This is a genomic window from Gemmatimonas sp. UBA7669, assembly GCF_002483225.1.
In the GTDB taxonomy this organism is placed as follows: domain Bacteria; phylum Gemmatimonadota; class Gemmatimonadetes; order Gemmatimonadales; family Gemmatimonadaceae; genus Gemmatimonas.
In genome coordinates, this window is record NZ_DLHL01000047.1 from 1 (window position 1) to 57,671 (window position 57,671).

General features: G+C 66.0%; 50 protein-coding genes (1 of these 50 running past the window's edge). 23 read left to right on the forward strand and 27 right to left on the reverse strand.

Going from position 1 to position 57,671, the window contains the following annotated elements:
• Positions 1-36 precede the first annotated feature (36 nt).
• Positions 37-1,917 (reverse strand): sodium:solute symporter family protein, encoded by a 1,881-nt coding sequence (locus B2747_RS12875; RefSeq protein ID WP_291161511.1) that lies wholly within the window; start codon positions 1,915-1,917, stop codon positions 37-39.
• A 291-nt stretch (positions 1,918-2,208) separates the two neighbouring features.
• Between B2747_RS12875 and B2747_RS12880 the strand changes: the two genes are divergently transcribed.
• Entirely contained in the window at positions 2,209-2,673 is a 465-nt protein-coding gene (locus B2747_RS12880) for a PAS domain-containing protein (protein WP_291161513.1), read from the forward strand.
• Between the two features lie 9 nt (positions 2,674-2,682).
• Here the strand turns inward: B2747_RS12880 and B2747_RS12885 are convergent, their stop codons facing one another.
• Complete coding sequence (locus tag B2747_RS12885; RefSeq protein ID WP_291161515.1) at positions 2,683-4,857, reverse strand: NosD domain-containing protein; 2,175 nt, start codon at positions 4,855-4,857, stop codon at positions 2,683-2,685.
• A 29-nt stretch (positions 4,858-4,886) separates the two neighbouring features.
• Complete coding sequence (locus B2747_RS12890) at positions 4,887-5,402, reverse strand: methyltransferase family protein (RefSeq protein WP_291161518.1); 516 nt, start codon at positions 5,400-5,402, stop codon at positions 4,887-4,889.
• A gap of 149 nt (positions 5,403-5,551) precedes the next feature.
• Between B2747_RS12890 and B2747_RS12895 the strand changes: the two genes are divergently transcribed.
• Together B2747_RS12895 and B2747_RS12900 are read left to right on the forward strand one after the other, a co-directional pair.
• Positions 5,552-7,090 (forward strand): alkaline phosphatase D family protein, encoded by a 1,539-nt coding sequence (locus B2747_RS12895; RefSeq protein WP_291161520.1) that lies wholly within the window; start codon positions 5,552-5,554, stop codon positions 7,088-7,090.
• A 114-nt stretch (positions 7,091-7,204) separates the two neighbouring features.
• Positions 7,205-7,888, forward strand: a complete 684-nt coding sequence (locus B2747_RS12900; protein WP_291161522.1) for a hypothetical protein — start codon at positions 7,205-7,207, stop codon at positions 7,886-7,888.
• Between the two features lie 346 nt (positions 7,889-8,234).
• Here B2747_RS12900 and B2747_RS12905 read toward each other — a convergent pair whose 3' ends face one another.
• From B2747_RS12905 to B2747_RS12920, 4 genes are all read right to left on the reverse strand, one after another.
• Entirely contained in the window at positions 8,235-10,019 is a 1,785-nt protein-coding gene (locus B2747_RS12905; RefSeq protein WP_291161524.1) for a cation:proton antiporter, read from the reverse strand.
• A 10-nt stretch (positions 10,020-10,029) separates the two neighbouring features.
• Positions 10,030-11,007, reverse strand: coding sequence for a DUF979 domain-containing protein (locus tag B2747_RS12910; protein ID WP_291161526.1), 978 nt, complete (start codon positions 11,005-11,007; stop codon positions 10,030-10,032).
• Positions 11,004-11,726, reverse strand: coding sequence for a DUF969 domain-containing protein (locus B2747_RS12915; RefSeq protein WP_291161528.1), 723 nt, complete (start codon positions 11,724-11,726; stop codon positions 11,004-11,006). The genes B2747_RS12910 and B2747_RS12915 overlap by 4 nt, the downstream gene beginning before the upstream one ends.
• Before the next feature lie 95 nt (positions 11,727-11,821).
• A complete protein-coding gene (locus B2747_RS12920) occupies positions 11,822-12,577 on the reverse strand; it encodes a MerR family transcriptional regulator (protein ID WP_291161530.1) in 756 nt (251 codons plus the stop codon).
• Between the two features lie 119 nt (positions 12,578-12,696).
• On the opposite strand from B2747_RS12920, the gene B2747_RS12925 reads away from it, so the two are divergent.
• The gene (locus B2747_RS12925; protein WP_291161533.1) at positions 12,697-14,052 is read left to right on the forward strand and encodes an amidohydrolase; all 1,356 of its coding nucleotides are present in this window, start codon (positions 12,697-12,699) and stop codon (positions 14,050-14,052) included.
• On the forward strand, positions 14,052-14,978 hold the full coding sequence (locus B2747_RS12930) for a ChaN family lipoprotein (RefSeq protein WP_291161536.1): 927 nt from the start codon (positions 14,052-14,054) through the stop codon (positions 14,976-14,978). The genes B2747_RS12925 and B2747_RS12930 overlap by 1 nt, the downstream gene beginning before the upstream one ends.
• A gap of 259 nt (positions 14,979-15,237) precedes the next feature.
• On the opposite strand, the gene B2747_RS12935 is transcribed toward B2747_RS12930, so the two are convergent.
• The 3 genes from B2747_RS12935 to B2747_RS12945 all read right to left on the reverse strand — a co-directional run bounded on the left by B2747_RS12935 (position 15,238) and on the right by B2747_RS12945 (position 19,836).
• Positions 15,238-15,732: a hypothetical protein gene (locus tag B2747_RS12935; RefSeq protein WP_291161539.1), complete on the reverse strand. Its 495-nt coding sequence runs from the start codon at positions 15,730-15,732 to the stop codon at positions 15,238-15,240.
• 108 nt (positions 15,733-15,840) lie between these two features.
• Complete coding sequence (locus B2747_RS12940; protein ID WP_291161541.1) at positions 15,841-16,416, reverse strand: hypothetical protein; 576 nt, start codon at positions 16,414-16,416, stop codon at positions 15,841-15,843.
• A 144-nt stretch (positions 16,417-16,560) separates the two neighbouring features.
• Complete coding sequence (locus B2747_RS12945) at positions 16,561-19,836, reverse strand: WD40/YVTN/BNR-like repeat-containing protein (RefSeq protein ID WP_291161544.1); 3,276 nt, start codon at positions 19,834-19,836, stop codon at positions 16,561-16,563.
• A 123-nt stretch (positions 19,837-19,959) separates the two neighbouring features.
• Here B2747_RS12945 and B2747_RS12950 point away from each other — a divergent pair, with 123 nt between their 5' ends.
• From B2747_RS12950 to B2747_RS12960, 3 genes are all read left to right on the forward strand, one after another.
• A complete protein-coding gene (locus B2747_RS12950; protein ID WP_291161547.1) occupies positions 19,960-21,021 on the forward strand; it encodes an NAD(P)-dependent alcohol dehydrogenase in 1,062 nt (353 codons plus the stop codon).
• Between the two features lie 78 nt (positions 21,022-21,099).
• Positions 21,100-21,822, forward strand: coding sequence for a response regulator transcription factor (locus B2747_RS12955; protein ID WP_291161550.1), 723 nt, complete (start codon positions 21,100-21,102; stop codon positions 21,820-21,822).
• Between the two features lie 7 nt (positions 21,823-21,829).
• Positions 21,830-23,128, forward strand: coding sequence for a sensor histidine kinase (locus B2747_RS12960; protein ID WP_291161553.1), 1,299 nt, complete (start codon positions 21,830-21,832; stop codon positions 23,126-23,128).
• Here B2747_RS12960 and B2747_RS12965 read toward each other — a convergent pair.
• Complete coding sequence (locus tag B2747_RS12965; protein ID WP_291161556.1) at positions 23,094-24,083, reverse strand: hypothetical protein; 990 nt, start codon at positions 24,081-24,083, stop codon at positions 23,094-23,096. The two genes, B2747_RS12960 and B2747_RS12965, sit on opposite strands and share 35 nt — an antisense overlap.
• A gap of 95 nt (positions 24,084-24,178) precedes the next feature.
• Positions 24,179-25,216 carry a DUF4956 domain-containing protein gene (locus tag B2747_RS12970; RefSeq protein ID WP_291161559.1) on the reverse strand — a complete coding sequence of 346 codons (1,038 nt, stop codon included), beginning with the start codon at positions 25,214-25,216 and terminating at the stop codon, positions 24,179-24,181.
• Positions 25,217-25,449: 233 nt separating this feature from the next.
• On the opposite strand from B2747_RS12970, the gene B2747_RS12975 reads away from it, so the two are divergent.
• Positions 25,450-27,057: an alkaline phosphatase family protein gene (locus B2747_RS12975; protein ID WP_291161562.1), complete on the forward strand. Its 1,608-nt coding sequence runs from the start codon at positions 25,450-25,452 to the stop codon at positions 27,055-27,057.
• Positions 27,058-27,072: 15 nt separating this feature from the next.
• Here the strand turns inward: B2747_RS12975 and B2747_RS12980 are convergent, their stop codons facing one another.
• Entirely contained in the window at positions 27,073-27,426 is a 354-nt protein-coding gene (locus B2747_RS12980) for a YciI family protein (protein ID WP_291161565.1), read from the reverse strand.
• 33 nt (positions 27,427-27,459) lie between these two features.
• Between B2747_RS12980 and B2747_RS12985 the strand changes: the two genes are divergently transcribed.
• The 4 genes from B2747_RS12985 to B2747_RS13000 all read left to right on the forward strand — a co-directional run bounded on the left by B2747_RS12985 (position 27,460) and on the right by B2747_RS13000 (position 31,932).
• The gene (locus tag B2747_RS12985; RefSeq protein WP_291161569.1) at positions 27,460-28,884 is read left to right on the forward strand and encodes an RNA polymerase sigma factor; all 1,425 of its coding nucleotides are present in this window, start codon (positions 27,460-27,462) and stop codon (positions 28,882-28,884) included.
• Between the two features lie 9 nt (positions 28,885-28,893).
• Positions 28,894-30,000 carry a sensor histidine kinase gene (locus tag B2747_RS12990; RefSeq protein WP_291161571.1) on the forward strand — a complete coding sequence of 369 codons (1,107 nt, stop codon included), beginning with the start codon at positions 28,894-28,896 and terminating at the stop codon, positions 29,998-30,000.
• Between the two features lie 3 nt (positions 30,001-30,003).
• On the forward strand, positions 30,004-30,786 hold the full coding sequence (locus B2747_RS12995) for a LytR/AlgR family response regulator transcription factor (protein WP_291161575.1): 783 nt from the start codon (positions 30,004-30,006) through the stop codon (positions 30,784-30,786).
• Positions 30,787-30,936: 150 nt separating this feature from the next.
• A complete protein-coding gene (locus B2747_RS13000; protein ID WP_291161578.1) occupies positions 30,937-31,932 on the forward strand; it encodes a TolB family protein in 996 nt (331 codons plus the stop codon).
• 72 nt (positions 31,933-32,004) lie between these two features.
• Here the strand turns inward: B2747_RS13000 and B2747_RS13005 are convergent, their stop codons facing one another.
• The 3 genes from B2747_RS13005 to B2747_RS13015 all read right to left on the reverse strand — a co-directional run bounded on the left by B2747_RS13005 (position 32,005) and on the right by B2747_RS13015 (position 35,399).
• Entirely contained in the window at positions 32,005-33,282 is a 1,278-nt protein-coding gene (locus B2747_RS13005; RefSeq protein WP_291161581.1) for a metallophosphoesterase, read from the reverse strand.
• A 155-nt stretch (positions 33,283-33,437) separates the two neighbouring features.
• Positions 33,438-34,607, reverse strand: a complete 1,170-nt coding sequence (locus tag B2747_RS13010) for a pyridoxal phosphate-dependent aminotransferase (protein WP_291161584.1) — start codon at positions 34,605-34,607, stop codon at positions 33,438-33,440.
• Positions 34,608-34,616: 9 nt separating this feature from the next.
• Complete coding sequence (locus tag B2747_RS13015) at positions 34,617-35,399, reverse strand: DUF4184 family protein (RefSeq protein WP_291161587.1); 783 nt, start codon at positions 35,397-35,399, stop codon at positions 34,617-34,619.
• 221 nt (positions 35,400-35,620) lie between these two features.
• Here B2747_RS13015 and B2747_RS13020 point away from each other — a divergent pair, with 221 nt between their 5' ends.
• Positions 35,621-37,198: a type IV pilus twitching motility protein PilT gene (locus B2747_RS13020; RefSeq protein WP_291161590.1), complete on the forward strand. Its 1,578-nt coding sequence runs from the start codon at positions 35,621-35,623 to the stop codon at positions 37,196-37,198.
• Positions 37,199-37,237: 39 nt separating this feature from the next.
• Here the strand turns inward: B2747_RS13020 and B2747_RS13025 are convergent, their stop codons facing one another.
• Entirely contained in the window at positions 37,238-38,095 is an 858-nt protein-coding gene (locus tag B2747_RS13025) for a bestrophin family protein (protein WP_291161592.1), read from the reverse strand.
• A gap of 156 nt (positions 38,096-38,251) precedes the next feature.
• The gene (locus B2747_RS13030) at positions 38,252-38,764 is read right to left on the reverse strand and encodes a RidA family protein (protein WP_291161595.1); all 513 of its coding nucleotides are present in this window, start codon (positions 38,762-38,764) and stop codon (positions 38,252-38,254) included.
• A 122-nt stretch (positions 38,765-38,886) separates the two neighbouring features.
• Here B2747_RS13030 and B2747_RS13035 point away from each other — a divergent pair, with 122 nt between their 5' ends.
• The 3 genes from B2747_RS13035 to B2747_RS13045 all read left to right on the forward strand — a co-directional run bounded on the left by B2747_RS13035 (position 38,887) and on the right by B2747_RS13045 (position 41,876).
• Positions 38,887-40,575: a GMC family oxidoreductase gene (locus tag B2747_RS13035; RefSeq protein WP_291161598.1), complete on the forward strand. Its 1,689-nt coding sequence runs from the start codon at positions 38,887-38,889 to the stop codon at positions 40,573-40,575.
• Positions 40,576-40,587: 12 nt separating this feature from the next.
• Positions 40,588-41,235: a gluconate 2-dehydrogenase subunit 3 family protein gene (locus B2747_RS13040; RefSeq protein WP_291161601.1), complete on the forward strand. Its 648-nt coding sequence runs from the start codon at positions 40,588-40,590 to the stop codon at positions 41,233-41,235.
• Positions 41,236-41,372: 137 nt separating this feature from the next.
• Entirely contained in the window at positions 41,373-41,876 is a 504-nt protein-coding gene (locus B2747_RS13045) for a DinB family protein (RefSeq protein ID WP_291161604.1), read from the forward strand.
• Positions 41,877-42,073: 197 nt separating this feature from the next.
• Here B2747_RS13045 and B2747_RS13050 read toward each other — a convergent pair whose 3' ends face one another.
• Positions 42,074-43,255 (reverse strand): PQQ-dependent sugar dehydrogenase, encoded by a 1,182-nt coding sequence (locus B2747_RS13050; protein WP_291161606.1) that lies wholly within the window; start codon positions 43,253-43,255, stop codon positions 42,074-42,076.
• Positions 43,256-43,306: 51 nt separating this feature from the next.
• Positions 43,307-44,209, reverse strand: a complete 903-nt coding sequence (locus B2747_RS13055) for a histone deacetylase (protein WP_343125904.1) — start codon at positions 44,207-44,209, stop codon at positions 43,307-43,309.
• 160 nt (positions 44,210-44,369) lie between these two features.
• Here B2747_RS13055 and B2747_RS13060 point away from each other — a divergent pair, with 160 nt between their 5' ends.
• Together B2747_RS13060 and B2747_RS13065 are read left to right on the forward strand one after the other, a co-directional pair.
• The gene (locus B2747_RS13060; RefSeq protein ID WP_291161611.1) at positions 44,370-46,301 is read left to right on the forward strand and encodes a M28 family metallopeptidase; all 1,932 of its coding nucleotides are present in this window, start codon (positions 44,370-44,372) and stop codon (positions 46,299-46,301) included.
• Positions 46,302-46,378: 77 nt separating this feature from the next.
• Positions 46,379-48,652 carry a response regulator gene (locus tag B2747_RS13065; RefSeq protein WP_291161613.1) on the forward strand — a complete coding sequence of 758 codons (2,274 nt, stop codon included), beginning with the start codon at positions 46,379-46,381 and terminating at the stop codon, positions 48,650-48,652.
• A gap of 53 nt (positions 48,653-48,705) precedes the next feature.
• Here the strand turns inward: B2747_RS13065 and B2747_RS13070 are convergent, their stop codons facing one another.
• Positions 48,706-49,248 carry a nuclear transport factor 2 family protein gene (locus B2747_RS13070; protein WP_291161617.1) on the reverse strand — a complete coding sequence of 181 codons (543 nt, stop codon included), beginning with the start codon at positions 49,246-49,248 and terminating at the stop codon, positions 48,706-48,708.
• A 74-nt stretch (positions 49,249-49,322) separates the two neighbouring features.
• Here B2747_RS13070 and B2747_RS13075 point away from each other — a divergent pair, with 74 nt between their 5' ends.
• Entirely contained in the window at positions 49,323-49,739 is a 417-nt protein-coding gene (locus B2747_RS13075; protein WP_291161620.1) for a hypothetical protein, read from the forward strand.
• On the opposite strand, the gene B2747_RS13080 is transcribed toward B2747_RS13075, so the two are convergent.
• From B2747_RS13080 to B2747_RS13095, 4 genes are read right to left on the reverse strand one after another with little or no spacing between them, the layout of a single operon-like run.
• A complete protein-coding gene (locus B2747_RS13080; RefSeq protein ID WP_291161623.1) occupies positions 49,717-50,625 on the reverse strand; it encodes a hypothetical protein in 909 nt (302 codons plus the stop codon). The genes B2747_RS13075 and B2747_RS13080 overlap by 23 nt on opposite strands.
• Positions 50,622-52,841 carry a penicillin acylase family protein gene (locus tag B2747_RS13085; protein ID WP_291161625.1) on the reverse strand — a complete coding sequence of 740 codons (2,220 nt, stop codon included), beginning with the start codon at positions 52,839-52,841 and terminating at the stop codon, positions 50,622-50,624. The genes B2747_RS13080 and B2747_RS13085 overlap by 4 nt, the downstream gene beginning before the upstream one ends.
• Position 52,842: 1 nt before the next feature.
• Complete coding sequence (locus tag B2747_RS13090) at positions 52,843-53,370, reverse strand: RsmD family RNA methyltransferase (RefSeq protein WP_291161628.1); 528 nt, start codon at positions 53,368-53,370, stop codon at positions 52,843-52,845.
• Positions 53,371-53,382: 12 nt separating this feature from the next.
• Complete coding sequence (locus B2747_RS13095) at positions 53,383-53,760, reverse strand: group II truncated hemoglobin (RefSeq protein ID WP_291161631.1); 378 nt, start codon at positions 53,758-53,760, stop codon at positions 53,383-53,385.
• Positions 53,761-54,034: 274 nt separating this feature from the next.
• Between B2747_RS13095 and B2747_RS13100 the strand changes: the two genes are divergently transcribed.
• Positions 54,035-54,919 (forward strand): hypothetical protein, encoded by an 885-nt coding sequence (locus tag B2747_RS13100; RefSeq protein ID WP_291161634.1) that lies wholly within the window; start codon positions 54,035-54,037, stop codon positions 54,917-54,919.
• Between the two features lie 9 nt (positions 54,920-54,928).
• Here B2747_RS13100 and B2747_RS13105 read toward each other — a convergent pair whose 3' ends face one another.
• Positions 54,929-55,645, reverse strand: coding sequence for a hypothetical protein (locus B2747_RS13105; protein ID WP_291161637.1), 717 nt, complete (start codon positions 55,643-55,645; stop codon positions 54,929-54,931).
• A gap of 255 nt (positions 55,646-55,900) precedes the next feature.
• On the opposite strand from B2747_RS13105, the gene B2747_RS13110 reads away from it, so the two are divergent.
• Positions 55,901-56,476, forward strand: coding sequence for a YybH family protein (locus B2747_RS13110; RefSeq protein WP_291161640.1), 576 nt, complete (start codon positions 55,901-55,903; stop codon positions 56,474-56,476).
• A 30-nt stretch (positions 56,477-56,506) separates the two neighbouring features.
• On the opposite strand, the gene B2747_RS13115 is transcribed toward B2747_RS13110, so the two are convergent.
• Entirely contained in the window at positions 56,507-56,893 is a 387-nt protein-coding gene (locus B2747_RS13115; RefSeq protein WP_291161643.1) for a hypothetical protein, read from the reverse strand.
• Positions 56,894-57,081: 188 nt separating this feature from the next.
• On the opposite strand from B2747_RS13115, the gene B2747_RS13120 reads away from it, so the two are divergent.
• A protein-coding gene (locus tag B2747_RS13120; protein WP_291161646.1) for a hypothetical protein crosses the window boundary here: on the forward strand, positions 57,082-57,671 show its 5' portion. Its footprint extends 118 nt past the window's final position; the window shows 590 of its 708 coding nt (coding positions 1-590); it begins with the start codon at positions 57,082-57,084; its stop codon lies off the right edge, out of view.

A 57,671-nucleotide genomic window follows, 5' to 3' on the forward strand; every position in this document is an offset into this window, starting at 1 on the left:
TACGCGGTTCACCTTACGCGGTTCGTTAGTCCCACCTTACGCCGTCCGTTGGTTCCACAACTTCCGCGTCACCTGCAACAACACCACCCCACTCACGACAAACACTCCCGTCAGCAACCACGCATCGTTCAACCGCGACGCATCACCCGGCGCATACAGGAAGTTGCCGATCGCAAACAGCGAGCTCCAGATCACCAGACAGCCCGACACCCAACCGGCAAACGCCAGCCCAATGCGGTTCTCCTCGGCTACTTCGCTGTCACTCACACCAGCCTCGGCACGGATCGCTGCCCAGCCCGGACCCACCGGCTTCACCTTCTGCACGAAGGACACAAGCGTTGCCCGCTCCGTCGTCGGGCCGACAAACGCCGTGATCAGCCAGGCCGCCGTCGTGATGCCCACCTGGACGATGGTCGTAATCGCAAAGCCCGCATCTGGCATCAGCTTGGGCACCAGCAGCGAGGTCAGCAGCGAGACCACCATGGCCACGATCTCGCACCATGCCGACACGCGCCACCAGAACCAGCGCGCGATGTACAGCAGGCCCGTACCCGCACCAATCGACAGCAACACCTGAAACGCCTGCTGCGCCGAACTCATGGTCAGACTCAGCAGCGCGGCCACCACATACAGCAGCACCGTCGAAAGTCGGCCCGCGTTCACGTAGTGCGCTTCCGTCGCGTCGGTCTTGATGAAGCGGCGATAGAAGTCGTGCACCAGATACGACGACCCCCAATTGAGGTGTGTGAGAATGGTGGACGAGTTGGCCGCAATGAGTCCGCCGATCATGAGCCCCACAAAGCCGACCGGCAGAAACTTGAGCATGGCCGGGAAGGCCGAGTCATGGCCGATGAGTGTCGCGTCGGCCTGCGGAAAGGCCGCCTGGATGGACGCGAGATCGGGATAGACGATGATGGAGCAGAGCGCCGTGATGATCCACGGCCAGGGCCGCAGCACGTAGTGCGCGATGTTGAAGAACAACGTACCGCCCAGCGAATCCTTTTCCGACTTGGAGGCGAGCATGCGCTGCGCGATGTACGAGCCGCCGCCGGGCTCAGCGCCCGGATACCAGTTGGCCCACCACGAAATGGCGATGGGCAGAATGAAGATCATCAGCGCCAGCTCGGAGAGTCCGAAATTGGGCATGATGTCGAGGATGGGCTGGCCCGTGCCGTCGGACAGCGACATGACCGGCTGCGCATCGCCGGCGCCCTGCACCACCTGCTGCGTGGACAGGCGCGACACCAGCTCCTTGAGGCCCACCCAGGCACTGGCTTCACCTGTCAGCCGACGTGCGACTTCGACCAGCGAGAACCACGCCGCCGCGAACACGGCCGTCATCTTGATGAAGAACTGAATCATGTCGATGACGAGCACGCCCCAAAGACCCGAGTGCGCCGCAAACACCACGTTGAGCAGGCCGGTGATGATGATCGTCTGCCACGCCGGCATGCCAAAGAGGATGTTGGCGATCTTGCAGGCGGCCAGCGTCACCATGCCCATGATGAAGCAATTGAAGAAGAGGCCGAGGTACACGGCGCGGAACCCGCGCACCACACTGGCCTCTCGGCCTGAGTAGCGCAGTTCATAAAACTCGAGGTCCGTCAGCACGCCCGACCGGCGCCAGAGCCGAGCAAAGAAGAACACGGTCGCCACACCCGTGAGCACAAAGGCCCACCACTGCCAGTTGCCAGCCACGCCGTAGCGGCGCACCTGCTCCGTCACCCAGTTCGGGGTGTCAGACGAGAACGTGGTGGCCACCATGGAGAGGCCGGCCAGCCACCACGGCACCGAACGGCCGGAGGCAAAGAACTCCGAGGTGCTGGAGCCCGAGCGCTTGGCCAGGAAGAGGGCGGGGACGAAGCAGACCAAGATGGACGCAGCGACAATGACCCAGTCGATCCAGGAGATGTTCATGCGCGGGGGTGGGGGCGCGGGGAGAGTGCGGGGGTACGTGGGCGGAATGTGGGGGGTGGGCCAGCCTGTGGCAACGCGTCTCGAACCACAAGCGCCTCGGCCCAGTACACGGTCACAGACTCAACGCCAGGCAAACAGTGTGAGACTCAGGGCCCGGACCGTGACCAAAACGTCCGAATATTCACTTCAGGACTCTCAAGTCCGACTGTGCGGCACCCGACCTTTGAGAACATCGGGCGTGGACGGGGACCGAAGACGGCTCTGTCCGCCCGCTTCCGTAGTCGCTGTCCAATGCCTCTCGACACCACAACGCGAATGCTGGCCCCCTTCCTCGATCGGCTCACCGACGAGGAGCTTGATGCCATTCCCTATGGCGTCGTCCGTCTCGACAAGTCTGGCCAGGTCCTGTCCTGCAATCAGGCCGAGGCCGACAATGCCGGCCTCACGGGCCGTCCGCTCGGGCGCCACTTCTTCACCGAGGTGTACCCCAGCGCCAATGTCCCCGAGTTTCACGACCGGGTCATGGAAGGCGTGCAGCACGGCCGACTCGACGCGACATTCGGCTTCACGTTCAGCTGCGACATCATGCCTCGTCGCGTGCTCGTGCGCGCCTACTATGCCGGGCGTACCGACAGCGTATGGCTGTTTTTCGCCAAGCCCGACGGGTCGCCCTTCGATCTCAGCCCTGCTCAGACCCCGAGCATCCGCCCGACGCCATCGCACGGCATCGATTTGCGGACGACGCGCGTCGCGTAGCGGACGCGCTCAGTGCGGCCCCGCCGAACCCGGCGAGGGCCGCACCACGCCGCGCATCCAGTCGAGTCTCAGCTCCACCCAGCCGCCACGCTGCACGTACGCCGCCCGGACGCGGTGGCGTATTGGCTTTCCTGCAGCAGTAGCTCCAGTCACACGCCACGTCGCATAGGCCGGGCGCGACTCGTGCGGCGACCAGTCGTCGATGACCAGCGAGTCGTTGACCCATACGCGCAGCGCATCATCACTGATGGCACGTAGTGTATGCACACCCGCATCGAGCCACACCTCACCCTCGGCCAGCATCAGAAAGTTGCTGGCAGGAATGCCCGCCTCACGCGGGCGCGACCAGAGCCAGTCCAGTCGCGCCAGGTCACGCGACCATCCGGGTGACGCCTGCGTCAACTGCGCCATGGCGTCAGCACGCTCGGGCGGATTAAGACTGTCGGCAAAGGGCATGACACGCGCCTGCCAGTGCTGACGCGGCTCGTCCACTCCAAAGCCAAAACGCACCGGTACGCCCGCCGCGCGCTTGACGCCCCGCGCACTCGTCGTGGCTCCGCCCACGTAGCGCAGTTGCACGTCCCACTGATGCAGACTGTCGGCATGCAGCGTGACACGCAGCGTGTCGCCCGTACGCCCCGCACGCGCCGAGAGCACACGAACACCACGGCTGCCCACCAGCGTCCAGCGACCCGGAGGGCCCAACACCCGCAGGCGCAGCGTGGGGCCGCGCGTGCTGTCCAACGGCCAGAGCTTGGGCGACTGCCAATCATACGGGCCCCACTCGTCGACCACGATGGCACTGCGATCGCGCATGGCGTTGACGGACTCCGGCCAGCGCGCGGGCGCATTGGCAATGCGTGGCACGCGCCACCAGGCCGTCGTGGGCACGATGCGCGAGGGATCGCAGGGTGCAGTCGATGTATCGCGCAGCACATTGCGACTGCTGTCCGTCACCTGCGTGTTGGCCACACGCCACGGCGTGGCAACACGCGCAAACGAGTTCTCGACGATACGCCAATCGCGACTCCGCGTATCGCGAAACTTCGGATACCCCCAGTCACTCGGCGCAATGCTGTCCGCCCACAGGCGAATGCCCGTGCTGTCACCCGCGAAGCGATTGCCGCCGATGAGATTGTCCTGTCCATGTTCAATGGCCACCGCAATACGATTGTCGGCAAAGCAGTTGCCCACGATGCGACTCCCGAAGCTGTAGCCACCCCAGAGGCCGTGCGTGCTGCCGACGACGCGGTTGCCGATGAACTGATTGCGACTGAAGGTGGCTTCGAGTCCGTTGGTCGGCGCGTACGACACGTCGTTCATCAGGAACAGATTGTCGTTCGAGCCCCCCTGCCCCGTGTCCATGGTGTGCTGACCGGCCCAGAGGAACACCCCATCACCACTGTGTGTCATGCTGTTGTACGCCACCACATTGTGCGAGCACTGCTCGAACAGCAGCAGCGCCGCCGAGTCCTGTCCGCGCTGGTAGAACCCCAGCGAGGAGCCGCGCACGTTGTAGTCGAGGCGATTGTTCACGATGACGTGCCAGCTCGCCCGGTAGAGACCGATGCCCAGTCCCGAATTGTACGAGAAGTTGTTGTCGCGAATGTCCAGCGAATCGCTGTGACTGAGCAGCAAACCGTTCATGGATTGCCGTACCGTGTTGCCCTGCACCCGACCACCACGAATGTCCCGCAAGTGCAGACCGGCGCCAAAGCGTCGCCACTCGTCGGCCTCGTTCTTGTGAAACGACAACCAGTCCACAAGGCTCTCGTGCTCCACGCTACTGAACAGGCGCGGCTTCCAGGAATGACTGAAATCATTCCGCTCGAGCACAAGGTTGCGCACACCGGTGGCCAGCACGCCCCAGCGGTAGCCGCGCGCACTGAGGCCACGAATGGTGATGTCAGAGCCGCCGTCGACGCGGATGGCGGTCCCCACGGCGGCATCGGCTGCGCTGTCGGCAGGCTGTCCCACAAAGGTCACACCGCGCAAGTCCACCACGATGTGCTGTCCACGTACCGTGAGGAGCGCCGAATCGGGATGGGCCTTGGCCCGCAGGGCATAGGTGCCGGGCGCAATGCGCACCGAGCGCGTGATGACCATGCCCGCGGTTGGCCGGACCACGGGGAACGGCTGAGCGAGCGCAGGTGTCATCGGCGCGAGCATGGTGCCCGCAGTCATCAGCGCGATCAGCGATGGGAGCCAACGCATCATTGCCCCTGCCACAACCAGCGCGGCACACGCGCGCAGTAGGCGGCGTAGGCCTCTGGAAATTTCTGCAGGAGGTGCCGCTCTTCCTTGCGGATCACGAAGCGCCAGAGCAGAACGTGCACAGCCGGCAGCAGCACGAGCGCCGTCCACGACCTGAGCAGCAACGCCACCCCAAGGTAGAACAGTGTCATGCCCACATACATGGGATTGCGCGTAAACGCAAACGGCCCGGTGTCCACCACCAGCTTGGCGGCGCGATTGGGATACACCGCGGTGCGAAATCGATTGAAGGTGCGAATGCCCCACAGTACGAGCGCAAAGCCACCCAGTGCCATCAGCCCGCCGGGCACCGCCAGCCAAGACTGGTCGGGCAGTCGTGGCGTGTGCAACAGCCGATCAATGCCCCATGCCAGCAGCAACGGCAGGGTGAACAGCAGCGGTGGGGGAAACTTGACATCAGGTCCAGGGTCGCGGACACGCGGTGCCCCGGAAGCCGAGGGTGTGGGCGCAGTCATGCTGCAATTGTAGCGCCGGATGCGCCGTTCTGTCTCAGCGCGGCAACACCGTGCAACGCCATGCAACGGCCCGCTCTCAATTGCGCAACGCCTGGCCTCTCACACGGCCGCCGACTCGCGCAGAGGCCGCCGCCGCGCGACATTCGGGCATGGACCGTCGCCTCTTCGTCTCCGATCTCGCGGGCTACGCCGCCCTCTGCGCCGTGGTGCCCAACATCTGGCGCGTCACGAGCCGCCCCACGTTCACCGAGTATCCCTTTGCGCTCGGCGTGGCCTCAGGTGACCCTACGCCTACTGGTGGCGTACTCTGGACGCGCCTCGCGCCCCGGCCCTTCGAGCCCGACGGTGGCATGGACGGTACCCGCACCACGGTGGACTGGGAAGTGGCCGACGACGAACAGTTCAGCAAGGTCGTGAAGCGCGGCCGCGCCGTGGCGGCCCCCGAGTTGTCCTTCAGCGTTCACGTGGACGTGGACGGACTCGCGCCCGATCGCTGGTACTTCTATCGCTTCACCAGCGGCCCCGCCGTGAGCCCCGTGGGCCGCTTCCGCACCACGCCGGCCGACGGCGCCACCACACCGCTGGCCATGGCCTTTGCCAGCTGCCAGCACTGGGAGCAGGGGTACTTCACCGCGCTCGATCATCTCGCGAAGGAAGAGATCGATCTCGCCTTTCACCTCGGCGACTACATCTACGAATACGCCGGCAATCGCAAGGCCGTGCGTGTACACCATGGTCTCGAAATTCGCACCATCGACGATTACCGGCGGCGATACGCGCAGTACAAGTCCGATCCCATGCTGCAGCGCGCGCACGAACGCTGCCCGTGGATGGTGACCTGGGACGATCACGAAGTGGACAACAATTATGCGGGTCTCGTGGGTGAGAATCGCATGGAGTCGGACGAGCAGATGCGCAACCGCCGGGCGGCCGCGTATCAGGCTTGGTGGGAGCATCAGCCGGTGCGCGTGCCGCGCGTGCAATCGTGGGCTGATCTCACGATCACGCGGCGCGTGAGCTGGGGGCAGCTCGCCAACTTCTGGATGCTCGATACCCGGCAGTATCGCAGTGATCAGGCCTGTGGTGACGGCACGCAGGCGGCCTGCGACGAGTGGAAGGATCCCTCGCGCACCCTGCTGGGCACGACGCAGGAGCAGTGGCTGTTGAATGGCCTCACGACCAGCGCACGCTGGCAGGTGCTGGCGCAGCAGATCATGATGGCACCGTACGATGCCGCGCCGGGTCCCGAGATGCGCACCAGCATGGACCAGTGGGGTGGCTATCCCGCCGCGCGTGACCGTCTGCTCGGCGAAATCGCGAAACGCGCGCCCAATCGCACCGTGGTACTGACCGGTGACATTCACACGAATTGGGTCAACGAGCTGCACAGCGACTTCGCGCGGCCCGACCGGCCCACGGTGGCCGCGGAGTTCGTGGCCACCAGCATTTCGTCGGGCGGCGACGGCGCCGACGTGCCACCGGCGCGGCTGTCCACCATGCAGGGTGACAACCCGCATCTCAAGTGGTTCCAGAATCGCCGCGGCTATGTGCGCTGCCGCGTGGACGCCAGCACCTGGACGGCCGACTACCGCAGCGTGCCCTTCGTGGAGAAGCCGGGCGCGGATGTGGCCACGGCCTCGTCGTGGCGCGTGGAGCACGGCAAGGCGGGCATCGTCAAGACAGGGTGATGACGACTGGTGCTACATCTACAAGTTGTCCACGGTAGCGGTGAGTAAGGTCACAGCGATCTGAGTGCCTGTACAAGGAGCTGTCTTGACATTTGATCGACACAGGATGATGCTGTGATTGACGGCAACATTGCCGGCAACATTGCCGGCAATTGCGCCGGCGACCTGTACCACATGGAGTTGCCCGTGCGATTGAAGTTCTCGAAGGGTCTCAGTGTTCTTGCCGCTGCCGTTGCGATTGTGTCCATCGCAGCATGCCAGTCAGGCGATCCTGTCTCCGCATCATCCGGAGTTGAAGTAAGTGCCGGCCCGGCGACATCAAAGCTCTCCGGAAAGAAGCTGCCAACAAAGAATCGTTGGAGTGTTCAGAGCAGCAGCCTGAGCGACGAGCCTCCCGTTCTCCTCGAGTACGAGATTCCGGAGGAAGTCTACTATGGTGGGGAGACGCCGCCCGCTGGTTTTGATTCTGCCGCAGCGCACGCAATGCGCGATGACAACTTGCCCTTGGTGCAAGCCGTATCGGACAACTACGAACTGGAAGTTGTCGATGGCTCCGACCCTCGATCGGAACACATCAAGCAAGCGTGCCAAGGCGAGAATGCGGCGTACCTTGCTGCAGTCGGCTCCTTCGTTGGCTCTTCAATCTGGACAATAGGAGCAGCGGCGTTCGGAAACGTTGGAGCTGCGTGGCTTGGACTCAAGGGATCTCTCGCGACGCTGACGGCCGTCAACGTCGCACGAGCAGTATACAACGGCTGCGCTTACCGTGAAGGGAGAGCGTGGGACGATTCTCACTAGCGCGAACCAACAATGCCTTACGGCGCACTCATCTCAATCCTGTTCATGTTTGCTGCCTTGATGGTGGGGAGAAAGCTGATCACCCTTCCACCTGAACAGACGGCCAATCGCCCTCGCTTCATGGCGCGCGTTTTGCTGTCGCTCGGTCTGTTGGTTGGGGCGTCGCTCCCAGGGGCCGGAGGGGCGACATGGCAAGCGTGGACATGCGGCGCGCTGATCGCGGGTGCGATGCTTGCGTGGCTCGTAGGCGCATTCGTGAAACGCTCTTCGCCCTAGCCAAGAGCAACCGGAAGGCAACGCAGCATCTTCTACGCCGGTGGTACGGAGGTGAGATCAGAACACCGACTCACGTCCGCGCCACCGGCGGCATGATGCTCGAGAACTCGCGTGTCGGCATGCGCGCGCCGCCACGCAGCATCTGAATGACATCGTCGGCGCGATCGTCCTCGCAGCCCGCGCTGCGGAGGCTGTGGTAGGCCATGCTGAAGGCCAACTCGCGCTCGCCCATGAGCGCCTTGCTCACGCCCAGCTCTTCGAAGAGCTGCTGCTCCACATCGGCGTGTGTGCGCACCACGATGTCGATGTCGGGGTTCACGGCGCGTACCAACTCAATGATGCGCCGCGCGTGATACGGGTCGGGTGAGGCCACCACCAGCAGCCGCGCCGTGCGCGGGTGGGCGTGCTCGAGAATGCCGGGGCGCGTCGCGTCTCCGTACACGGCCGTTACGCCCAGGGTGCGCATGGCGTCCACCACGCGGCGGTCGCTTTCCACCGCCACAAACGGAATACCCACACGCTGGAAGGCCTCACCGATAGTGCGGCCCACGCGGCCGTAGCCCACGAGAATCACGTGCCCGATGGGCATGGCTTCCCAGAGATCGGTGGCAATGAGCCGCGGCGCCTTCTGCCGCTCCAGTCGGTCGAGCAACGCCGGATAGCGCGACACCCGCGCAATCACCCACTCGGCGCCCATGAACAGCAGCGGATTGAGCACGATGGTGACCAGCGCCGCGGCCAGCACCAAGCTGCGTGCCTCCTCGCTCAGCACGCCGAGTGACACGCCAAGGCCGGCCATGATGAAGGAGAACTCGCCGATCTGCCCAAGCGCCGCACCCAGACGCAGCGACGCGCCAAAGGGATGACGCAGCAGAATCATGAGCCCAGCCGACCAGAGCGCGTTGCCCAGGTAGATGACACCCACCGTGGCCGCCAGCTTGCCCGGCTGCTCCACGAGGATTTGTGGATCGAGCAGCATACCGGTGGACACGAAGAACAGCACGGCAAAGGCATCCTGCATGGGCAGGGCGTCGGCACCGGCGCGGTACGAGAGGTCGCTCTCGCTGATCACGACACCGGCCACAAAGGCACCCAGCGCAAACGACACGCCAAACACTGCCGCCGCGCCCATGGCCACACCCAGCGACACCGCAAGCACGGCCAGCGTGAACAGCTCCCGCGAGCCCGTGCGGGCCACGTGTGTGAGCAGCCAGGGCACCGCGCGCCGCCCCACCATGGCCATGAGCACGATGAAGGCCACCACTTTCACGACGGTGAGACCGATGACCTGCACGAGGTCCATGGTGCTGCCACCAGCACCGTCGCCGCTCATGGCGCCCAGCACGGCGGGCAGCAGCACCAGCGCAAAGACCACACCGAGGTCTTCGACGATCAGCCAGCCCACGGCAATGCGTCCGTCGATGGAATCAAGCATGCCACGGTCTTCAAGTACACGCAGCACCACGACCGTGGACGCGACAAAGAGACAAAGCCCAAACACAATGGACGCACTCGGTGACCAGCCCCACCAGAGAGCGAGCCCGGTGCCCAGCGTAAGGGCCATGGCCATCTGCAGCACGGCACCCGGCACCACAATGCGCTGCACCTTCTTGAGATCACCCGGCGAAAAATGCAGACCGACACCGAACATCAGCAGAATCACACCGATCTCGGCCAGCTGCTGCGCGAGCGACACATCGGCAATGAAACCGGGCGACTGCGGCCCGATGAGAATGCCGGCCACGAGATATCCCACCAGCGGCGGCAACTTGACCTTGGTGGCCAGAAAGCCGAGCAGGAAGGCGGCCCCGAAGGCGCCGGCCAGGGTCAGCAGAAGTCCGGTTTCCGCGTGCATGACGGAAAAACTAACGGCCCGGCATCAGCGGAACGGGTACGCGAAAGGCGAATAGGGCCATGAGCGCGATATTGGCGACCAGCAGGATCAGCGCGGTAGGGATCTGCGCCTTGATCACGGCGTGGCGGTCTTCGAGCTCGAGCAACGCGGCTGGCACGATGTTGTAATTGGCCGCCATGGGGGTCATGAGCGTTCCGCAGAAACCCGACAGCATACCGATGGCCGTGACGATCACCACGTCGCCACCATACTGCTGCACCACCAGCGGCAGGCCGATGCCTGCGGTCATGACGGGGAAGGCGGCAAAGGCGTTGCCCATGACCATCGTGAAGAGCGCCATGCCCACGCCGTAGGCGGTCACGGCAGCCAGCGGGGAGCCCAGTGGCAGATACGTCGTGGCCAGCGTGGACACGGCCTGCCCCACGCCGGCCGCAGCAAACACCGCGCCCAGCGCAGCGAGCGCCTGTGGAAGGACGGCCGCCCAACCCACGCTGTCCAGCAGGCGACGCGCCTCCACTACCGGCGCGCTGGCCGTTGGACGAATGACGAGCAACGCCGTCAGCAGGCCGAGCACCGTGGCCAGGCCGAGGGCCACCTGCGTGACCTGCGCGGCGGGAATGAGCGGGGCGCCATTCACCATGAGCCCTTTGAGCAGCACACTGCCGGCGTAGGTGGCGACGGGCACGACGAGCACGGGCGCGAACAGGCGATGGCGCAGGCGCAGCGCGGACTCGGCGCGGGCCGCGGCGGTGGACGATTCGCGGGTACCCTGACCAAGCCCCGCTGACGCGGTGGCCACCATGGCCAGCATGATCACGCCACTCAGCGCATGCGGCAGATGTGAGCCAGCCAGAAACAGCAGCGCCCAGAGCGCCCAGAACAGCGTGCTGCGCCAGCGCCGCGGATTGCTGGTGTCGCGTGCGCTCACCACCGTCACGCCGCTCAGCATGGCGCCCATGAGCAGATACACACTCTCGAGCGTGATCATGCGTCGCGCTCTGCTGTGTCACCGGATGCATCGGCGCGCGATGTGTCGCGGAGTGTGCGGTCGAACCACAGCAGACGCGCACCGTGCACGGCAAAGGCAACGAGCGCTGTGGGAATGGCCCAACGCGCCAGATCGAGTGGCTCCACGATGATACCATTCTGCTCGAGGAATCCGCGAATGAGCAGAATGGAGCCGATGGCCACGAAAACATCTTCGCCAAAGAACATTCCGACATTGTCCGCGCTGGCCGCCATGGCGCGAATGCGATCGCGCGCGTTGGTGCTGAGTGGTACGGACGACGATTGCTGTTGATCGCGCTGCTGCTCCGCCGCCGCTTCGGCCATGGGCGCGACCAGCGGCCGCACCATCTGCGCGTGTCCGCCAAGCGACACCAGCCCCAGCGCCGACGTGGCCTGACGCAGCGCGAGATACACGAGCATGACACGCCCGGCGGTGGCCGCACGAATCTGCCCGATGGCGGCAGCGGCATGCTCGCGCAGCCCCGCGCGTTCAGCCAACCCGATGACCGGCAGCGCCAGCCACACGATGGCAATGTACCGACTCTCGACAAAGGCTTTGCCGAAGAGCGTGATGACCTCAATGAACGCTTGACCGCTGGCCAGTCCCGTGGCGAGACCGGCCAGCGTCACCACCAGCAGGGCGTTCAGCCGGAGCGCAAAGCCGGCCACGACGATGAGGATTCCGATGAGGGGCAGCATGGCCCCCACGTTACCGCGTGGCGTCGCCGCTGACCATGTCCACGGCTCGCTCCGAAGCCCAGAACATGGCCAGCACCACTGTCAGACGCCGGACATCACCCGGGGCCGCCGCCGATCTCGGCGAACACCGTGGCCATGAAGGCGAACATGGCCGGGTCGGGGGTGTTGGCGTGTGCGGCGTTGATGACCTCGTGCTGCTCGTCGTACATGCGTCGCACGCTGGCCGCGATGGCGTGATCACCGCCGGTGAATGCCTCCACAAGGGACTTCCAGCGCCGCGCCAGCGCCTGCAGGTCGGGGTCAGTTGGTGGCGTGCCGCGGGCCATGTGCTCCCGTACCGCCGGGATGACCTCGCCCCACGCGGCTTCGACATCGCGAATGGCCTGCTCGCCGAGCATGGCACCACGCGCCTTGATGGCGTCCTGCTGTTCAGGGGTGAAGTACTGCTCCATCATGAGTGTAGCCTCGATGATGCGGCACAGGTCACCAACCGGTGCCAGCGCCGCGGTCTCCAGATGACGGGCCAGACGCTGCAGACGCACCGCCAGCGCCTGCTGCTCGGCAATGCGCTGTTCGAGCTGTTCGAGATGCAGCGCGATGACCCGCTGGGCGGACACCTGCCGACTGCTCAGCAGATGCCGGATCTCCTCCAGAGGGAATCCCACGGCGCGCAGCGACTGGATCTGTTGCAGACGCTGGACGTCATGTGCGTCGTACAGCCGATGGCCGGAAGGCGTGCGCGCTGACGGCGAGAGCAGACCGATCTCGTCGTAGTGATGCAGCGTACGCACCGTGAGCCCGGTGGCACTCGCCAACGCGCCCACCTTGAATGGCGGCTGTAGTTCGGACATGGAGACGGGAATGGAGGACCGATGTCGACGCAGGCCCAGGGTGAGGCGTTCGACGAGTGTAGCCTCGGACCTCACGCGGCGTGAGGTGCAAGGGGTACCCGCGCGCGCTAGCTTTCAGGATGCACAGCCTCCCACGCCGTTCACGCCCTCAGGCGGCGCTCGCCCTGCTCACGAGCCTCGTCGCCCTGTCTGCCACACCCGCGCACGCCCAGAAGGCCGCCGCGCCGCGTCCGTCGCCGCTTGCGCAGGCCGTGGAGCAACGGCTGCCGCAGATCATGCCCAAGGTGATTGCCTGGCGACGTGATCTGCATGAGCATCCCGAGCTGTCCGGACAGGAAGTACGCACGTCCCGCCTCGTGGCCGAGCACCTGCGGGCGCTGGGTATGGAGGTGCGGACGGGAGTGGGTGGCCATGGCGTGGTGGGCCTGCTCAAGGGTGGAAAGCCCGGCCCCGTGGTGGCGCTGCGCGCGGACATGGACGGTCTGCCGGTGGAAGAGCTGGTGGACCTGCCCTTCCGCTCACGCGTGAAGGGCGAGTATCGCGGCCAGCCCGTGGGTGTGATGCATGCCTGCGGCCACGACATGCACGTGGCCATGCTCATGGGCGCCGCTGAGATTCTCGCCGGCCTCAAGGCGCAGCTGCCGGGCACCGTCAAGTTCATCTTCCAGCCGGCCGAAGAAGGCCTGCCCGACGGCGGCACGGGCGCCAAGCTCATGCTCGCTGACGGTGTGCTGGAGAGCCCGAAAGTCGATGCCATTTTCGGCCTGCACGTGGGCAATGCGCCGCTGGGCTCCATTCGCTATCGCCCCGGGCCGGCCATGGCCGCCAGCAACAACCTCACCATCGTCGTGCAGGGCAAGCAGGCACACGGTGCCATGCCCTGGGCCGGTGTCGATCCCATCGTGGTTGGCTCGCAGATCGTCACCGGACTGCAGGCCATCATCTCGCGTCAGACGGATATCAGCACGGTGCCGGCCATCATCACCATCGGCGCGTTTCAGGGAGGGGTGCGCAGCAACATCATCCCCGACAGCGTGGTCATGCTGGGCACCATCCGCACCTTCGATCTCGCCATCCGCAAGGACATCTTCGAGCGGGTGACGCGCACGGCCGAGGCCATTGCGGCTGGCGCGGGCGCGCGCGCGCTCGTGCGCATCGACAGTGGCAATCTCGTCACGCGCAACGACAGCGCGCTGACGCTGCACATGGTGCCCACGCTGCAGCGCGCCGCAGGTGCAGCCGGTGCGGAAATCGCCGCATTGTGGACCGCGTCCGAAGACTTCTCGTGGTTCCAGGACCAGGTGCCGGGCCTCTTCTTCAACGTGGGGATCACCCCGCGTGACAAGGACTGGCGCACGGCGCCCAGCAATCATTCGCCGCTGTTCTTTGCCGACGAAGGCGCATTACCCACCGGCGTACGCGCACTGGCCGGCGCGGCCGTGGACTATCTCACCAATCCCCTCAAGACCCGCTGATGCGCTTTCTCTCTACCCTTCGTGTTGCCACGCTGCTGGGTGTGGCGCTCTTCACTACCGCCTGTGCCTCCGGCGGCGCGCGCGTGAGCGCCTCCCCCTCGTCGCCGGCGGCGCTCCGCATCTATCACGTGAAGAGCAAGCAGTTCGTGCCGTTCAACCAGTTTGCCGCGGACATCGCCGCTTACGACATCGTGTTCTTCGGCGAACAGCACGATGATCCGGCCACGCACGCCGCCGAGCATGCGGTGTTGGCGGCGCTGGGCAACAAGCGGCCCCACGTGGTGCTGTCGCTCGAAATGTTTGAGCGCGATGTGCAGCCGCTGCTCGACCAATACCTCGCCGGCACCATCTCCGAGGCCAACTTCCTGGCCGGTTCGCGGCCCTGGGATCGCTACGCCACCGACTATCGCCCCATGGTGGAACTCGCGCGTGTGCGCGGATGGCCAGTGGTGGCCAGCAATGTGCCGCGCCGCCTGGCCAGTGCCGTGGGCCGCGCGGGTCTGGCTCTCCTGGACACGATCAATCGAGGTGACCGCCGGTACATGGCGGCCGAGCACTCCTGCCCGAAGGACAAGTATTACACGAACTTCGTCGCGGCCATGGGTGGACACGGCCCCGGTGGCGCCTCGTCGTCCTCATCGATGGCGGACCGCTTCTACGAAGCGCAGTGCGCAAAAGACGAAGCCATGGCCGAAGCGCTGGTGGCCGCGTGGCGCGCCGCGCCAGCCGGCAGCATTGCGCTGCACGTGGACGGTGCCTTTCACAGCGACTACGGACTCGGCACCGCCGAGCGTGCACGTCGTCGCGCACCGAATGCCAAGACGGTGGTGCTGACCGCGGTGCCAACCAAGGATCTCGCGCGACCGGATGTCGCCGCGCATGCCGACAAGGCGGAATATCTGCTCTTCACGCGCGCGCCGCTTTGACTGACGAACGGCGTCAGGTGTGACCGCGTAAGGGGAACCGCGGGAAGGAACGGCACGCGGTTTTACTGCGAACGGCGTAAGGTGGGGCGCGTAAGGTGACGGGCGGTAAGCGACAGCACGCGAGACTGCGCTACCGCGTCCTCGTGTGCGGTCCCTTCCCGCAGTGCGACCTTACGCCGTCCCACCTTACGCAGTCCGCCGTGAACCGCCCGCGGTTCCTTCCCGCAGTACGTCCTTACGCAGTCCCACCTTACGCAGTTCATTGGTCATAGCCGCGCTCAACCAGGAACTCCCGCACCTTGGCTTGATCCCGCTCCACTTCCAGCGACCCGGGACGCAGGCCCGTGCGAATGAGCAAGCCCCGACCCACCGTCGACGCCACCACAAACGCGTCCGTGGTAATGCATACCACTTCGGCCGTCTCCGACAGCTGTCCCGGGTGACCGGAAAAATGCATCGTCGCCTGTTCACTCATCCCCTCGGCGCGCACCGTGCCCGGCGCCTCGCTCCAGGTGACACCCGTGAACAGCACGATGTCATTGTTGCCGCTGATGAAATCTTCGGCCGGCACGCCATACACGCCGGGTGAGCTGGCCACTTCGGCGCTCAGGCGGTAGGCGTCGAACAGCCCTTCCACGTCGGCGGTGTCCACCGACACCCGCACCGCGGCGCCGGTTTGCAGAATGATGGTGACGTCGTGTTCGGCCACCGACAGACCGCGCCAGGCGCCGCGCAGTGTGCGCAGAGCCGCCATGGTATCGTCTGTGGCTTGAAAGCGGTATTCACGCACGGAGTCTGTTACCCGAAAGAAGACCCCGGAAATCTATCGCCCTCGCGAACCAACCAGACGTCGTCTACGCGCTCACTCGGCGCGGCGCAGACGATAGCGGTGCCGGAACGTGAATGGCTCGCCCGCCTTGCGGGCCTCCTGCGTGACTTCCACGGCGCCGGGCGTCACTTCAATGGTCTCGCGAATGCGCGCCGGTTTGGCGTCGGCCGTACCGTCCGCCTCGAGCACCAGACGCAGCGGCGCCGTGCCGCCACCACTCTGCGACACCACGACATACGCCTCGCGGCGGCGATGCTCGTCGATCTCCCACTCCGCGAGTGTGAGCGTCTTGTTGAAGTGCAGATGCCGCTCATTCGTTACGCCGCGGCCGAACACGTCGCGGTACCGGAACTGCAGACTGAGCCCATCCCGATCGGGCGCCGGGCGCACCAGCACCTCCGTGGGTACCTCGTCAGGATCCACGGCATCCGCGCCCGTCGCCTGCACCTCGAGCGTCCCCCGCCACTTGCCAATCAACCCGCTGTACACCCGGTCCCGGTCAGGCTGGTCCGCCTGACGGGACGACAGCCGCATGCACCCGGCCATTGGCAGCGCCAGGAACAGGAACACCAGCAGCAGGGATGAGGAGTTGGCAGGTCGGGCGGTCATACGGGGAGGCTGGGGTCATTTCGTATGACGCGAGCAGGGACGAAAAGGTTGTAAGGCCGCCTGATCCCGGTACGACTTCCATACAAAAAACGGCCGCCGGATCACCCGGAAACCCGGGCCATCCGGCGGCCGTCACATCAGACCTTAACGGCGCTCGAGGTCGTCGAGCTCCTCAAAGAACCCGAAGGCGCTGCCACCCGCGGCCCCCACGTTCTCCACGCGCAACATCTGCTTCTCGACGGTATTGCCGATGCGCAGCACCACGGCGTAGTCGCCCGTGGTGGCGCTGCCGCCGCCACCAAAGCCGCCGAAGCCACGGCCGCCACCGCCCGACGGATAGAGGCCGATCAGGTCGAACACGCGCCGCACCTTGGGATCACGAACGGCCGCCTGCAGGCGCTGCGCCTGCGCACGCGGATCCTCGCCGCCGGCAGCCGCCGCCGTCATGCCACGCGCCGCCGAGGGCAGCAGTTCGGCCGGACGATCGCACCAGGTCTCCCACTGCGTCATCGGCCGTTCACAGCCGGCGGGGACACGTCCACTGCCGCCCCCGCCACCGCCACCACCGCCGCCAAACTGGAAGTTGCCGGTCTGCGGCGTGAGCAGCTGCCGCGCCATGGCCAGCGAGGCGGAGTCGTACTTGGCCTTGGTGAGCGAATCGAACACCGCCGGCATGCGCACGGCCCGCAGAATGCTGTCACGCTTCTCGCTGGGCGAGAGCGTGCGCGGCCGCGGACGCGCGGTCAGGCCGTAATTCCATGTGACCGTGTGCAGACCCACACCGCCCGGACCGGTGATGGTGCTCACCGTGTCACCCAGCGCATTCACGATGCTGATGCGCGCCGGCGAGCCGGCCGTCGTGACCCGGTACGAAATCGACGCGCCGTACGCCGGATTGCGCGTGGCAAAGAACGCCTGCGCGTTGCCGTTGCCACTCGCACCACGCAGTGGCACCTCGCCCCACTGGAAGGCCGTCTTGGGCGCAAACAGATGCACCGGCTTGGCCGCGACCGTCTTCGCCATCTGCTGCAGCGGCGCGACGTCCACAATCCAGAAGCCGCGGCCGTGCGTGGCCGCAATCAGCTCGCGGTCGCGCGGATGCACCTGCAGGTCGTAGACCGGCACGCTGGGCAGATTGGCGGCGAACTTGCTCCACGTCGCGCCACGGTCGATGGACGCGTACACGCTGAGTGACGTGCCCACGTACAGCACATCGGCGTTGGTGGGATCTTCACGCACGACATGCAGGTAGTCGCCCGGTCCGCCAACCGGCAGGTTGTTCACCAGCGAGCTGAACGTCTTGCCACCATCGCGCGACACATACAGATAGGGCTTGAAGTCGCCCCACCGATGATTGTCGAAGGCCACGTACACCGTGTTGGTGTCGAAGTGCGAGGCTTCGATGCGCGTGACGTACACTTCGCCGCCGTTCGGCAGTCCGGGAATGCGCGGCGCCAGATTCTCCCAGGTGGCGCCGTCGTTGGACGACTTCCACACGTTGCCGTCGTCGGTGCCGGCGTACAGCAGGCCGGCCCGTGCCGGGCTCTCCTCCAGCGCTACCACCGTGCCATACGTCTCGGCGCCCGTGGCGTCGAGCGTGATGCCACCCGTCAGACGCAGCGCCGTGTCCAGCTTGGCCGACAGCTGCTTGGACAAGTCGGGCGAGATGATGCGCAGCTCCTCACCACGCTTGGTGCTCTTGAGCACCTTGTTGCCGGCGAAGTAGATGACGCTCGGGTTGTGCGGGGAGATGAAAAACGGCGAGTTCCAGTTGTAGCGCAGCGCCAGTTCGCTCGAGTCGCGCTGCTGCTGCACACGCAGCGCGGCAATGGCGGCCGACTGCGCCTTGGTGGCCGGCTTGAGCGGATCACCACGCACGATGGCGATGGAGTCCTCCCACTCGCGGTATCGCGACTGCCAGTTGGGCTTCTGGAACGGATAGCGCTCGCCCGTCTTGAGATTGACGCGCGACACATTGCCACCCTGCGACTCACCGTACACGATGTTGGGGTCGCTCGGGTCCATGGCCGCATAGAACCCGTCACCGCCGGCAATGGTGAACCAGTAGCCGGAGCTGGTAAGCGGATTGCGCAGACGGCTCGGGCCGCACCAGGTGCCGTTGTCCTGCGCACCGCCACAGATGTTGTACGGCACGCTCATGTCGTACGCCACTTCGTAGAACTGCGCGATGGGCAGGTTCTGCAACTGCTGGAAGGTGCCACCCGCATCGTAGGTGATGGCCACACCACCGTCGTTGGCCAGGAACCAGCGCTTCGGGTCCTTGGGGTCGATCCAGATGCCGTGATCGTCCACGTGCACGGCCTGCGCGATGTCACGCGAGGTCTTGCCGCCGTCTTCCGAGAGCTGCAACTGCGTGCTCGAGAAATACACCCGGTCCGGATTGGTCGGATCGCTGCGCACCTGCGAGTAGTAGAACGGACGCACGTTGATGTTGTTCATCTGCGTCCACGTCGTGCCGCCATCCGTGCTCTTCCAGAGACCGTTCAGCTTGGGACTGCGCTCACCCACAATGGGCCCCGTGCTGTTCTCGGCGGCTTCGACCATCATGTACATGACGTTCGGATTGACCGCGTTAATGTCGAGGCTCATGCGACCCTTGAAGCCCGACGGGAAGCCGCCACCCTTCACTTCCGCCCACGTCGTGCCACCGTCCGTGCTCTTCCACAAAGCCGAGCCCGGGCCGCCGCTGAACAGCGAGTACGGCGTGCGCCGACGCTCCCAGCTCGTCGCGAACACGATGTCCGGATTCTTCGGATGAATGGCGACATCCACGAAGCCCGCCTTGTCGCTGACGAACTTCACCAGCTCCCAGGTCGCTCCGCCGTCCTTGGTGCGGTAGAGACCGCGCTCGGGATTGGCGCGCCAGGTCGCACCCAGCGCCGCCACGAACACCACGTTGGGATTCGTGGGATGCACGGCAATGCGGCCCACCGCCTCGGTCTTCTCGAGGCCCATGAGCTTCCACGTGATGCCGCCGTCGGTGCTCTTGTACACACCGCCACCCGGATCGATGGAGTTGCGCGAGTTGGGCTCGCCGGTGCCGGCCCACACCTGCTGCGTGTCACTCGGGGCAATGGCCAGCATGCCCATCGAAATGACATTCTTGTCGTCGAATACCGGACGCCACGTGGTGCCGTTGTTGGTACTCTTCCAGATACCACCGGCTGCAGCGGCCACGAACACCGTCTTCGACGGCGACGGGATGCCCACGACGTCGGACAGGCGCCCCATGAAGGTGGCAGGACCCACCGTGCGCCAGCGCATGCCGGCCACCGTGGCTGAGTCGAGCGCCTGGCCCATCAACTGGGCTGGCGCCGCGGCAACGCCGGCCGCCGCCGCACCGGCCAACACGGCTCGGCGTAAATCCCACACGCGGGCGAAGTTTCGGGATCGGGACATGATCTCGGGTGAGGAGGGATATTGTGGAGGGGCGGGAGCGTTACGCCTGCAGGGCTCCCACAGGGAATCGGCCAGCGGCCGACCCCAGTGCAAGAACGTATCACGTTAACCTGACGTTTAGACATGATCTCCGCCCGCGGCATCGCCGCCACCTCCGCCACAGACCCGCTCGTCCCCTGGGACTTCACCCGCCGAGAGCCGGGGCCCAGCGACGTGCTCATTCACATCCACTATTGCGGGGTCTGTCATTCCGACCTCCACACGGTGCGGGGTGAGTGGGGTACGGTGCCCTACCCACTCGTTCCAGGCCATGAAATCGTCGGCCGCGTGGCGTCCGTCGGCAGCCACGTGACCCGTTTCCGCGAGGGGGAGCTGGTTGGCGTGGGCTGCATGGTGGACAGTTGCCGCGACTGCGACCCATGTCGCCGCGGTCTCGAGCAGTACTGCGAACAGGGCAATACGGGCACCTACGCGGGCATTGAGGCGCAGACGGGCCGTCCCACCCAAGGCGGGTATAGCACCCACATTGTGGTCGATCAGGATTTTGTCCTGCGCATTCCTGATGGACTCGATCCGGCCCGTACCGCCCCGCTGCTCTGCGCGGGCATCACCACCTGGTCGCCGCTTCGCGAGTGGAAGGTCGGCCCCGGCAGCCGCGTCGGCGTGGTCGGACTCGGCGGCCTGGGCCACATGGCCGTGAAGCTGGCCCGGGCCCTCGGCGCGCACGTCGTGGTGCTGACCACATCGCCCGGCAAGGTGGCCGATGCCCTCGCCCTCGGTGCCCATGAAGTCGTGTTGTCGGGCAACGAGGAGGCCATGCGCGCCCTCCGGAACTCCCTGCATGTCATCATCGACACTGTGGGCGCGCCGCACGACCTCAACGCCGAAATGCGGCTCCTCACCCTCGACGGCACCCTCGTGCTGCTGGGTGGCTCGCCCGAACCCCACCCCTCGCCCGGCGCGTTCACGTTCATCACCAAGCGCCGCCGTCTGGCGGGGTCACTCATTGGTGGCATTGCCGAGACCCAGGAGATGCTCGACTTCTGCGCCGCCCATGGGGTCATGGCCGACATCGAGCGCATCCGGCCGGAAGACATTAACACCGCCTACGAGCGCATGCTGCGCAGCGATGTGAAGTACCGCTTCGTCATCGACCTCGAGCCGCTGCGGCAGACCACCGCCTGATCGATGGTCCGGGACCGGCAGCACCCGTCGCGACACGGGTGCTGCCGACTTGTCCCTCCCGGCGTTACTGTATTGGGAATGGTCGCCCCGTTTCCCACCGAGTGGCCCGAGCCCGATACAGTGCTGGTCGTCGAAGACGACGACGCACTGCGCGAGTCGCTTGCGCATTCTCTCGCTTCGATCTGCAGGCAGCTGCGCACCGCCGGCACCGTGGCCGACGCGTTGCGCGAGTGCGCTGCGTCGTCGCCCGATATCATTCTGCTCGACCTCGGCCTGCCCGACGGCGACGGCGCCGACTTGCTTGGCCGCCTGAGGCAGATGACCGACGCGCCCATCATCGTGTTATCCGGACGAACGGACGAAGACCAAAAGGTCGCGCTGCTCGATGCCGGCGCCGATGATTTTCTCACCAAGCCCTGCTCCGTCGCCGAACTGCAGGCGCGCATCCGGGGCCAGTTCCGTCGCGTGCAGGTCTCGTCGGCCGCGCGCGCCTGGTCGCAGCTCTCCGTCGATGGCGTGGAAATCGACCTGCTGGCGCAGCGCGTGGTGCGCCACGGGCAACCCCAGCGCCTCACCCCCACGGAGTGGGCGCTGCTCCGGGCGCTCATTCTGCACGCCGGTCGCCCACTGTCGCCGCGTCAGTTGTGGGACATCGTGTGGGCGCGTGAGTTCGGCGATTTTGCCACGCACGTGCGGGTCCACATCACGCATCTGCGACGAAAGATCGAGCCAGACCCGAGCATGCCACGCCTGATCGTCACGGAACCGGGTGTGGGGTATCGATTCGCCGGTCCGCGCTGAACTCCTGATGCGCACCCGTTTGCGCGCGCAGATGAGTGCGCAGTTGCGCGCGCAGATGAGTGCGCAGTTGCGCGCGCAGATGAGTGCGCAGTTGCGCACGCACATGCGCACGCACATGCGCGCGCGCTGGTCGGTGTGGTCCCTCTGGCTCGGGCTGTTTGCCGTCACCACCGTAGTGCTGCAGCGGCTTGTCGAAGCGCCTGACGTGCGTGTGGCGCATGGCGTTCTGGTCTACCTCGTGCTCATCATCGGTGCGAGTCGGCAGGGCGGCCGCGCACTTTCGGTGGTCATGGTCATCCTCGGCTATTTTGCCGTGGACTACTTCTATGTACCACCACGCTTCACCCTGTTCTCCGCACGCGGGCTCGACTGGTTCGTGCTCGTGGGCTTTGTGCTCACTGGCATCCTGGTGTCCGAACTCTTCGGCAAACTGCAGCGTGCAGCGCACGAAGCCGAGGAGCGCACCGCCGAAGTGGAGCGGTTGTCCGCCGAACGGCTCCAGCTTGAACGCGATGCCGCCACACTGCGCGTGATGCAGGAAGCCGACCGTCTCAAGAACGCGCTCATCGACTCCATTGCGCACGATCTGCGCTCGCCGGTGGCGACACTCGCGCTGGTGTCCGATCCGGACGGAGGCTTCGCCAGCGATCAGGCGCTCGATCGCGTGCGGGAGGAAACGCAGCGCCTCAACGAGTTTCTCGGCACGCTGCAGCGCTTCGCCACCGATGGCGGTGGCGCTCCGCTGCGCACCGAACCCCACGACGTCTTCGAATTGATCCGCACGGCGGTGCGCACCGCCGAGGCGCGTTTGCAGGAGCACCCGGTGCGCTCTACCGCCCTTGCGGTGGCGCAGGCCGCCCGCCCGCCGCAAGGCCCGCTGGTGCTGTGTGATCACACGCTCGCCGTGCATGCGCTGGGCAACCTGCTGCAGAATGCCGCGCGCTACTCGCCGGTCGGGCAGCCCATTGACGTCTTGGTGGAGAGCGGCGCGAATGACGTGCAGATCGTGGTCGCCGACAGGGGGCCAGGCATCGCACCGGAAGACGTGGGGCGACTGTTCTCGCCCATGCGACGACGCCCACCGCGCGAGGCGGGCCCGCTGGAGCGGCTTTCGGCACCGATCGCCACGGAATCCGAGCCAGCAGACGCGCGCCTCGGTATGGGACTCGCCATTACGCGCACCTTTGTCACCGCGCAGCGCGGTGCACTGACCTACCGCGCGCGCAGCGGTGGTGGCTCCGAGTTCGTCGTGCGCCTGCCGCGCGCGCCCATCACTTTACACAGTCCGCGAACAGGCGCTTCCTGACGGACTCGGGCGTGGCAATGTCCTCGTAGAACTCGCCGAAATACTTGAGTGTGCTGCGCACTGTGGCGGGTGAGAGCAACTGACCCACGGCGTCGGTGTAGAGCGCCTCGATGGCCGCACGCCGTTCGCGAAACAGGTCGAAAGCCGTGGCATAGGCCGGCTCGTGCGCACAGAACCCGCGAAAGAGGCGGATGCGCACGTTCTTGATGGGCAGCTTGGGGTCCACGCCGGCATACGCAGCGTTGATCACACCCGACATGTCGAAGTCGTATGGCACCGGCACGTTCTGTCCGTCCGGCAAGGTGATGATCTCCACGTTGTGCAGCGTGCGCACGGCAATGTCGGTGTTGGCAATGAAGTACAGGTAGGTGTGCATGAGGGCCGTGGGCCCCGGCATCAAGTCATCGGACGTGGCGCCCTGCCTGTCGAAGATTTTGCCGCCAAGCCGTTCGGCAAGGTGATCGGGATCCTCGATGATGAACGAGTAGCGTGTGGTTTCGACCTTGCCGCTGGCACTGTCGGCGTAGGCAATGCGCAGCACCCGCACCTTGAAGGACGCGTCGGTGAGAACGCGGAGAATGCGATAGAGCTGCGCCTCCTGCAGTACGTACGACTCGTAGTTGTCGGCGTTGCGGCAGTATGTGACCAGCTTGGGGCGCTCGAGATTCGCAAAAAGGGTCCCGTCGGCCTTTTTGTCGCCGAAGCGCAGCCGCAGCGGCGGGAAGTCGCAGTGATTGAGCCGCCACACGCCACGCGTACGCACGCGGAGTGGCACTTCCACGGGTTTCCCGTTCGCGTCGACATAGCGAATGGTGGCGTCGCGCCACGGACTGTCCGCGTTCTTGTCGCGCTTGATCTGCCGCAGGTTGAGCGACAGCGTCACGGACAGTGGCTCCTCGCTGCGGAACAACCGCGGATTGGGCGGCTTGCGCGGGCCGGCCTGAGTGTCCGCCACGGCACCTTGCGCCGATGCCGTCGAAAGCGGCCCGCAAAGCAACAGCGCAAGTCCGAGTGCGCGACACGTCGCGCGTGCCAACAACGACCGCCACCTCACAGCAGCTCCGCCGACGACAGGCGCGAGGCACCGGCGCTGCGCACCATGGACAAGAAGGCCTCGGGCTCCGTCTTGCGACGGAGTTGCACCCGGTACTCGAGCACCGTGTCCACCTCGCCCACGTCGAGCGAGCCGAACCGCCAGTGTTTGGTATACTCCGCCAGTCGCGGCTCCAGCGCGCGGCGCAGCGCGACCGCGTCCGTTGTCACCAGGCGCAAGGTGCGCTCAGGAGTCACGGCTGGAATTTCTCCGGTATTCTGATTGACCCGCGCTCGCTGGATGGCCCGTTCGGCCAGGCCCTCCAGCTGCTCCACGGTCATGTTGCGCAGCACTTCGTCATCCATGCGCGCCACGAACGTGCCGGTGCGGGACAACTGCTTGGCGCGCTTGAGTCGGCGTTCACCCATGCGACCGTCGAGCTCCATGGGGGTACTGCCAAAGTCGGCCAGCCAGAGAGACAGCGCGAGCGCATTGAAACCCACCGACAACACCGCCGCCACGGGCAGGTTCACGGCCGACGCCAGGCCGATGGCTGTGGCAAGGAACACGTATACGGCGTCCTTGCTGTCGTCGAGTGAGTTGCGAAAGCGCACCGCCGCCACGATGCCGGCCAGACTGAAGGCCAGGGCCAGCGAGTACTTCACCAGCAATACGATGCCCGCTACCACCGTGGGCAGGATGACCAGCAACTGCACCACCGATTGCTGATAGCCACGCTTGGCGCGCGTGAGCAGAAACACCCAGGCCACCGGCAACGACAGCAGGGCCGCCGCCAGCATGGCCACGCCCACCGTGACCGACAGCGTGACCTCATCGAGCGCCTGCTCCGGTCGCAGGCTCGGTGCCTGCAGCGGATCCCCCACCGTAGTGCCACCCAGGCCAAGCAAGGCCTCGAGCGAACTGGGCACCGAGCCGGTGCCGTGCGGCAGGCGATGCCAGACCAGCGCCGAACCGCCAATGAGGAGCGCGTAAAACACCACGCAGCGCACAATCACGCGCGTGGTCGGCGTGGCCTGCCACAACACGCGGTTCACAAGGGACTCCGATTTCGCGTCACGTCGGGCACGGCCTGGCGACTGGGAAGATGTGCGGCAGCAGAACAGTGGTCGCGATATGACACCCAACCACCCCACCCCGGGAGTATCGCGTACGCCCGGCCCCCGCGCCATGGGACCAGTGGCACCTGGAGAGGCCGAACCGTGTAGCAGGGGGCATGAAGCCTGGCTGGCGCCTTGCCCCGTCCCCGGCGACCCCTCACATTCGCCGCATGTCGCGTCCCCTCGTCTGGCCCGCGCTGCTGGCTGCCCTCATGGCCGCCGTGGTTTCGCCAACGGCTCCGCTGACGGCGCAGGCTACCACGCATCCTCCGCGGCCCACACTGGTCGTGCTGCTCACGGTGGACCAGTTCCGCGAGGACTACCTCGCGCGCTTCGGCCATCAGTTCACTGGAGGCCTGGCCCGACTGCTCAAGGGCGGCGCGCGCTTTGCCAACGCGCATCACGACCACGCCATTACGGAAACGGCACCTGGTCACGCCAGCTTGCTGTCGGGGCGCTTCCCGCGCTCCACCGGCATCATGATGAACAGCATCGGCGTGGAGGACGACGACGCGCCGCTGCTTGCCGGCGGCTATGGACCCGGCGCCTCGCCCAGACGCTTTCAGGGCAGCACGCTCGTGGATTGGATGCAGGACGCCGATCGCAACACCCGCGTGCTGTCGGTGTCCATGAAGGACCGCGGCGCCATTCTGCCGGTGGGTCGTGCCCGCACCAACGTCTACTGGTATTCCATCGACGGCCGCTTCCTCACCAGTCGCTACTACCGGCGTGATCTGCCCGACTGGGTGCGCGACTTCAACGCGCGCGGCAACGTGGCCCGCTATGCCGGTCGCAGCTGGGAGTTGCTGCTGCCCGACAGCGCCTACCGCGAGCGCGACAGCGTGTCCATCGAGATGGGAGGCCGTCACTACACGTTTCCGCATACGCTCACCGACGATGTCATGGACGCGGGCAGTGACATTCGCATCACGCCCTTCATCGACGACATCACCGTGGACTTCGCGCTCGCAGGTGTCGAGGCCCTTGGCCTTGGCCGCGGTCCGACCACCGACGTGCTGGCCGTATCACTCTCGGCCACCGATGTCATCGGACACAACTACGGCCCCGACTCGCGCGAGATTCACGACCAGGTGCTGCGTGTCGATCGCAACATCGGCCGCTTCCTCGATTCGCTCTACACGCTGCGAGATTCCAGTCGCATCACGGTGGTGTTCACCTCGGACCATGGGGTGGGCAGCATTCCCGAGCTGGCGCCGGACAGTGTACAGCCGTTCCCGCGGCGCGTCAGCGTCCGGCCACTCATGCGCGAGCTGCGGGCCCGCCTCCGCGAGCGTGGTGTGGACACCCAGGCCGTGGCACTCGACGTCAATCTGCTGCTGGCCAACCGCAATGCCTTCCGCAGCGATGGCCAGCGTGACGAGATCATCGAGTGGTTTGCCTCGCGGGTGCGTGAGCTCCCGGGCATGGCGCGGGTGGACCGTTTCACTACCCTCATGCGCGACACGGTCAGCTCGGAGGTCGCACGGCGCTGGGCCCACCAGTTCCCCTATCCGTCCAATCTCGAACTGGTCTTCACGCTCGATAAGCTCAGCACCTGGGGTGGCAACATCGCCTCACACGGCTCGCCCTGGCCCTACGACTCCCAGGTGCCGATCATCTTCGCCGGTGCCGGCATCACGCCGGGGCATCACACCCAGTTCGTGCGCACAGTGGACATTGCGCCCACGCTGGCCGACCTGCTGGGCGTCAAAGTCGGCGAGAAAATTGACGGGGTCCCGCTGCCGATTACCGGGGCGCGCGCCAACGCCCCCCGGTAACGGCGGGTCTGAACCTCAGGTGATGGGATCGATTTCCCGCACCGCCATCCCGCCACGCGTTTGCGCGTGCGGACAGGTGACGGCAATGGCCACCGCCTCTTCGTAGTCCGCGGCTTCGATGATGAAGTAGCCCGACACCACCTCGCGCACCTCGGCGTACGGGCCATCACGCACCACCACCTTGCCGCCCTCACTGCGCACCACCTTGCCGCCCTCGTCGCGCAACTTCTCGCCGCCGCGCAACTTTCCGCGGGCCGCCAGGTCATCCGACCACGCATTGTATCGCGCGATCAGGTCCTGAAAGTCGGCCGGTGAGTAATCGGCATATTCGCTCGGATCATCGGACAGGAGCAGCATGAACTTGGGCATCGGGTGCGTCCTCGAAAGCAGGTGGTGAGCGGAATGCCGGACCCTCTGTCTGGCTCCGCGTATGACGGTGACGCAGGGTCGTCGCCGGAATCGACATGGTCGGCCAATGTTGCGCCATGGGATCCCACGCGCTCGCCCCTGGCACACCCGCGCGGCTTCCGGGACGCGGCGGCTCTGCTCACCTCGCGCCTCCTGGCGCGGCATGGCATGGCCAATCTCGATCGCATCGAGGACGCCGTGCAGGAAGCCTTTGTTGCCGCCGCCCGCACCTGGCCGCTGCGCGGTGAGCCCACCCAGCCGCTGGCCTGGCTCTCACGCGTGGCCGAACGTCGCTACCTCGACCTGGGTCGCGCCACGCGCCGCTGGGTGGCTGAAGACGACCGTGTGCCGGCGGCCGACGTTGCCAGCGAATCGGACGGTGTCTTCACGCATGCGGACCACGATCCGCTGCCCCTGCTCTTCATGTGCTGCCACCCCGCGCTCAGCAGCGAGTCGCGCGTGGCCCTCACGCTCAAGCAGGTCTCGCAGCTCAGCGTGCCGGAAATCGCCCGCCTGCTCGACGCGGAACCGTCGGCCGTGGCCCAGCGCCTCGTGCGGGCCAAGCGCAGCCTGCAGGGTGAACGCAGCACGTTTGTCGTGCCGGGTGATGCAGAGTTGCCGGCCCGTCTCGACGACGTCCTCATGGTGTGCTACGCGCTGTTCACCGCCGGCCATTTGCCCACCGATGATGAGGCGCCGCTCGAGGCCACACGTTCCGTGGAGGCCCTGCGCCTCGTGGAAATGCTGCGACGCTGGCCGCCCACCGCGCAGCCGGCCACGCATGCGCTGGCCGCGCTCTGCTGGTTCACGGTGGCACGACTGCCGGCCCGCGTGGTAGACGGTGCGCTGGTGCCGCTCGACGCCCAGGATCGCACGCGCTGGGACCGACGCTGTCTCGCCCGCGGCGTCGCGGCACTGCGCGCGTCGCTGTCCGGACCCGAGCTCACCCGCTATCACGTGGAGGCGCATCTCGCGTCCCTGCACAGTCTCGCCCCGTCATTTGACGAGACGCCCTGGGAGGCGGTGGTGCGAGGCTACGAGCGCTTGCTCACCATCGCCCCTTCGGTATCTGCCCACCTCGCCCGCGCCGTGTCGCTGGGCCATGCCGGACGCCACCAGGAGGCCATGGCGGCCCTCGCGGTGGCCAGCACCACGGGAGCCTCGTCGACCGGCAGTGAACGCCCTGAGTGGTATGCCACCGCCGCCACCCTGGCCTTGCTGCGCGGTTCGCCGGCCGAGGCCGTCCTCGCCTATGAGCGGGCCCTCACCTGCCCTGCCGATGACGACGCGCACCAGGTGGCGGTGCGCGCCTTCTGGCAGGAGCGCCTCTCTGCGGCCCGGGCGCTTGCCTCCGCCAACGGCCCGGCGCCGTCCACTGTCCGTCCCCCGGTGCCCACAACAGACGCTGAGCCCCTCTAGCTTAGCGACATGCGCCCCGACTCCACGCCAACACCGCCCCCCGCATCACCCTGGGGCACTTGGTGGCTCATCTCAGGAGCCTGGTGGACGCTCAACGCCATCACGCACGCGTCGTCGCGGGCGTCCATGAATGGCGTCCCCTTTCTCGAAGCCGCCAAGTACGACAGCATCAGCGCGGCGCTCTGGGTCCCATTCACCGTGCTGGCCTTCTGGCTGGCGGAGCGCGCGCCCGTCACCCGGCACTCCTGGTCGCGGTCAGTGCCGCTGGTGCTGCTGGCTACGGCCGGCGTGGTGCTCGCGCGCGCCGTGTTTGTCATCGTCACCGATCCGATTCTTCGCTGGTATCCGGCGCCGCCCACGTTTCGCGAGGTGTTCATCACCTCCATTGCGAACAACTTCTTTCTCTTCCTGTTGTTCGTGGGCGCCGGGCACGGCCTGGTGTATGCGCGCCGCATTCGCGAGCGCGAGGAGCTGCTGGCCCGCGCAGAGCTGCGCCATCTCAAGGCCCAATTGCACCCGCACTTTCTCTTCAATACGCTGAACGCCATCTCGGCCTACGTACGGGCCGAGCCCGACACGGCCGTGCAGATGATTGCGCGGCTCAGCACCTTGCTGCGTCACGCGCTGCAACGTGCCGGCACGCAGGAAGTCTCGCTCGAAGAAGAACTCTCCATCGTCGCAGCCTACGTGGACATCGAACAGGTCCGCTTCGACGATCGCCTGCGCGTGGTCTGGCAGATCGCGCCCGACACGCTTGGCGCCACGGTCCCCCATCTGCTGCTGCAACCACTGGTCGAGAACGCCATCCGCCACGGCCTCGCGCCGCTCAGTCGGACCGGCACCGTGGAGATTCGCGCCGAGCGCCGCGACAATTCACTGCACCTGCTCGTGCGCGATGACGGCGTGGGCCTTGCGGGTTTGCCTCGCACGTTCGTCGCGAACACGCCTCCATCCCGCGACCAGCTCACTGCATCGTCCGGCGTGGGACTCAGCAACGCGAGGGCGCGCCTCCAGCAGCTCTACGGCGAAGCCCATGACTTTGTCCTCGACACGCGCGACCCGCAGGGCCTCGACGTGTGCATCGTTTTGCCCTATCGCCCGTTCGCACGGAGTTGACCCATGGCCCCGGCCAGTGGCGTGGTGGCCCCCACGCGCATCCCCGTTCTCATTGCCGACGACGAAGCGCCGGCCCGTCTTGGGCTTCGCAACATGCTCGAGCGCCATGCCGACGTGCAGGTGGTGGGTGAGGCCCGAAGCGGACTCGAAGCCATCGGCGCCATCGAGAGCCTGCGTCCGGAACTGGTGTTCCTCGACGTGCAGATGCCCGACGGTGATGGCTTCGAGGTCATCCGTCAGGTGGGCGCGGACCGCATGCCGGTGGTGATCTTCTCCACCGCCTTCGACGAGCATGCGCTGCGTGCCTTCGAGGCGCATGCGCTCGACTATCTGCTCAAGCCCTACGATCAGCTGCGCTTCGACGCCGCGCTCGACAAGGCCCGTGAACGCCTGCAGCGCCGCGCCATCGACGAACGGCTGCTGCACTTCCTCGAGCGGGTGGACGAGCGGACCCGATTCCTGCAGCGCATCGTCGTGCGAAACGGGGCGCGCACGCAGTTCGTGCCGGTCTCACAGGTGGACTACCTCGAAGCCGATGCCAACTACGTGCGCGTGTGGTCGGGTGACAAACATTGGCTGGTGCGCGAGACCCTCACCAACCTCGAGCGTCAGCTCGACCCGACACGCTTCCTGCGCATTCATCGCTCACTCGTGGTGCATGTCACGCGCATTGTCGAGTTGGAATCGCTGTTCGCCGGCGAGTATGTGATCTCCCTCAGTACCGGCAAGAAGCTCACCAGCGGTCGCACGTTCCGCGCAGCCATTCAGGCCGCACTCGGCGTGTAAGGTCCGGTGGTCCACGGTTCACCGTGACGCCGCGCCACATTCGTCACACAACCGTGGTTCAGTGTGGTCGGTCGGTCGATTGTGTGCACACAGCGCGGCGTTCTGCCGCACGATGCATCTCACCGCACACACATTGGCACGGAGACACACATGCCCATCACGTCCACATTGGCCCGCCGCCATCTGCTGGTCGGCCTCGCGGCCTTCGGCATCGCCGCCTGCAGCGACGATGACTCCCCCGCGCAGTCGTTTGTCGGGCCCGACTTCCAGAATACCACGCCGTCCCCGTCGGTGCCGTCGATCTTTGCGCCCGGTGTCATCTCCATCGGTGATCGCGCCTGGCAGTGGCGCCTTACCCTGTCCCCGAACGGCAAGGAAGCCTACTTCGCGCGCAGCGCGCAGTTCTTCCCGTTCACGCGGCAGGCCACGATTTACCACACGCGCCTGCAGAACGACGGCACGTGGAGCGCGCCCGTCGTGGCGTCGTTCTCGGGGCAGTACAGCGACATCGATCCGTTCATCTCTCCCGACAACCAGCGCCTGTATTTCTCCTCGGCACGACCGGTGAACGGCAGCCCGCGCCAGGACATCGACCTCTGGTATGTGCCGCGCCAGGGTGACGGGTGGGGCGCTCCGGTGCACCTCGGTGCCGAAGTCAATTCGCCGGACACCGACGAACTGTACGCGTCCGCCAGCGCGGACGGCACGCTGTACTTTGCCAGTGGCCCCTTCTTCCCGCAGCCTGGCAAGCACTTTGACATCTACAGCGCCGAGCGTCGTGGTGAGGGCTTTGCGCCGCGCGTTGCCCTGCCCCTCACCGTCAACACGCAGCCACAGACGGGCGTGTCCGATCTGCAGGCGGCCTGGGATTTCAATCCGGAGATCTCGGTGGACGGCAAGACCCTCGTCTTCACCTCACTCCGTCCCGGCGGGTTCGGGCTCGGCGATCTGTACGTGAGCAATCGTCAGGGCGGCACCTGGAGCCAGGCCCGCAACCTCGGCCCGCTGGTCAACAGCGCCGACGACGAGTATCACCCCACCCTCTCCCGCAACAAGCAGACACTGTGGTTCGTGCGCGCCAATCTCGGCAAGCAGTTGCGTGGGGACTTCTACCACGTGCGCACCTCGGCGCTGGACCTGCGCTGACCTGATGGTCTGACCGTGTCGTGAGCACGAAGCGCGTGGTTCGTGCTCACGCCACGGTCACGATTGCGGTGGTCAGTTCTTCGTGGCCGCAAAGACCCCAAGCAGCGCGCGCCAATCGTTGGCGTTGAGGAGCTGAAAGCGGCGCAGCCGCGGCGAGGGTTCGGCCCACGCCGAACGCTGCACGCCGATGTCGACCAGCCGCGGGACGTCCTGCTCCAGCAACAACGCCTTCGTGCCGCTCAAGGTGGCGTTCACATCGATCACACGCCCGTTGTGGAGTACCGCGATCGAGTCCACCTCCGTGTGTCCGATCACCACACGGTCCACGGCGAAGTGTCCAAGCGTGCGCTGAATGTGCTGGTCATCGGCCAGGGGATGTCCCTCCATACCCATGACCAGTCCGCGGTACTGCGTCACTGATGTGAGGCCCAACTGGTCGTCGCGAGTCCGTCCGGGACCGGACTTGCCCGCGAGATAGTCCCGACTCCGTGCGTTCAGCGTATCGATCGACAGCTGATCGCGCAGCACCGCCGGACTGACACCACCGTGCACATACAGCGTGCGTCCGATGCGCAATGCCACCGGGCGGGTGCGCAGCCACTGACCCAGCACGGTATTGCTGTCGAGGAGTTGGTGGTAGCGCGCCAACTGCCGCATGGCGAAGTGATGCTCGGCCTCGATGTCCTTGGTCACACCGGTCAGATTGTACTGCTCGTGATTGCCAAGCACGACATGCACCGCGCCTCCCGCGGCCTGCGCCTCGCCTTCGAGCCGATACAGTGTCCAGAGCAGCGGATATACCCATCGACCGCGATCCGTGGCGTCGCCCAGCACCACCACCTGTCCATTCCCGTAGGTCCAATGGCCAAGGGAATCGGTAATGCCCATGGCGCGGGCCCAAATTCCGAAGTAGGCGCTGTCTCCTTCGAGATCGCTCACGACCGCCACCCGTGGTGCGGCGGGAAGATCTGCGGCTGGAACCGCTGCCGGTGCCCGCCACTGCCAGTGACTGCGCCGCCCCTCGCATTCGATGGTCACCGAGTCAGCCGGCAGTGTGTCACGCTCCACATGGTCGTCACAGTACCACGCAACTTCGTGTTGACCACCGCCCAGTCTACGCACAACCGGACCATGCATGGCATTGAGACTGGGAGCAGGCGCCACCACGGCCTGATCTGCCCGCCACTTGATCGCGCCCGATCCGACCGGTATCAGGATGCTTTCATACACACCGCCCGCCGTCTGTACGACCTGACTGCGGGACAGCCAAATGACCAGCCCCGCGGCCGCCACCCCAATTGTGCCAGCGGCGGCAATCAGTATCCGCCGCGCAATCCGTCGCATCCCCATCGTTCCTCATCGGCTGCCGTTCGTTGCTGCGCACCAGACGTTGGTGGTGGCGGCCATACGACCCTGACAGGGCGGAGGATTCAAGATGGGACAGGATGAAAACGAGGCAGCTCAGCGCCCGACTCCCCGCCACAAAGCGAGGAGTCGGCGCGCACTCAACGTCCGGCGTTCACGCGGGCGCTGAGAGTACTGAGCCGCTCACCCGCCGCGCGCAGGGTTTCCTCGCGCTTGGCAAAATGGAAGCGGATGAGATGCCTGACTGGCTCGCGGAAGAAGCTTGACCCTGGCACACCGGCCACGCCCACCTCCTTGATGAGCCACTCCGACGCGGCCGTGTCGTCGGCAAATCCCAGACTGCTGATGTCCACCATCACATAGTACGCACCCTGCGGCTCCGTAAACGGCAGTCCGGTCTCGCGCAGGATGTCGAGAAAGAGTGTGCGCTTGGCCGTGTACAGCGACGTCAGTTCCTCGTAGTAACTGTTCGGCAGGTCCAGCGCGCCCACGGCCGCCTCCTGCAGCGGCGCCGCCGCACCAACCGTGAGGAAGTCGTGCACCTTGCGCGCCTGCGCAATCACCGACGCGGGCGCATGCACGTAACCCAGGCGCCAGCCGGTGATGGAGTAGGTCTTGGACAGCGAGTTGCAAGTGATGGTCCGCTCGAACGCACCCGGCAGCGTGTTGAAGTACACGTGCTCGTGCGGTGCGTATACGATGTGCTCGTAGGGCTCATCGGTGATCACCCAGGTGTCATACTGCTCGGCGTAGCGCAGAATGGTGAGCAGCTCTTCGCGCGTGAACACCTTGCCGCTCGGGTTCGACGGATTGCAGACCACGATGGCCTTGGGACGCTGCGCAAAGGCCTTGGCGAGATCGTCTTCGTCGAATCCAAAGCCCGGCGGATGCAGCGGCACATAAATGGGCTCGGCACCCGAGAGGATCGCGTCAGCCGCGTAGTTCTCGTAAAACGGCGAGAACACGATGACCTTGTCGCCTGGATTGCAGGCCGTCATCATGGCCACCATCATGGCTTCCGTGCTGCCGCAGGTCACCACCAGATGCTGATCGGGGTCCACCTCGAGCCCTGAGCAGCGCGTGATCTTGCGCGCGAGCGCTTCGCGGAAGCGTGGGGCGCCCCAGGTCACCGCGTATTGGTGAAAGGGACCGCGCGTGGCGCGCTCGAGGCCTTCGAGCAGCACTTCCGGCGGATCGAAGTCCGGGAAACCCTGCGAAAGGTTGATGGCCCCGTGCTGGTTCGCGAGGCGCGTGGTGCCCCGGATGACGGACTCGGTGAAGATCGAAAGGCGGGAAGCGGTGGCAGGCATGGGCTCACGCTACCGCCGAGTACGGCGGATTGCCAGCGCCAATCCCACGCAGCCCAGAACCGCCACGTCGATCGCACCAAAGGCGATGGCAGCAGTGGTGGCCTTCGGAGACGCATGCGGATGCGAAAAGCCCACCAGTGCACCCGCCACGGCACAGGTCCCCACCATCAGCAACAACCGTTGACCGGCCGCACGGGGCTGTCGGGGCAGGTCTCGCGCTTCACGTCCACGCCACTGCCAGAGCAGGCCGCGACGAACGATGTACCGCCACATGCACAGGGTCAGCAGTGCAAACCCGATGGTGAGCCACAACTGCAATGCGTCATGCAACGGCGCTTCGCCTCCGAGGTGCGGCACCGGTGTACGGAGAAACGGGAGGTGGGGCACCAACCAGCCGCTGTGATTGCCGTGGGTGATGCCGTCGAGCACAACATGCGACACCCCGCCGATCCAGGCGGAATAGCCTGTCCGCCACCAGACGTGCCATCCGCTCGGCGGCGCGAGAGCCGCCAACTCATGCACCCGGACCCAGCGATGGTCCCGGACATACGGCAGCAACGCGGGCAACAGCACCGCCGTCAGCAGCCACGTCAGCACAAGGCTCACCGGCACGGTGAACCAGAGCTGGGCCGACAGCGTGTGACTGAACTCCCAGTCATCGCGCATGCGGCCAATGAATTCGAAGTCCGGTGCCATGCTGCCAATGCACAGCGCCAGGCCCGAGAAGCGGGCCGGCCAACGCAACTTGAGGGGCAGAACCAGAGCCTGATGCGACAGCAGGGTTGCCGGCACGGCATGCACTCCGGAAAGAGTCGATGTGGAAGTTTCTCCAGAATGCGTGGTCCATGTCCCGTGCCAGATACGAGCCGGTCGCCCGCAGGTGTCGCGATGGAAACAGCTCGGTGACGGGGGCCAGGTCGGGTGTGGCGTGGCAGGGCCTCAATCGTCCTTCACGTGGCCCGGGTTGTCACACCGGGGTGCAGTGCCAATGTCCTCCCCCACCGATCCCTCGCGTGCCACAACTCGACAAGCTGATTGCCCGCCTCGAATCCGGGGTGGCCTCTGCCATCGTCCTCGAATCCGACTCGCCCATTGCCCTGCAGACCGGCATGGGCCTGCAGCAGTTCAGCTCCCAGGTGCTGTCCGTGTCGCAGGTGCTGGCCCTCATCAGCGAGGTGGCCGATGCCGATGTGCGTCCGAGTATCCAGAGCGGCCGTGATATCCGGTTCACCTACCAGTTCAACGGCAAGCCCTGGTTGGTGCAGCAGGACAAGGACGCGAGCGGTGTGCGAATCGAGGTGCGGGCCTGGTCGGAGCGAGACAACGGCGCCGAGACGCCGAAGCCGCTGAACACAGCCCCGCGCGGTGTGGCCAGCGTGACGCCAACGGCCGCACCGGCGACGCCGGCCGTGGCGCCATTGGCCGAGTCCAGCCGCAGTGTACCACGTCGTGCAGACGACGCACCCATCGCCGCAGCCGCCGAACAGAGTGATGCCCGCAGCGCGCTTGATGCGCTGCTGCGCATTCAGGTGTCACGCGGAGCCGCCGACCTGCATTTGCGCGTCGGCGAACCACCCATCTTCCGTCTGGGCGGTGATCTGGTGCGCCTCGAGGGCGAGGCGCCGCTCACGCCCGAGGGCCTCGAGGCCATGCTGCGCTCCATCATGCCCGTCAAGAATCAGGGCGAGTACGAGGAGCTCTGGGATACCGACTTTGCCTACGAAATCGAGGGCTTGTCGCGTTTCCGTGTGAACGTGTTGCGTGACCGCTATGGCATCGCCGCCGTCATGCGCACCATTGCCAGCACGACCGTGACCGTGGAGCAGATGGGCATTTCGCCGGAGGTGCAGGCGCTCTGCAATCTCACCAAGGGCCTGGTGCTGGTCACCGGCCCCACCGGCTCGGGCAAGTCCACCACGCTCTGTGCACTGGTGGATCTCATCAACCGCACGCGCTCCGATCATCTCATCACGATCGAAGATCCCATCGAGTTCGTCCACCAGAGCAAGAAGTGCCTCATCACCCAGCGTCAGGTGGGTGTGCACACGCAGTCGTTCAAGAGTGCGCTGCGTGCGGCGCTGCGCGAAGACCCTGACATCATCCTGGTTGGTGAGCTGCGCGACCTCGAGACGATTGCCATTGCCATGGAAACGGCCGAAACCGGACACCTCGTGTTCGGCACGCTGCACACCTCCACGGCCGCGTCCACCATCAATCGCATCGTGGACCAGTTCCCCGCCGACCGGCAAGAGCAGATTCGCATCATGCTCTCCGAGTCGCTCAAGGCGGTTGTTTCGCAGGTGCTCTGCCGCAAGATCGGTGGAGGCCGCGTGGCAGCGCGCGAAATTCTCATTGTCAACAAGGCTGTCAGCGCGCTCATTCGCGAAGGCAAGACGGTGCAGATCCCCAACATCATCCAGACGCAGCGCAAGCTGGGCATGGAGACGCTCAACGACGCGCTGCTCAATCTGGTCAAGACCAAGCAGGTGGAGCCCGAGGAGGCCTACAACAAGGCCGTGGAAAAGAAAGACATGGCCATGAAGCTCAAGGCCATCGGGCACAACATCACGTCGGCGGGACTCGACGAGTAAGGCCGTCGCCTCGAGCAGGCGTGGATGCAGCGGGACCGGTCAGCCCTCAGGCACCGGTCCCGTTTCCATGACGCCCCCCGTCAGCAGATGACGCGTATCGATGGCAATGCGCTCCGCGATGCCTTCGAGCGGCAGGTCGTTGCGATCGGTACCGAAGGGCTCCTCGATTTCGGTGGCGAGGAGCTCGAGTCCCATGGTGGCGAAAAACGTGAACATGCAGGCTATGACCGTACCGTAACCGAACTCACGCACCAGACCGAACGGCATGATGAGTGCGTACAGCAGCACGAATTGCTTCACATATGAACTATACGAGAAGGGAATGGGCGTATTGCGAATGCGCTCACAGGCGCCCGTCACGTCGTCGAAGGCCAGTAGTACCGGTGTGAGCGACACGATGGTTTCGCGCGGCAATTCGCCGCTGGCCACCTGGCGATGCAGCGCCCGCGTCATCTGCTGCAGTACGGCATTGGGCTCGTGGGGACGCACCTCCCCCCGCGGCGTACGCAGATGCTCGGTGAGCGCCACCGGAAAGCGCTCCAGGTAGTCCGCCCAGCGTGTGCGCGAGGGGTGACCGACCGGCAGCAACGCGTCGAGTTGATGCGCCAACCCGCGCGAGATGTTCACCAGCTGGCCCCACAGACGACGTCCCTCCCACCAGCGGTCGTAGGAGGTGTTGGTGCGAAACACCAGCAGCAGGCCGAGGATGATGCCGAGAATGGAGAGGAAGCTCGGCCCGAGCGGCACGGCCACGCGCACCACGTCCGTCTCGATCCACACCACCAGCCAGGCCCATACGCCCGCGGCGATGACATCGAGGAACAGGATGCGGAAGACCGGACTGCGCGGGAAATCGAACAGGATGCGCAGCCAGTTCTTCGGGTCGTAAATAATCATGACAACGAGAAGCGTAAGGTGGACGGCGTAAGGGGAACCGCGGGAAGGAACGGCACGCGAGGCGGCGTAGGGGGAACCGCGGAAAGGAACGGCACGCGAGGTGGCGTAAGGGGAACCGCGGGAAGGAACGGTACGCGAGGTGGCGTGCCGCCTCGCCTACTTCGCGGCGGCGACGCACTCCAGTTCCACGCGCGCGCCGAACAGCAGCGTCGCCTGCACCGCCGCGCGCGCGGGATACTTGCCATCCGCAAAGTAGCCGCGATACACCGCATTCATGGCCGGCCACTCCTTGAGATCCGCGAGATAGGCGGTGCAGCGCACAATGCGGTCCATGCCCAGCCCGTCCGACGCGAGCACGGCCTTGATGTTCTCCAGCACCTGACGGGTTTCCGCCTCAATGCCGCCCGGCACCAGCGTGCCATCAGGCAGCGTACCCAGCGTGCCCGACACAAAGACGAGATTCCCCACGCGCACCGCCGGCGAGAAGGGATTGGCGGGCGGGCCATCCGGCTGGATGTACACGATGTCGGTGGAGGCCGTGCGCTGCGGCGTGTCAGCACTCGGTGCCGGCGCATCACCGGCGGCACAGGCCAGAGTGGTCAGCGTGAAGGCCGAAGCCAGAAGCCCGCGCAGCGGGCGGCGAGTGCGCAAAGGCGTGGGAGTAGTCATGGCCCGAACCTGACGGCAAAGCGCCGCGCGTCAAGCGGTCAATCTGTCCCGTCCCCTCGCCATCCCGCGTCACGGGGCGCAGTTTGGCTGAATACGGACAATCGCCGCACACAGGAGGCGTAGTGCAGGACACGCAGACCACGGCATACGATGCCATCGTCGTCGGTTCGGGCATCTCCGGAGGATGGGCTGCCAAGGAGCTCACGGAAAAGGGCCTCAAGGTCCTCATGCTCGAACGCGGACGAAACGTCGAGCATATCAAGGACTACCCGAACGCCACCAAGGGGCCGTGGGAGTACCCGCATCGCGGTGGGCGCACGCAGCAGATGATCGCCGACTATCCCGTGCTCAAGCGCGACTACCCGCTCAACGAGAAGAACCTCGACTGGTGGGCCAGCGACAAGGATTCGCCCTACACCGAGGTCAAACGCTTCGACTGGTATCGCGGCTATCACGTTGGTGGACGCTCTCTCATGTGGGGCCGGCAGAGCTATCGCTTCTCCGACATCGATTTCGAGGCCAACCTGAAGGAGGGCATCGCCGTTGACTGGCCCATCCGCTACCGCGAAATGGCGCCGTGGTACAGCTACGTCGAAAAGCATGCCGGCATTCAGGGCACCAAACAGAACTTGCCGCAACTGCCCGACGGCGAGTTCCTGCCGGGCTTTCCACTCAATTGCGGCGAACAGCACGTCAGTGATCAGCTGAAGAAGGCGTACAAGGGCAAGCGCCATCTGTTCATCGGACGCAGCGCCAACCTCACGCAGCCGCTGCCGGGGCGCGGCCAGTGTCAGACGCGCAACGCCTGCTGGCTGGGCTGTCCGCTGGGCGGCTACTTCAGCACACAATCGTCCACGCTGCCGCCGGCCATGGCCACGGGCAATCTCACGCTCAGGCCGCACTCCATCGTACACGAACTCGTGTACGACAAGGACAGCAAGCGCGTGAAGGCGGTGCGTGTGCAGGATGCGCTGACCAACGAGACGCTCGAATTCACCGCCAGAATTTTCTTTCTCTGTGCGTCCACGCTCAACAGCACCTGGCTTTTGATGCGTTCGGCCACGGACGTCTGGCCCGGTGGCCTGGGCAGTGCCAGTGGAGAGCTCGGACACAATCTCATGGATCATCATTTCCGTCTGGGCGCGAGTGGTCGCCTGGAGGGCTTTGATGATCAGTACTACTACGGCGGCCGGCCGTCGGGCTTCTACATTCCGCGCTTCACCAATCTCGCCGGTGACAAGCGACCGTATCTGCGTGGCTTTGGCTATCAGGGCAGCGCCAGTCGTGCCGGTTGGGGACGCGCGGTGGCCGAGTTGGGTATTGGCGGCGCCTTCAAGGACGAAGCCGCGCAGCCGGGTCAGTGGGGCATCGGCGCCACGGCTTTTGGTGAGATGCTGCCCGACCACAGCAACATGATCTCGCTCGACGAAACGAAGAAAGACAAGTGGGGCCTGCCCGTGCTCAAGATCGATTGCGAGATCAAGGAGAACGAGCAGCTCATGCGCAAGGACATGACCGTGGAGATGGCCGAGATGCTGGAGGCGGCGGGCGTGAAGGATGTGCGCACGTATGACAACGGCTATGCGCCCGGCATGGGCATCCACGAGATGGGCACCGCGCGCATGGGACGTGATCCCAAGACCTCCGTGCTCAACAAGCACAATCAGGTCTGGGACGCGCTCAACGTGTTTGTCACCGACGGCTCGTGCATGACGTCGTCTGCCGCCGTCAATCCTTCGCTCACCTACATGGCGCTCACCGCGCGCGCGGCCGACTTTGCCGTGACGGCGCTCAAGCGCCGCGATCTGTGAGGCGCATGGCCCATGTCTGATCACGTGCCGAACATTCCCGACGTAGTGCCGGCGGGCATCGCACGCCGCGAGGCCATCAAACGCGTTGGTGTGTTGCTGGGTGGTGTGGCGTTTGTGGGTGGCAGCAGTTTGCTCAGCGCCTGCAGTGGCGACCGCCCGCCGCCACCTGATGCACCAACGGCCAAACCCATCGGCGATTTTTCAGTGGACGACCAGCGCTTCCTCGACGAGGTGGCCGACACCATTCTGCCCACCACGGCCAAGTCGCCAGGCGCCAAGGCGGCGGCCACCGGGCCGTTCATGGCGCTCATGGTCACGGATACCTACACGCCAGAAGACCGCACCGTCTTTCGCACGGGACTGCGCAGCATCGATGATGCCTGCCGCACCATGCATGGCACCGGTTTCATGCAAGCCACCGCTGAGCAACGTCTTGCCTTGCTGGAAACGCTGGACAAGGAGCAGTACGAGTATCAGCGCAGCAAGACGCGCGAGGAACCCACGCACTACTTCCGCATGATGAAGGAGCTCGCGATGCTGGGGTTCTTCACATCGGAGATTGGCTACACGCAGGCCATGCGATACAAGGAGACACCCGGCGAGTACCAACCCTGCGTGCCGTATGTGAAGGGCGAAACGAGCTGGGCACCGCACGCCTGATCTCGGCTCCCGCCGTTCAGCTCCCGCCGTTCAGCTCCCGCCGTTCAGCTCCCGCCGTTCACCTTACGCCGTCTCGCGTACTGTTCCTTCCCGCCGTCCACCTTACGCAGTCAAACCTTACGCTTCTCGTTAGTCCCATGATCAAGAGCCTCGACGACTTCCGCAGCCACTGGACCTGGGAAGCCGACATCACCGCCAAACTCATCGGCGGCCTCACCGACGCCTCGCTGGCCCAGGCCATCGCGCCCGGCGCGCGCACCCTCGGTCGACTCGCCTGGCATCTTGCCCAAACCATTCCCGAGATGATGGGCTCCGCTGGCCTGCAGGTGACCGGCGTCGATCCCCATGCACCAACGCCCGCGACCGTGACCGCCATTCACAGCGCCTACCAAGCCGCAAGCGCCTCGCTCCTCGAGCAGATCGCCGCGCAGTGGACCGACGCCACGCTCAGCGAAGAGCGCGACATGTACGGCGAGCGCTGGACGGTGTCCCAGACACTGCTGGCCCTGCTGCTGCACCAGGTGCATCACCGCGGACAGATGACGGTACTCATGCGTCAGGCCGGCCTCGCTGTGCCCGGCATCTACGGTCCGGCCAAGGAAGAGTGGGCCGCCATGGGCATGGAGCCGCCGACGGTGTGACCACCGTCCAATGCACACACAAGAACGGGGGCCACCAACGTGGCCCCCGTTCTTTCTGCTACCGCTGTTCAACCGACTGCAGTTCCTTCCCGCAGTCCACCTTACGCAGTCACACCTTACGCCCTCCGCAGTGAACCGCCCGCCGTTCCTTCCCGCGGTCCACCTTACGCAGTCACACCTTACGCCCCTAGTTGGTCTTACCGCCGAGCGACCGGCTCCAACCGCACAATCCCCGTCGGCTTGCCCTGCTGGTCATCCAGCACCACATACACAAACCCGTCCGGACCCTGCCGCACATCACGCACGCGGCCAAGATTGCGCGCCAGATTGTCCGCCAGATCCGCGCGCGCGCCGTCGAGCGTCAGCCGCGCCACACGCTGCCCCGCCAGACCGCCGGCAAACACACTGCCCTTCCACGCCGGGAACTTGTCGCCCGTGTACACCATCAGGCCCGACGTGGCGATCGACGGCACCCACACATGCTTCGCGTTTTCCATGCCCGGCGCCATCGTGCTGGCGTGAATCGCCTTGCCCGGGCCGTAATTCACACCGAAGCCCACCACCGGCCACCCGTAGTTCTTGCCGGCTTCCACGAGGTTGAGCTCATCACCGCCCTGCGGGCCATGCTCGGTGGCCCACACCGCGCCCGTGGTGGGATGCACCACTAGACCCTGCGGATTGCGGTGCCCATAGCTCCAGATTTCCGGCTTCGCGCCCGAGCGACCCACGAAGGGATTGTCCTTCGGCACCGTGCCGTCTTCCATGAGCCGCAACACCTTGCCCTGATGCGTGGACAAGTCCTGCGCCGGATGCGCGGGCAAGTCGCCCTCGGGCGGCGCCTGGCGATCGCCCACCGTCATGAACAGGTGCCCCTTGCCGTCGAAGGCAAGGCGTGAGCCGAAGTGCCCCGGTCGTCCGCGCGTGTCGGCGACAAAAATGTCCTGCCCCTCCACCAGCGCATCGTTCACCAGCTTGGCGCGATGCAACGCCGTGGTGGAGCCGCCATTCACCTGCTTCGAGTAGGTGAGATACACGTAGCGGTTCTGCGCGAAGTTGGGATGCACGACCACATCCAGCAGACCGCCCTGGCCTGCGGCCACAACCGCCGGCACGCCATTCACCGCCGTGGGCAGCAGCTTGCCGCCACGCACCAGGCGCAGACGGCCCGGCCGCTCCGTCACCAGCAGGTCACCACCGGGGACAAAGGCCAGACCCCAGGGATTCACGAAGCCGTCCACCACCGGCACCACGCGGTAGTCGTGCACCGACGACTTGAACACCGCCGGCGCGGCCTGCGCCGCTGCGGCAGACGTGACCACCGCTGATCCCAACACCACACCCGCGGCGACGAAGCCCAGCCGCAGCACCGATCCACGCATCTTGCCTCTCCTGAATGACGGAAAACTGCTGGTGCAAGCTACCGCGCCGCCCTAGCCCTCGGCAAAGGCCCGTAGCACCCGCACCGTATTCACATGCACGGCCACCGTGTCGTGCACATCACGCCCGTAGCCGCCACTCATCGTGGCCACCACCGGGATGCCCACCTCGCGGCAACTGCCCACCACGTAGGCATCGCGGGCCATGAGCCCCTCGAACGTCATCGCCAATCGCCCCAGTCGGTCGCCCTCGTGCGGATCGGCTCCCGAAAGGTATACCACCAGATCGGGACGCGACGCGCGCAGCACCTCCGGCAGATGCTCCCGCAGCAGCCCCAGATAGGTGTCGTCGGTGGTGCCATCTTCCAACTCCACATCGCGCGTGCCCGGCACCTTGTGGAACGGAAAATTCTTCGCGCCATGCATGCTGAACGTGTACACCGATGGGTCACCGGCAAAGCAGGCATGGGTGCCGTTGCCCTGATGCACATCAAGATCGACGATCGCCACCCGGCGAACACGTCCCATCGCCTGCAGACGCCGCACCGCAATGGCCACATCGTTGAACGTGCAGAAGCCTTCGCCGCGATCGGGAAACGCATGATGCGTACCACCCGCCAGATTCATGGCCACCCCATCACGCAGCGCGCACTCGGCCGCCTCCAGCGTGCCTTGGACCACGCGGAACGCCCGCTCGACAAACGACGGGCTCCATGGTAACCCGATGCGCCGCTGCTCCGCATGGGGGAGCGTACCGTCCTCGATGTGTGCCACATACTCCGGCGTGTGCACCCGCAGCACTTCCTCGCGCGCCGCACGCGCCGGATCGTGCAGCGCTTCAGCACGCACCAGCCCATCGCGCAACACGGCTTCACGCAACAAGGCGTACTTGGCCATCGGGAACCGGTGTCCCTCAGGCAATTCGATGGCGTAGCGGGACGACGACCAGAGATGCAGCACGCGGCAAACAGGGCAACGGGGCAACAGGACAACGGGACCGGATCACAGCACCGCCGAAACCGGGCAGGCAGCAGCGCAGTATCAGCAAGCTCATGCCGTGTCGCGTAGATTCACAGTCTCGCTACGCAACACTCCTTCCGCAGCACGAGGTTCCCCCGTGTCACCCGTCCGCGTCCGCGCCCGCGCACAGGCCCGTGTGCTTCACGCCTGCGCCGCCGGCGCCCTGGCCGCCGCGCTTCCGCCCCTCGTCAGCCCGCTGGCCGCTCAGGGTGGCAAGCTCCCCACGCCCATCAACGTGCTGGTCAAGCCCAACAAGGCCGCCGGCACCGTGTGGTCGGACGAGGGTCCGCGCACCTGGACCCCACGGCCCACCGCGGCAGCCATCACGGCGAATGACCTGCGCACGCGACTCTATCAGCTCGCGGCCGACTCCATGCAGGGCCGCGCCGCCGGCGAGCGGGGCAACTTCAAGGGCACCGAGTACATCGCCCGCGAGTTCCGCCGCCTGGGCCTCCAGCCCGCGGGTGACAGCGGCACCTTCTTTCAGATCCTGCCCTTCGGTCCCATCGGCATCGACAGCCTGAGCGCCCAGCTGCGCATCGGTGGCACCACGCTCAAGCAGAAGTCGGACTGGGTGCCGCAGGTCCCCACGGCCGCCAATGGAGTGGGCTCGCGCGCCGCACTCGACAACGTGCCGGTCATCTTTGCCGGCCAGTACGGCGACACGGCGGTAGCGCTCGACCCGGCGCTCATGCGCGGCAAGGTGCTGGTGTTTACCGCCCCGCCGGTGGGCGCGGCCGTGGCCGCCAGCTCCGGCGCGCCGGTGAGCTTTGTCAGTTGCAGCGACGTGCCCGACAAGTTTGGCGCCAACGCCTCCATTGCCGAGGAAGCCCGTCAGCGCGCCAATCCGACGGCGCCGCCACGGCGCGCCTTCGCCGCGCCGCTGCGTGATGCCCGCCCCGAGCGAGTGGGCGCCGCCGGCGTCCTCGTGGTGGGACTCGACGACATGTCCGCCGCCGCGCGCAATCAGGCCTTCGCGCAGCCACAGGGCATGCGGCCGGCTTCATCGCTCAATGCCGACGCGCCGCCTGCCGCGACCATTTCAAAGGCCGTGGCGGCCCAACTCTTCGGCAAGTCCATTGAGCAGGTCAGCGTTGGCACCACCGGACAGACGGTCAGCGCCTCCTGGCAGCACCAGTGGCGCCTCTCGCCCACGCCGGCGCGCAACGTCATTGCGGTGCTGCCCGGCAGCGACCCGGCGCGCAAGAACGAGTACGTGCTCGTGGGCGCACACAACGACCACGTCGGCATCAACAGCACCGTTGTCGATCACGACTCCGTGCGCGCCTACAACATGGTCGTGCGCCGTCAGGGCGCCAACGATCCGGTGTGCGTGCCCACGGCCGCGCAGCAGGCGCGCATCGACTCGCTCATCGCCATCGCGCGTTCGGTGCGCGCGCCGCGCCGCGACAGCATCATGAACGGCGCCGATGACGATGGCTCCGGCACAGTGGTCATGCTCGAAATCGCCGAGCAGTTCGCGAAGCAGAAGCCGGCGCGGTCCATTGTGTTCGTCTCCCATCAGGGCGAAGAGCGTGGCCTGCTGGGCTCACGCTGGTTCACCGACAATCCCACCATCCCGCTCGAACAGATCGTGGCCGCGCACAACATGGACATGGTGGGCAAGGGCCGTGACTGGCAGGTCAAGTATGGTGGCCCCGCCTCGGTACAGATGCTCGGCGCACGTCGCCTCTCGCGCGAGTTCGGCGACATCATCGACTCGGTCAACGCCAACATTCCCGAGCCCATGGCCATCGACAAGACCTGGGATGTGCCGGCCAATCCGCTCAATCGGTTTTGCCGCAGCGACCAGGTCAACTATGTGCGCAAGAACATCCCGGTGGTCTACCTCTCGCTGGGCTATGCGGTGGACTATCATCAACACACGGATGAACCGCAGTACATCGACTACGATCATGCCGCGCGTCTCGGCCGCTTCGTCCATCAGACCATGACGGCCGTGGCCAACCGGCCCGACAAGCCGGCCATTGCGGGCCCCGATCCCAGCATGCCCAGCTGCAATCGCTGAGCCGCAGGCGGTTCGTCCCGTACGATCCGTCCCGGCCAGCCCCTCGCGGTGCCTGCGGCCACATCCTACGTTTGGGTGTGGCCGCTTCTGTTGCTCCCTCAGCCCCCGCGCCCCCGGCGCACAAAACCGGCAGCCTGCGCGCGCGGCTTCGTCTGGTGGCCATCTTCGTGGCCCTCGCTTTCGGGCTACTGGCCTGGCTCCGAGCGCGCGACCGGCAATTGGCCGAACAGCGGCTGACGGGCGAGCGCGCAAGCGACAATGCCCTGGCCGTCACCCAGTCGCTCGACGGCCAGATTGCCCAGGCGCAAACCCTGCTCCAGAGCCTCACCTACGTCGTCGACCCGGCCGCCCCGAGCGCGGAAACAGACTCCGTGCTGCGTGTGCTGCATGAGAAAATCGTGGCGCCCTACGCCAATCTGTTCATGGTGGACACCAACGGTACCATGATTGGCGCCGCGCGCATCCACCCGGCCGGGCGTCGTCGCATGGACGTCGGGGATCGTCCCTACTTTCTGGACACCAAGCTCGCCCAGCGCTTCACGGTGGGTGACCCGGTGCGCTCACGTGCCCGCGGCGATTCGGCTTGGCTCATGCCCTTCATGGCGCCCGTACCCGACCCCCGCACGGGCCGCGCGGTGGCCTATGTCGGCGCCACCATTCTGGTGGACTCGCTGGAGGGCGTGCAGATGGCTCGACGCCTTCCGCAGGGCTCCGTGCTGACGGTGCTCAACACGAAGGGTCGCATCATCATTCGTACGCTCGACACCGACCGCTGGGTGGGACGGCAGTTTCCCGGCTTCTCCGAGCGCGGGCAGGCCGAGCAGCCTGTTGGCATCGACACCATTGTCCCGAGTGACATCGATCGCATAGACCGGCTGTTCGGTTCCGAGTTCATGCGCAACACCCCGTGGCGCGTGTACGTGGGCATTCCGGTCAACGAAGCCTTCGCCGCGGCGCGACTGCAGTTCATCTACGACTTTCTCATCGGCCTCCTCGGCGGTGTGTTTGTTGTCTTCATCGCGTACTGGGTGACCGGACGCCTGCTGCGTCCCATCGAATCGCTCACGCTGGACGCGCGCGCCATCTCCGAGGGCGACATGCGCCGTCGCTCACAGATCACCAGTGACGACGAAGTCGGTGAACTGGCGCGCACCTTCAACGCCATGGCCGACGCGCTGGTCGACCGCGAGGCGGCGCTTACGGCCTCACAGGACCGCCTGCGCGAGGCGCAGAAGCTCGAGGCCCTCGGTTCGTTCGCGGGCGGCATCGCCCACGACTTCAACAACTATCTCTCGTCCATTCTCGGGCATGTCGAGCTGGCGCGCGAAACCGTGCCGCCGCAGCACGACGCACGCGGCGAACTCGATCACGCCATCGATGCCACCCGGCGCGCGGCCGATCTTACCCGGCAGATTCTCGTTTTCAGTCGTCAGCAGGTCGTGGAACCGCGCCTCGTGAACCCCAACGAGATCGTGCGGGGCATCGAGCGACTGCTCGCACGCGTGCTCGGGGAGAACGTGGCGCTCAGCTGTCAGTACGATGACACGCTCGGCAGCATTCGCGTGGATCCGGGTCGCTTCGAGCAGGTGCTGATGAATCTCGCCACGAATGCGCGCGATGCCATGCCGCAGGGTGGTCAGTTCCACATCGGCCTCTCACGCCTGCATGTGGAAGCGGGTTCGATCCTCGACGCCGAACCCGGCACCTACGTGTGCTTCACGGCGCGCGACAGCGGTGAAGGGATTCCGCGCGAAGTCCTCGATCGCATCTTCGAGCCCTTCTTCACCACCAAGGAGCGCGGGCGCGGCACGGGCCTGGGCCTCGCCATCGCCTACGGCATCGTCAAGCAGGCCGGTGGCGTCATGACGGTGGACAGCGCCACCGGCAGTGGCACCACCCTGCGTGTGCTGCTGCCCGAGCTCGACCGCCCCGCCGACGTCACCACGCGCAGCGACGAGGTGCCGCCGCCGGTCGGACAGGAACGCCTGCTGGTGGTGGACGACGAACCCGCCGTGGCCAAGATCGCCGAGCGGCTCCTGCAGCAGGCTGGCTACGAGGTGGAATCGGCCATCGGCGCCCGTGACGCCCTCTCCCGCTTCGACACACAGCACTTCGACATGGTCATCAGCGATGTCGTGATGCCCGGCATGTCGGGGCCGGAGCTCGTGCGCGAACTCACGCGCCGCCGGCCTGAGCTACGGGTGCTGTTCGTCAGTGGCTACGCCGACGACGATGCCCTGGTGGCGGACATCGCCGCGCGGCAGGTGGCCTTCTTGCCCAAGCCCTTCTCGCGCGCCAGCCTGCTGCACAAGGTGCGGGACGTGCTCGACGCGCGGCGCGCGGCGCGATAGCGGCTCGCGATAACGCGGCGCACGATAACGCCGCGCGTGTTAACGCCGCGCGCCTACTTCTTCGTCCACTGCTCGCAGCCGCTGTTGCGGCGTGTGTCGGCCAGCTCGAGAATGGTCCACGTGCCCGCACTGTCCTTCGTCAGCAGGAAGTGGTCCACACCACAGTGTGAGAAGGTGGTCCCGCGGAAGAAGGCGTAGTCCACCCACACCGACGCCAGCGCGCCATCGATCTCCACCTTCTCGTTGGCGATGCGCTCGTCCCACACCTCGGCGTGTGGCGTACCAACCGCCTTCGCGAAGTTGTCCGCACCGTTGGTGACACTCGCGGTCATCACGCCCTGTCGTGGCGCCACGGTGATCATGCGCACATTGGGCGCAAACACCGAGCGCACCATGCTCGAGTCTCCAGCGCGCATGCCGTCGAACAGCTTCTGAACGACCGCCATCACCGCCGCCTTCTCCGCCGGCTGCGCGGTACCTTGTGCAGCGACTGCGGCGGGCGTCCACGCGCCGGCCACCACGACCGCCGATGACAGCACGGTACGACGCCAGACGGCAGCAAGCAGACGGACGGATGAGAGCGGCGTAGCAAACACGGCAGAGCTCCGGAGCTGAAGGAAGGGATGCGGATATACTCGCCTACGCGGGCGCGACGATGCAAGTTGCGGGTATGACCCCGACCCTGCTCCGTTTGGTTGCCGGCGGCGCCGGCATCGCGCTACTCAGTTTGGCGGACGCGCTCCCCGCCCAGTCTGCGAGTATGCCCAAGGTTGGCGCACTCGCGCGTGGCGACGCCGTGCTCTTCGAATCCCGCACCCTCAAGCAGTCGGGTGACGACATCACCGCCACCTTTCGCACCGTCTTCGTGAAGCCGGCCAAAGCGCCCGGCGGTGAATGGTTCGGTTCACGCACGGTGGTGACCGTGCGCTGCAAGGCGGGCACGGCGGCGGTCAAGGAGAATCGCTACTACAGCGACGCGAAGTTCACCAAGGTGGCCAGCGAAAAGATTGTTGGCGTGCCGGGCTATGCCGCGCCCGTGCCCGGCTCAGTGCCGGCCATCGCCTTCAAGCACCTGTGCCCGTCGTAAGGGGCGGAGCGGCAAAACGCTCCGCGCCTGAGAGCAGCGCGCCGAGCGCCGTGGCCTGCCCGCCCTGCTCGGGAATGCGAATCGCTGCGCCGTAGAACTGCGCCACCATCTCGAAGGTGTGCCGCACGCTCGGCAAGTCGGTCAGGTGCCCCACGATGACCGCGTGTTCGAGCTGCTGGGCGCGCGCCGCGTTGATGGCCACGATGGCAATGACCTGGCCCACCATGTTGACCAGCGCGGCCGCCGTGTCCTCACGCGGTGCGTTGACGGCATGACGGGCCACCCGCCCGAAGTTCACGGCGGTGGTGTCGGGTGGCAGTGAGCCAATGGCCTGACCGAGGATTTCTCCAATGGTGAGGTTGTGCGTGGTGTCCGTTCCGGCGCGCGCGAGTGCATCGATTTCCTGTGGATTCACCGTGTCCAGCAGCAGTCGGGACAGTCCCACCAACGTGCCACCACCCACACCGGTGCCGGTCACGTGCCGCATGCCATCCGGCGTCGCGCGCACCACCGCGGTGCCGGAGCCCGCACTGGCGACGACCGCCGCCTCGAGCCCGGACAGCGCGAGGCCGCCACGGCCAATGGCCTCCACCTCAGGCACCTGATGCACCGGCCGGCCTTCAATGACCGGCGGCAGGGCACTGCGATTGCCACCCGTCACGGCCAGCCACGCACACTGCGACGCCGTGACATCACCGGCACTGAGCGCGCGATGGACGCGCGAGAGATCGGGCTGACCTTCTGTCGGCAGCGTCCAGTGCCTGAGGCCATCGGGCGAACGGAACACGACATCGGTGTTGCTGGCGCCGAAGTCGATGGCCGCGCTGGTCACGTCACCCACGGCCCACCAGGCGGGGGCCGTCGTCCCCTGTGATGGCGAACTCACTGACCGGGCTGGTAAGTGCGCACCGCGTTGCGCTCCACGTCTTCACGGTGGAAGCTCACATCCTTGAACGCGCCGGTCGCGTAGCGTTCGCCCTGATTGAAGAAGTACGGCGACGATGGATCGTTGTTCACACCGCCGGCCAGCACACTCTTGGCTCGTACGCGCGGCCCGAACTCCACCGCGGCCACGAAGCTGTTGCCGCGATTGCCGTAATACTTCTTGGTGGTGCGGGCGCCCGTTTGTCCATACGCCGCGAGCGAGCCCCAGTTGGCCGACGCGAAGGCCACCGGCAGGCTGGGTTTGCTGTCGTCGAAGCCGGCACCGATGTCGCCGCTCAGGCGCTGGAAGCGATTCACATCGCCCCAGGGCATCTGCCATGAACCGAAGTCGCGCTCCAGCGTCTCCACCGCGCGCGACAAGGCGCCCAGCAGCTGCGCGGGCGCCGCCTTGCTGGCGATGTACTCGAGCGTGGGCGTGCCGGCCTGACGGGCCGCTGCGGCCTGCGACTGCGTAGCCGCTTCGCCGTAGGCATTGGCCAGCGTCATGGCCACACTGGCCACACCAAATCGGTAGTCCCAGTTGCGCAGCGTGCGCACGGGCACCGCCAGCCGCGTCTTGAGCGGATCACTGGCCGGCAGCGCATCCCAGGCCGCCACCACCGGCGGAATGAGCTGCTCCATGGCCGGCAGATAGCTGTCATACGCGGCGGCAATGAGGCCGTCGAGCGTGAAGTCCTTGCGACCCTGCAGCACGCGCACCGCATGCACACCGCGCGCATTGTCTTCGCGCTGCGCCGACATGTACACCGGCCAGTCGCCGATCTTCGGGCTGTCCGCACCTGACGCCGTGAACGGCCAGTTGTTCGTGTTCATCAGCCAGCCGCTCGACGGGCTCTTGATGAGGATCATCTCGTTCAGCGTGTGCAGTCCCTGCCACTCGGTACGCGGGTCGCTGCCATCCACCGGGCGCGTGAAATCGATGGACGGATCACGCTTCGGGATGAAGTTGCCGTGGAAGTAGGCAATCACGCCATCGGCATCGGCGTACACCGTGTTGTTCGACGAATTCGTGCGCAGCTCCATGGCCTTGCTGAACGACGCGAAATCCGTGGCCTTGGTGCGCAGATAGCTCTGCTGCAGCGCATCCAGCGGATTGTTCATCATGCGCACCGCCACCCAGCGCTCCGCCCCGTTCACGGTCTGCGTGCGAATGACCGGGCCATGGTGCGTGAAGTAGGCCGTCACCGTGCGCGCCGCCATGCCCGTGGCCGTCTTGTATGGCAGGCGAATGACCTTGGCCGTCACATTGCGCGTGCCGCTGCCGTAGCGATACGTGAAGCCCTTGCCCTTGGGCGACACCGTCTCGAGATACTCGTCAATGACGTCACCGCCGCCCGAGGTGTGCATCCAGCCCAGACGGTGATTGAAGCCCTGATAGATGAAGAACTGTCCCCAGGTCACGGCGCCGTAGGCATCGAGGCCCTCACGGCTGGCCATGTGAATCTCGGGACGGAAGTAGAACGAGGTGTGCGGATTGATCATCAGCATCGCATGACCGTTCACCGTGTTCTGCGGGGCCACTGCAAAACCGTTCGATCCACCCGGCTCCTCACCAAAGGGCTGCACTGCCGACTCGGCATCGTCGCGCGCTGGAGCTGCACCACCCGAGCGCGGGCCGTAGAACTGCTCGAGGCCGCGCAGGTTCACCGACTCGATGTCACCGCCAATGGAGCCTTCGCTGAAGGTGAGCGCCATCCACGGCTCGAACCTGGTGATCAGCCGCGGCTTGACCTGCGGATTCTTGTGCAGATACCAGTTGAGCCCATTGGCCCAGCCCTGCATGAGTGCCTGCAGCCACGCGGGGCTCTTGGCGTAAAGGGCTTTGATCTCGAGCGTATCGATGAAGAGCTTCATGCGCAGATCGCGCCAGATCTCGCGCTCGCCCTCCACCTCGGCCAGACGACCCATGGCATTGATGTAGTTCGTCTCGATGCGCGGGAAGTCATCCTCGGCCTGCGCGTACACCATGCCGAACACCGCATCGGCATCGCGTTCCCCGTACACGTGCGCCACGCCCCACTGATCGCGCATGATGGTCACGCGCTTGGCCTGGGCCTCCCATACGGCAGGTTGCGCGTCCACCGGGGTGGGACGCGCAGCACTCAGCAACGCGAGCGCGATGGAGGCGCGGAAGAGGCGACGAAGGGTCGGGGTCATGTCAGGCGGGAGGGGTCGTGCGGTAGATGGAGACGGCGCTGTCTTCAAGCAGCAACTGCTGCGACGGCTTGGGTAACACATGGGTGCGCGCGTGCTCGGCCACCAGCACGCGCGACCACGGCGCCTGCTGCCAGCGCTCGATGAGCCGGTCCAGCATGCGCGATTCGTACGGGGGATCGGCAAAGGCCACATCGTAGCGATCCACAGGCAGCGCATCCGCAAAGGGCAGCGCGTCCTTCTTGTATACGCGCACCTTCTCGTGGACGCGGAGCGCAGCCACGTTGGCCTTGAGCGCGTGCAGACTGGCCGGACGGAACTCCACGAAGTCCACGTAACGTGCGCCGCGGGAAAGGGCTTCGAGTCCCAGCGCGCCGGTGCCGGCAAACAGATCGAGCACCCGCGCACCATCGATGTCCGCCTTGATGGCCTTCATGATGGCCACGCGCACGGGTTCGGCGGTGGGACGCACCCGGAAGTCATTGGGCGACGTCAGATTGCGGCCTTTGAACGTACCGCCGACAATGCGCATGATCCGGAACCTCTATTCGGGTTGATTGCGCATGTGATCGGCCAACTGGTCGAAACGCTGGCGGAGATAGCCCTTGAGATCCTCCGGCGCCTCATGCTCATCGAGGGCCCGGTGCATGCACCACAGCCACTCGTCACGTTCGCGCGCCCCAATGGCAAACGGAAAGTGACGCATGCGCAGCATGGGATGGCCGTACTTCTCCACGTACAGCTGCGGACCGCCCGACCAGCCGGTCAGAAACAGAAACAACTTCTCACGCGACACCTTGAGGTTGGTCGCATGCAGCGCGCGCACGTTGACCGCCTCCGGTGCGCTGTCCATGAGATCGTAGAACCGATCCACCAGGGCGCGGATGCCGGCTTCGCCGCCCAATTGCTCGTAGTGCGTCATGATGTGGCGAAGGCTAGTCGCTCAGCAGAAGACCGGGCAAGCGAAGAGCGCGCATCCTCTTGAGGCATTCGCACCCTTTCGTCTCGCTTGGGCATCGATAATGAACGGTTCACCATCATTATTTGCCATTTCGTGCTATGGTGCGCCAACACCGTCCGTCCAATGTTTGTGCCACGTCAGCGTGAACGCTGACCACTCCCTGCCCGGTGCAGACCGAGCCGGGCCTCTCCCCCTCGACTGGCCGGCCACGAAGCGCCGACCGGGAGGCCACACCATGCGTTACCCCACGCCCTCCCCCCTCCTCCATTTCGCTCGCCCCGCCAGCACGGCCGTGTTGCTCGCCGCCCTGCTGCTCCCGACGCCGGCAGTAGCGCAGGTGGCCCTGCCCTCGCAGGCGCCAGCGGTACTCTCGGTGTTCTGCGAGTCGCTGCGGCCCGGCGCGGCGCCCGACTACGACACACACAACATCGGCTGGTCGCGTCAGCTCGAGCAGATCAAGGACGCTCCGCCGCAACTGGCACTTCGTCGCATGACCGGCGCGCAGGAAGTCTGCTATCTCTCCGGACAGGGCAGTTTTGCCGCCGGCGATACGACCGAGAAGATCATCATGGGCGACGCGGCCTATGCGCGCGCGCTCCCCGGACTCGAGCGCAAGAACACCGCCTATGTGTCCGGCACGCGGGCCATGTACGGCATGTATCGCGGCGATCTTGCGGCCGGCAACTATCCCGACCTCATGAAGCGCCGCGTGTACATGTGGACCGAGTTCCGCGTCCGGCCCGGTGCCGAAGAAGCCTTCGACAACGGCGCCAAGACGTATCGCGCGCTTTTTGCACGCAAACAGTTGCCGGCCGAGTGGCGCGTGTATCAGGTGGTGGCCGGCGCACAGGGCGCCACCTACTGGGTGTTCGAGTCCTTTCCCGATCTGTCAGGCATGGACCGGGGCATGGCGGACGGCACGAAGGCCACCGACGGTCTCACCGAGGCAGAGCGCAGCGCCTTCAAGACCTTCAATGAGGCGCTCACCTTTGTGCGCACAGACATGTGGCGCGTCAGTAGCGGGCTCACCGTCATGAATGCGGCCGTGCGCGGCGACGACCCGTTCTGGAAGCGTTCGCCGCAGGCGCCGCGCGTGGCGGCCAAGCCCAAGACGCCCTGACGGACAGCGCTAGCGACGCGGGAACGTGGGCCGCATGCCGCCGCCCTCTCCGCCGGCAGCAATGATGGCACCGCCAGTCATGATGACGGTACCCACGCCGCGGCCCCAGCCACCACCGGTGGTGAGAATGGGGCCGCGGCCACGTCCCCGACCGCGCCGCGCGTCATGCGCCTCACAGTTGTCCACGCCGGCCGCGCCGCCACGAATGATGGCGCCAATGACACCACCCAAGCCGCCGCCGCGGCGTCCCTCGTGCTCACCCGCGTGCCCACTGGCATCGCTCGGCCCGCTCACCGGAATGACACTCACCGGTGTTTCGGCGCCCGCAGCCGGCAGCTCCGGCTCGATGGGGGCCGCCGGTGCACCAGCGTCTGCCGTGGTCATGGATACAGCGGGCATGGGCGAATCCAGCAGCGACTCGGCACTCGCCGTCTCTTCCACCTGGGGAGACGGTCTCGGCGCCGGAGCCCGCTTCGGACGCGGTACCGCATCACGCCGCCCGCGCGCATCCCCGCTGGGCGCCCCGACGCGACCACCCTCGACGGCCGATACCACGGCGGCCGGCCGCGCATACATGGCCAACTGCAAGTCGCGCTCAAGGTCGGCCGACATCTGCCCATCAGGGCGCTCGGACCCACAGCCACTCACCCCAAGCCATAGTGCTGCGCCAATCGTGAACGGCGCGGCAACACGGGAACGCAGCATCGGCAAACGGTGGCGGGACATGGAACGCCTCCACGACATCGTGGGGTAAGGGACGGAAGCAGCGCAGACACGCCGCCTGGTGCACATTCCCTCCTGCAAGAGGTACGCCACGCGTTGCTCCACCCACCCGTCGAGTAGCACTCGGCTTGGCAGGATCGAACGCCGTCACTTGCCGAGGACGATCCCGCGTCGGCTGCGTCCACTTTTGGTGCCAGTGCCCTGTCTACTTCCCACGTCCAGCTCGCAAGGTCTCCAGTGTTCGCCAGAAGCACACGCATGAGGCTGCTGACCATCGGACTGTCGGGCATCACGCTGCTCGGCATCGCTTCGCTTGCCGGCTGCACACGGGTCGAGGGCGTGCCCGCGGTCGAACGCCGCGCCATCGCCGACTCTCTGTCCGCGCTCGTGGAGGCCGCCTATGACTTCTCGCGTGCCGATGCGCCGGCCTCACTGCTCTCGCTCTATCCCGACTCGGGGCGCGTCATCTCAGCGGCCGCCGGACAGGCCCTTACCACGCGCGACTCACTCGGCGGCGCCATCCAGGGCTTCTGGGAGCGCGTAGGGCAGAACATGCGCGAACCGCGCTTTGTCCTTGGCTCCACCTGGGTGGACGTCATCACGCGCGACGCAGCGGTCATGACGCTGACCTACAGCATTCCGCACCGCACACCGGCCGGCAATCCGCATGTGGTCAGCGGCGCCTGGACCATGTTCTGGCGTCGAATCGACGGACGCTGGGTCATTGTACAGGAACATCTCTCCGACACACCGGAAAGCACCCGGTCGTCGGTGCCAGACACTACAGGTCTCGCTGCAGGGTCCCCCACGGCAGACACCCCGCATCGGCATTGAGCGGGGTGCCACGCGCGCGGCCGCCGGCAATTACCTGCCGCCGTTGACCGAGCAGGGATCCGGGTAGTTGCAGGTGTCCCCTGCCGACAAGCCCTCACGATACACCGTGAACTGTACGGCTCCGCCGCCGTTCACACTCACCAGTTTGGTGAGCGGATCGCGGCCGCGCTGGTAGCCCGCACGCGGTACCACCTGCACCTCGTAGCTTCCGGCCTCGGGCACGGCCACCGCCACCTGTCCCCGGTCATCGGTGCGTGTCGTGGTCAGCGTGACGCCTGCCTGACGCACCACCACCGGCATACGCTCGATGGACACGCCGGCATCGTCCCGCACGGTGACATTGAGGCGCGGACCGGACGGACCGGACGGCGAACCACAGGCACCAAGACTGCCCGCTGTCATGGCCGTGAGCAGCATGCCAGTCCAACGACGCCGCCATACCTGGGAAATCGACGCAACCACGGGGCACTCCTTGCAAGGGTCTTCACGGCCATACGAGGGGAACGTCAACGGTGAGGAATGTACCCCGTGCGACGCTATCTTGTGCCCATGCCATCTCGTTCCGTCCCGACTCCGGCCCCGGCCCGCACGGGCTGCGCACGCCCGTGAAGCCACTCGTCCGCCTTGGCGAGGCCCGCACCCCTGACGGCTCGCTCCTCGAACTCTTCCGCCACGACGGCGCCTACCTCATTCGGGCCGACGGGGTGGAGCTCATGTCCACACGGCGCCACTACTCCGAAGATCGCCTCGCCGAACTGGCCTGCGCCCCCTACGCCGCCGCCGAGGGCGCGCGGGTGCTCATTGGCGGGCTGGGGCTGGGCTTCACGCTGCGCGCTGCACTCGAGGCCCTGCCGGCTGACGCCGAGGTGGTAGTGGCCGAACTGCTGGCCGAGGTGATCGCGTGGAACAGCAATCCCGAGTTCGGCATCTCGGTGGAGGCGCTGGACGACCCGCGCGTGCGGGTCGTGCACGATGACGTGAGCAATGTGCTGCGCCACAATGCAGGCGGCTTCGATGCCATCATGCTCGACACCGACAACGGCCCCGAAGGCATGATTCTCCAGGAGAACTCGCGCCTGTACGCCGACCGCGGCATCGCCGCCACCATCGCCGCACTGCGTGGTGCGGGCCCCATCGTGTACTGGTCCGTGGGCGACGACCCCGACTTCGAGCGGGCGTTGCGGCGCAACGGCCT

Coding starts and splice junctions, on each gene's coding strand:
- B2747_RS12875 (WP_291161511.1), bottom strand. CDS start 1,917: ATGAACATCTCCTGGATCGACTGGGTCATTGTCGCTGCGTCCATCTTG.
- B2747_RS12880 (WP_291161513.1), top strand. CDS start 2,209: ATGCCTCTCGACACCACAACGCGAATGCTGGCCCCCTTCCTCGATCGG.
- B2747_RS12885 (WP_291161515.1), bottom strand. CDS start 4,857: ATGACTGCGGGCACCATGCTCGCGCCGATGACACCTGCGCTCGCTCAG.
- B2747_RS12890 (WP_291161518.1), bottom strand. CDS start 5,402: ATGACTGCGCCCACACCCTCGGCTTCCGGGGCACCGCGTGTCCGCGAC.
- B2747_RS12895 (WP_291161520.1), top strand. CDS start 5,552: ATGGACCGTCGCCTCTTCGTCTCCGATCTCGCGGGCTACGCCGCCCTC.
- B2747_RS12905 (WP_291161524.1), bottom strand. CDS start 10,019: ATGCACGCGGAAACCGGACTTCTGCTGACCCTGGCCGGCGCCTTCGGG.
- B2747_RS12910 (WP_291161526.1), bottom strand. CDS start 11,007: ATGATCACGCTCGAGAGTGTGTATCTGCTCATGGGCGCCATGCTGAGC.
- B2747_RS12915 (WP_291161528.1), bottom strand. CDS start 11,726: ATGCTGCCCCTCATCGGAATCCTCATCGTCGTGGCCGGCTTTGCGCTC.
- B2747_RS12920 (WP_291161530.1), bottom strand. CDS start 12,577: ATGTCCGAACTACAGCCGCCATTCAAGGTGGGCGCGTTGGCGAGTGCC.
- B2747_RS12925 (WP_291161533.1), top strand. CDS start 12,697: ATGCACAGCCTCCCACGCCGTTCACGCCCTCAGGCGGCGCTCGCCCTG.
- B2747_RS12930 (WP_291161536.1), top strand. CDS start 14,052: ATGCGCTTTCTCTCTACCCTTCGTGTTGCCACGCTGCTGGGTGTGGCG.
- B2747_RS12935 (WP_291161539.1), bottom strand. CDS start 15,732: ATGGCGGCTCTGCGCACACTGCGCGGCGCCTGGCGCGGTCTGTCGGTG.
- B2747_RS12940 (WP_291161541.1), bottom strand. CDS start 16,416: ATGACCGCCCGACCTGCCAACTCCTCATCCCTGCTGCTGGTGTTCCTG.
- B2747_RS12945 (WP_291161544.1), bottom strand. CDS start 19,836: ATGTCCCGATCCCGAAACTTCGCCCGCGTGTGGGATTTACGCCGAGCC.
- B2747_RS12950 (WP_291161547.1), top strand. CDS start 19,960: ATGATCTCCGCCCGCGGCATCGCCGCCACCTCCGCCACAGACCCGCTC.
- B2747_RS12955 (WP_291161550.1), top strand. CDS start 21,100: ATGGTCGCCCCGTTTCCCACCGAGTGGCCCGAGCCCGATACAGTGCTG.
- B2747_RS12960 (WP_291161553.1), top strand. CDS start 21,830: ATGCGCACCCGTTTGCGCGCGCAGATGAGTGCGCAGTTGCGCGCGCAG.
- B2747_RS12975 (WP_291161562.1), top strand. CDS start 25,450: ATGTCGCGTCCCCTCGTCTGGCCCGCGCTGCTGGCTGCCCTCATGGCC.
- B2747_RS12980 (WP_291161565.1), bottom strand. CDS start 27,426: ATGCCCAAGTTCATGCTGCTCCTGTCCGATGATCCGAGCGAATATGCC.
- B2747_RS12985 (WP_291161569.1), top strand. CDS start 27,460: ATGCCGGACCCTCTGTCTGGCTCCGCGTATGACGGTGACGCAGGGTCG.
- B2747_RS12990 (WP_291161571.1), top strand. CDS start 28,894: ATGCGCCCCGACTCCACGCCAACACCGCCCCCCGCATCACCCTGGGGC.
- B2747_RS12995 (WP_291161575.1), top strand. CDS start 30,004: ATGGCCCCGGCCAGTGGCGTGGTGGCCCCCACGCGCATCCCCGTTCTC.
- B2747_RS13000 (WP_291161578.1), top strand. CDS start 30,937: ATGCCCATCACGTCCACATTGGCCCGCCGCCATCTGCTGGTCGGCCTC.
- B2747_RS13005 (WP_291161581.1), bottom strand. CDS start 33,282: ATGGGGATGCGACGGATTGCGCGGCGGATACTGATTGCCGCCGCTGGC.
- B2747_RS13010 (WP_291161584.1), bottom strand. CDS start 34,607: ATGCCTGCCACCGCTTCCCGCCTTTCGATCTTCACCGAGTCCGTCATC.
- B2747_RS13025 (WP_291161592.1), bottom strand. CDS start 38,095: ATGATTATTTACGACCCGAAGAACTGGCTGCGCATCCTGTTCGATTTC.
- B2747_RS13030 (WP_291161595.1), bottom strand. CDS start 38,764: ATGACTACTCCCACGCCTTTGCGCACTCGCCGCCCGCTGCGCGGGCTT.
- B2747_RS13040 (WP_291161601.1), top strand. CDS start 40,588: ATGTCTGATCACGTGCCGAACATTCCCGACGTAGTGCCGGCGGGCATC.
- B2747_RS13045 (WP_291161604.1), top strand. CDS start 41,373: ATGATCAAGAGCCTCGACGACTTCCGCAGCCACTGGACCTGGGAAGCC.
- B2747_RS13050 (WP_291161606.1), bottom strand. CDS start 43,255: ATGCGTGGATCGGTGCTGCGGCTGGGCTTCGTCGCCGCGGGTGTGGTG.
- B2747_RS13075 (WP_291161620.1), top strand. CDS start 49,323: ATGACCCCGACCCTGCTCCGTTTGGTTGCCGGCGGCGCCGGCATCGCG.
- B2747_RS13085 (WP_291161625.1), bottom strand. CDS start 52,841: ATGACCCCGACCCTTCGTCGCCTCTTCCGCGCCTCCATCGCGCTCGCG.
- B2747_RS13090 (WP_291161628.1), bottom strand. CDS start 53,370: ATGCGCATTGTCGGCGGTACGTTCAAAGGCCGCAATCTGACGTCGCCC.
- B2747_RS13095 (WP_291161631.1), bottom strand. CDS start 53,760: ATGACGCACTACGAGCAATTGGGCGGCGAAGCCGGCATCCGCGCCCTG.
- B2747_RS13100 (WP_291161634.1), top strand. CDS start 54,035: ATGCGTTACCCCACGCCCTCCCCCCTCCTCCATTTCGCTCGCCCCGCC.
- B2747_RS13105 (WP_291161637.1), bottom strand. CDS start 55,645: ATGTCCCGCCACCGTTTGCCGATGCTGCGTTCCCGTGTTGCCGCGCCG.
- B2747_RS13110 (WP_291161640.1), top strand. CDS start 55,901: ATGAGGCTGCTGACCATCGGACTGTCGGGCATCACGCTGCTCGGCATC.
- B2747_RS13115 (WP_291161643.1), bottom strand. CDS start 56,893: ATGCTGCTCACGGCCATGACAGCGGGCAGTCTTGGTGCCTGTGGTTCG.